The organism is Streptomyces pseudovenezuelae (assembly GCF_029892565.1).
Classification (GTDB): Bacteria; Actinomycetota; Actinomycetes; order Streptomycetales; family Streptomycetaceae; genus Streptomyces; species Streptomyces pseudovenezuelae_A.
Genome location: NZ_JARXVH010000026.1, coordinates 56681 through 99924, shown reverse-complemented (window position 1 = coordinate 99924; position 43244 = coordinate 56681). Strand labels below are relative to the sequence as shown.

Annotated in this window: 36 protein-coding genes and 14 pseudogenes (1 of these 50 cut by a window edge); 29 read left to right on the top strand and 21 right to left on the bottom strand. The window is 66.9% G+C overall.

Annotated elements, in window-relative coordinates; translation table 11 throughout:
* Nucleotides 1–295 precede the first annotated feature (295 nt).
* Nucleotides 296–745: an ATP-binding protein gene (locus tag M2283_RS45915; RefSeq protein ID WP_280882543.1), complete on the top strand. Its 450-nt coding sequence runs from the start codon at nt 296–298 to the stop codon at nt 743–745.
* On the opposite strand, the gene M2283_RS45910 is transcribed toward M2283_RS45915, so the two are convergent.
* Both M2283_RS45910 and M2283_RS45905 read right to left on the bottom strand, forming a co-directional pair.
* On the bottom strand, nt 735–857 hold the full coding sequence (locus tag M2283_RS45910) for a hypothetical protein (protein ID WP_280882542.1): 123 nt from the start codon (nt 855–857) through the stop codon (nt 735–737). The genes M2283_RS45915 and M2283_RS45910 overlap by 11 nt on opposite strands.
* A gap of 299 nt (nt 858–1156) precedes the next feature.
* Nucleotides 1157–1369, bottom strand: a complete 213-nt coding sequence (locus tag M2283_RS45905; RefSeq protein WP_280882541.1) for a hypothetical protein — start codon at nt 1367–1369, stop codon at nt 1157–1159.
* A 591-nt stretch (nt 1370–1960) separates the two neighbouring features.
* Between M2283_RS45905 and M2283_RS45900 the strand changes: the two genes are divergently transcribed.
* Nucleotides 1961–3256, top strand: coding sequence for a helix-turn-helix domain-containing protein (locus tag M2283_RS45900; protein WP_280882540.1), 1296 nt, complete (start codon nt 1961–1963; stop codon nt 3254–3256).
* 489 nt (nt 3257–3745) lie between these two features.
* Here M2283_RS45900 and M2283_RS45895 read toward each other — a convergent pair.
* A pseudogene (locus M2283_RS45895) lies at nt 3746–4602 on the bottom strand (SDR family oxidoreductase).
* A 60-nt stretch (nt 4603–4662) separates the two neighbouring features.
* On the bottom strand, nt 4663–5205 hold the full coding sequence (locus M2283_RS45890) for a TetR/AcrR family transcriptional regulator (protein ID WP_280882539.1): 543 nt from the start codon (nt 5203–5205) through the stop codon (nt 4663–4665).
* A gap of 251 nt (nt 5206–5456) precedes the next feature.
* On the opposite strand from M2283_RS45890, the gene M2283_RS45885 reads away from it, so the two are divergent.
* Nucleotides 5457–5606 carry a hypothetical protein gene (locus M2283_RS45885; RefSeq protein ID WP_280882538.1) on the top strand — a complete coding sequence of 50 codons (150 nt, stop codon included), beginning with the start codon at nt 5457–5459 and terminating at the stop codon, nt 5604–5606.
* Nucleotides 5607–6013: 407 nt separating this feature from the next.
* On the opposite strand, the gene M2283_RS45880 is transcribed toward M2283_RS45885, so the two are convergent.
* Nucleotides 6014–6658 carry a TetR/AcrR family transcriptional regulator gene (locus M2283_RS45880; protein ID WP_280882537.1) on the bottom strand — a complete coding sequence of 215 codons (645 nt, stop codon included), beginning with the start codon at nt 6656–6658 and terminating at the stop codon, nt 6014–6016.
* A 222-nt stretch (nt 6659–6880) separates the two neighbouring features.
* Here M2283_RS45880 and M2283_RS45875 point away from each other — a divergent pair.
* The 4 genes and pseudogenes from M2283_RS45875 to M2283_RS45860 all read left to right on the top strand — a co-directional run bounded on the left by M2283_RS45875 (nt 6881) and on the right by M2283_RS45860 (nt 9717).
* Nucleotides 6881–7735: pseudogene (locus M2283_RS45875) on the top strand (MBL fold metallo-hydrolase).
* Nucleotides 7736–7863: 128 nt separating this feature from the next.
* Complete coding sequence (locus M2283_RS45870) at nt 7864–8478, top strand: MFS transporter (RefSeq protein ID WP_280882536.1); 615 nt, start codon at nt 7864–7866, stop codon at nt 8476–8478.
* Nucleotides 8462–8824: pseudogene (locus M2283_RS45865) on the top strand (transposase); the annotation flags it as partial. The gene M2283_RS45870 and the pseudogene M2283_RS45865, both read left to right, overlap by 17 nt.
* Nucleotides 8825–9111: 287 nt before the next feature.
* On the top strand, nt 9112–9717 hold the full coding sequence (locus M2283_RS45860; protein WP_280882535.1) for a hypothetical protein: 606 nt from the start codon (nt 9112–9114) through the stop codon (nt 9715–9717).
* Here the strand turns inward: M2283_RS45860 and M2283_RS45855 are convergent.
* A pseudogene (locus M2283_RS45855) lies at nt 9714–10079 on the bottom strand (transposase family protein); the annotation flags it as partial. The gene M2283_RS45860 and the pseudogene M2283_RS45855 sit on opposite strands and share 4 nt — an antisense overlap.
* Between M2283_RS45855 and M2283_RS45850 the strand changes: the two are divergent.
* Nucleotides 9988–10299 (top strand): hypothetical protein, encoded by a 312-nt coding sequence (locus M2283_RS45850; RefSeq protein WP_280882555.1) that lies wholly within the window; start codon nt 9988–9990, stop codon nt 10297–10299. The pseudogene M2283_RS45855 and the gene M2283_RS45850 overlap by 92 nt on opposite strands.
* Before the next feature lie 99 nt (nt 10300–10398).
* Here the strand turns inward: M2283_RS45850 and M2283_RS52145 are convergent.
* The 5 genes and pseudogenes from M2283_RS52145 to M2283_RS45830 all read right to left on the bottom strand — a co-directional run.
* Nucleotides 10399–10539: pseudogene (locus M2283_RS52145) on the bottom strand (IS630 family transposase); the annotation flags it as partial.
* A 73-nt stretch (nt 10540–10612) separates the two neighbouring features.
* Nucleotides 10613–11242 (bottom strand): TetR/AcrR family transcriptional regulator, encoded by a 630-nt coding sequence (locus M2283_RS45845; protein WP_280882534.1) that lies wholly within the window; start codon nt 11240–11242, stop codon nt 10613–10615.
* Between the two features lie 180 nt (nt 11243–11422).
* Nucleotides 11423–12442, bottom strand: coding sequence for an NADP-dependent oxidoreductase (locus tag M2283_RS45840; RefSeq protein WP_280882533.1), 1020 nt, complete (start codon nt 12440–12442; stop codon nt 11423–11425).
* A gap of 147 nt (nt 12443–12589) precedes the next feature.
* A complete protein-coding gene (locus M2283_RS45835) occupies nt 12590–13207 on the bottom strand; it encodes a TetR/AcrR family transcriptional regulator (protein WP_280882532.1) in 618 nt (205 codons plus the stop codon).
* 398 nt (nt 13208–13605) lie between these two features.
* Complete coding sequence (locus tag M2283_RS45830) at nt 13606–14529, bottom strand: NADP-dependent oxidoreductase (protein WP_280882531.1); 924 nt, start codon at nt 14527–14529, stop codon at nt 13606–13608.
* 73 nt (nt 14530–14602) lie between these two features.
* Here M2283_RS45830 and M2283_RS45825 point away from each other — a divergent pair, with 73 nt between their 5' ends.
* The 6 genes from M2283_RS45825 to M2283_RS45800 all read left to right on the top strand — a co-directional run bounded on the left by M2283_RS45825 (nt 14603) and on the right by M2283_RS45800 (nt 20271).
* Nucleotides 14603–14983 (top strand): winged helix-turn-helix transcriptional regulator, encoded by a 381-nt coding sequence (locus tag M2283_RS45825; protein ID WP_280882530.1) that lies wholly within the window; start codon nt 14603–14605, stop codon nt 14981–14983.
* A gap of 166 nt (nt 14984–15149) precedes the next feature.
* Nucleotides 15150–16820 carry a class I adenylate-forming enzyme family protein gene (locus M2283_RS45820; protein WP_280882529.1) on the top strand — a complete coding sequence of 557 codons (1671 nt, stop codon included), beginning with the start codon at nt 15150–15152 and terminating at the stop codon, nt 16818–16820.
* Complete coding sequence (locus M2283_RS45815; protein WP_280882528.1) at nt 16817–17698, top strand: amidohydrolase family protein; 882 nt, start codon at nt 16817–16819, stop codon at nt 17696–17698. The genes M2283_RS45820 and M2283_RS45815 overlap by 4 nt, the downstream gene beginning before the upstream one ends.
* Entirely contained in the window at nt 17698–18495 is a 798-nt protein-coding gene (locus M2283_RS45810) for an SDR family oxidoreductase (RefSeq protein ID WP_280882527.1), read from the top strand. Before M2283_RS45815 ends, M2283_RS45810 begins: the two co-directional genes overlap by 1 nt.
* A 326-nt stretch (nt 18496–18821) precedes the next feature.
* Entirely contained in the window at nt 18822–19853 is a 1032-nt protein-coding gene (locus tag M2283_RS45805; protein ID WP_280882526.1) for an NADPH:quinone reductase, read from the top strand.
* A 94-nt stretch (nt 19854–19947) separates the two neighbouring features.
* Nucleotides 19948–20271, top strand: a complete 324-nt coding sequence (locus tag M2283_RS45800; protein WP_280882525.1) for a hypothetical protein — start codon at nt 19948–19950, stop codon at nt 20269–20271.
* Here M2283_RS45800 and M2283_RS45795 read toward each other — a convergent pair.
* Nucleotides 20218–20382 (bottom strand): annotated as a pseudogene (locus M2283_RS45795) (FAD-binding oxidoreductase); the annotation flags it as partial. The gene M2283_RS45800 and the pseudogene M2283_RS45795 sit on opposite strands and share 54 nt — an antisense overlap.
* Nucleotides 20383–20542: 160 nt before the next feature.
* Here M2283_RS45795 and M2283_RS45790 point away from each other — a divergent pair.
* The 6 genes and pseudogenes from M2283_RS45790 (at nt 20543) to M2283_RS45765 (ending at nt 27616) form a co-directional block, all read left to right on the top strand.
* Nucleotides 20543–21541, top strand: coding sequence for an IS701 family transposase (locus M2283_RS45790; RefSeq protein ID WP_432423231.1), 999 nt, complete (start codon nt 20543–20545; stop codon nt 21539–21541).
* A 546-nt stretch (nt 21542–22087) separates the two neighbouring features.
* Nucleotides 22088–23923 carry an arabinofuranosidase catalytic domain-containing protein gene (locus tag M2283_RS45785; protein WP_280882524.1) on the top strand — a complete coding sequence of 612 codons (1836 nt, stop codon included), beginning with the start codon at nt 22088–22090 and terminating at the stop codon, nt 23921–23923.
* Nucleotides 23924–24069: 146 nt separating this feature from the next.
* Nucleotides 24070–24396: pseudogene (locus tag M2283_RS45780) on the top strand (IS1380 family transposase); the annotation flags it as partial.
* Nucleotides 24397–24642: pseudogene (locus M2283_RS45775) on the top strand (TerB family tellurite resistance protein); the annotation flags it as partial.
* A gap of 326 nt (nt 24643–24968) precedes the next feature.
* Nucleotides 24969–26096, top strand: a complete 1128-nt coding sequence (locus M2283_RS45770) for an amidohydrolase family protein (RefSeq protein ID WP_280882523.1) — start codon at nt 24969–24971, stop codon at nt 26094–26096.
* A 176-nt stretch (nt 26097–26272) separates the two neighbouring features.
* The gene (locus tag M2283_RS45765) at nt 26273–27616 is read left to right on the top strand and encodes an IS701 family transposase (RefSeq protein WP_280882522.1); all 1344 of its coding nucleotides are present in this window, start codon (nt 26273–26275) and stop codon (nt 27614–27616) included.
* 130 nt (nt 27617–27746) lie between these two features.
* Here the strand turns inward: M2283_RS45765 and M2283_RS45760 are convergent, their stop codons facing one another.
* Together M2283_RS45760 and M2283_RS45755 are read right to left on the bottom strand one after the other, a co-directional pair.
* On the bottom strand, nt 27747–29042 hold the full coding sequence (locus M2283_RS45760) for a GNAT family N-acetyltransferase (RefSeq protein ID WP_280882521.1): 1296 nt from the start codon (nt 29040–29042) through the stop codon (nt 27747–27749).
* A 269-nt stretch (nt 29043–29311) separates the two neighbouring features.
* Entirely contained in the window at nt 29312–29917 is a 606-nt protein-coding gene (locus M2283_RS45755) for a class I SAM-dependent methyltransferase (RefSeq protein ID WP_280882520.1), read from the bottom strand.
* Nucleotides 29918–30177: 260 nt separating this feature from the next.
* Between M2283_RS45755 and M2283_RS45750 the strand changes: the two are divergent.
* Nucleotides 30178–30360 (top strand): annotated as a pseudogene (locus tag M2283_RS45750) (DUF6233 domain-containing protein); the annotation flags it as partial.
* Nucleotides 30361–30453: 93 nt separating this feature from the next.
* Here M2283_RS45750 and M2283_RS45745 read toward each other — a convergent pair.
* Complete coding sequence (locus tag M2283_RS45745) at nt 30454–31536, bottom strand: IS110 family transposase (RefSeq protein ID WP_280882519.1); 1083 nt, start codon at nt 31534–31536, stop codon at nt 30454–30456.
* A gap of 642 nt (nt 31537–32178) precedes the next feature.
* On the opposite strand from M2283_RS45745, the pseudogene M2283_RS45740 reads away from it, so the two are divergent.
* Nucleotides 32179–33143, top strand: a pseudogene (locus M2283_RS45740) (IS110 family transposase); the annotation flags it as partial.
* Nucleotides 33144–33478: 335 nt separating this feature from the next.
* On the opposite strand, the pseudogene M2283_RS45735 reads toward M2283_RS45740, so the two are convergent.
* Together M2283_RS45735 and M2283_RS45730 are read right to left on the bottom strand one after the other, a co-directional pair.
* Nucleotides 33479–33571: pseudogene (locus tag M2283_RS45735) on the bottom strand (transposase); the annotation flags it as partial.
* Between the two features lie 72 nt (nt 33572–33643).
* Nucleotides 33644–34354, bottom strand: a complete 711-nt coding sequence (locus tag M2283_RS45730; protein WP_280882518.1) for a DUF4232 domain-containing protein — start codon at nt 34352–34354, stop codon at nt 33644–33646.
* Nucleotides 34355–34839: 485 nt separating this feature from the next.
* On the opposite strand from M2283_RS45730, the pseudogene M2283_RS45725 reads away from it, so the two are divergent.
* Nucleotides 34840–35734, top strand: a pseudogene (locus M2283_RS45725) (IS982 family transposase).
* A 24-nt stretch (nt 35735–35758) separates the two neighbouring features.
* Here the strand turns inward: M2283_RS45725 and M2283_RS45720 are convergent.
* Nucleotides 35759–36559, bottom strand: a complete 801-nt coding sequence (locus M2283_RS45720) for an SDR family oxidoreductase (protein WP_280882517.1) — start codon at nt 36557–36559, stop codon at nt 35759–35761.
* Between the two features lie 97 nt (nt 36560–36656).
* Here M2283_RS45720 and M2283_RS45715 point away from each other — a divergent pair, with 97 nt between their 5' ends.
* Nucleotides 36657–37214, top strand: a complete 558-nt coding sequence (locus tag M2283_RS45715; protein WP_280882516.1) for a TetR/AcrR family transcriptional regulator — start codon at nt 36657–36659, stop codon at nt 37212–37214.
* Between the two features lie 650 nt (nt 37215–37864).
* On the opposite strand, the gene M2283_RS45710 is transcribed toward M2283_RS45715, so the two are convergent.
* Complete coding sequence (locus M2283_RS45710; RefSeq protein WP_280882515.1) at nt 37865–38881, bottom strand: helix-turn-helix transcriptional regulator; 1017 nt, start codon at nt 38879–38881, stop codon at nt 37865–37867.
* Between the two features lie 61 nt (nt 38882–38942).
* On the opposite strand from M2283_RS45710, the gene M2283_RS45705 reads away from it, so the two are divergent.
* Nucleotides 38943–39398: a VOC family protein gene (locus M2283_RS45705; RefSeq protein WP_280882514.1), complete on the top strand. Its 456-nt coding sequence runs from the start codon at nt 38943–38945 to the stop codon at nt 39396–39398.
* A gap of 403 nt (nt 39399–39801) precedes the next feature.
* On the opposite strand, the pseudogene M2283_RS45700 reads toward M2283_RS45705, so the two are convergent.
* Nucleotides 39802–40656, bottom strand: a pseudogene (locus tag M2283_RS45700) (IS5 family transposase).
* A 165-nt stretch (nt 40657–40821) separates the two neighbouring features.
* Here M2283_RS45700 and M2283_RS51810 point away from each other — a divergent pair.
* The 4 genes and pseudogenes from M2283_RS51810 to M2283_RS45680 form a co-directional block, all read left to right on the top strand.
* A pseudogene (locus tag M2283_RS51810) lies at nt 40822–41157 on the top strand (site-specific integrase); the annotation flags it as partial.
* A 238-nt stretch (nt 41158–41395) separates the two neighbouring features.
* A complete protein-coding gene (locus M2283_RS45690) occupies nt 41396–41797 on the top strand; it encodes a hypothetical protein (RefSeq protein WP_280882553.1) in 402 nt (133 codons plus the stop codon).
* A complete protein-coding gene (locus M2283_RS45685; protein WP_280882550.1) occupies nt 41794–42378 on the top strand; it encodes a DUF6262 family protein in 585 nt (194 codons plus the stop codon). The genes M2283_RS45690 and M2283_RS45685 overlap by 4 nt, the downstream gene beginning before the upstream one ends.
* Before the next feature lie 92 nt (nt 42379–42470).
* Complete coding sequence (locus M2283_RS45680) at nt 42471–42944, top strand: SLATT domain-containing protein (protein ID WP_280882513.1); 474 nt, start codon at nt 42471–42473, stop codon at nt 42942–42944.
* A 126-nt stretch (nt 42945–43070) separates the two neighbouring features.
* Here M2283_RS45680 and M2283_RS51805 read toward each other — a convergent pair whose 3' ends face one another.
* A protein-coding gene (locus M2283_RS51805; protein ID WP_348538982.1) for a hypothetical protein crosses the window boundary here: on the bottom strand, nt 43071–43244 show its 3' portion. 54 nt of this gene lie beyond the right edge of the window; 174 of the gene's 228 nt are visible here — the last part of the coding sequence; its start codon lies beyond the right edge, outside the window; it ends in the stop codon at nt 43071–43073.

Here is a 43244-nt window from a genome sequence, read left to right as displayed (position 1 = left end):
CTCAGCGGGGGTGGGGCCCGCCCGCGCGCCCTCCCCGCCCCCCGTGGGGGGGGGGTAGTGCGCCCCCGTGGGGTCCGATTGGGTCTGTTGGGGGGGGGGGCCCCCCCCCCCCCACTTGCCCGGCGAGCTCTGAGTGCCTGACTGTTTTCGAACTGCCGCTGGGAGACATCGGTCTGACGTTTGGCCCTTGAGCCGCCTTCATCGCCTGTGAGAGTGACCAATGCATATTCGCCGGATGGTCTGACATGTCCAGGGCACGGTAGGAAGCTCGATGACTGAGCCATCGGAGACCGTGATGACGCATCCCTCCGAAGAAGATCTCTGGCCCCTTGGCGAGGACAGCGGCTTGCGGACGGTTGGACTGGCCAGGAACGTGACCCGCAGGTTCCTGGCCCTGGCCGCGCCGGAGGGCGAGAGCGCGATAGACACCGTGCTGCTGGTGATGTCGGAGCTGTTCACCAACGCGGTGCGGCATGCCGGCGGGGCGACCGGGTTCCGGCTGGAGGCCGGGCCGGGAACGGTGACCGTGGCGGTCCACGACGCCAGCACCGTGTCTCCGCGCTCTCTGCCTCTGGATCTCACCAGGCCGGGCGGCTTCGGCTGGCTTCTGGTGCGGGAGCTGGCGGTGGACGTGCGGGTCGAGGTCCATGCGATGGGCAAGACGGTGACGGCTGTCGTGCCGTGCCCCACCGGCGTCACATCGCGCCATTTAACAGGTGTTGCTGATTCCTTGATCAGTCGTTAGCCAGGCCGTGGAAGATCGTGATCATGACGTTGTACCCTTCGCGGATTTGCTGGGGGGCTACTGGCTGGAACCAGCCTTCGACGATCAGCGCGATGCGGTGGAGTGCGAACACGGCACCTGTCCGCTGCCCTCTCGGAGCAGCCGGACCGCCATAGTCGTCTTCGCGGTCGTCACTGTGATTGCGGCAGTGGTCGCGGTCCTGATGTAGGCCGTGTTCGGGTAGAAACAGGCACTGGGGCGACGATCCCCCACCGCCCGCGCAGCGTGGCGCCAGCGGCCAGGCGCTCTCCCAGCACGCTCGATCACCACTCCGCCGAGCGCTGCACCGAGCCCCATCGCCTCGGGGTCCGTTGCGCCGTACGTGGCTTCGCCACCACCAGATCAGCACCGCTCAGTCAACCGTCCATGACCTCAGCACGCGGGCCGGTACGTGGCAGCCGGGCCGATCGCGCTGGCCCCGAATCTTGCCCGGATCCGGTCGGCGGTCGCCTCCGCCACCAGGCGCGCCTGCCGGGCGGCGTCGAAGCTGAGCTGTTCAGCGACCTGGTCGGCGTCGACCAGGTCCTCGCCACGCAACGCGAGTCCGGCCAGCCGGCCATGCTGGAGGCCCGCGGCATCCATCACCTGGTGATCCTGCCGCACCCTTCTGACCTGGGCTTACGGAGGCTGAAACGGCTGTGACCTGCTAGGACGGGTTGCAGAGACGATCGGAGACAGTCAGAGGGAAACGCTCTGATTCGACCCCGGTTCGACCCGGGTTGCTCGGAGGCAGTCAGAGGCGATCCCTCTGTAACTCGCCTCCGGGAGAACCGAGTTGACGGAGATCGATCAGGAGCGGCAACCTCGACGGCTCTCTGCTCCCGCCTTGGTCGAGTTGTGATGGGGACGCCTGCCTCCTGAGCGGAGCCAGGCATACGAATGCCTCCAGGACGGCAATCCTGGAGGCATCGCTGGCACCGATCGGAGGTCGGTTCCGGGTACCACCCGTGGTTTTAGCGGGCCTGGGTGGCGCCCTCGTCTTTGCGAGACGACCTCACCGTGCCCCAACACAGTCATCAGGCAGAACCACAACGGCAGACAACTGAACCGCTCGACCGCCTGGGCCTCCACCGGCTTCGCCCGGCTGCGGCCGAGCTCGTTCTTCTCGGGGATCTCACCGGCCGCTACGCGACCGGCAGTTACAGCAGACTTGGCTCCGACGGCCGCACCGTAGTCATGCGCCAGGACCGGGAGGGTGCGGCCAGGCACGGGCACCGCATCACGGCGGCCATCGCCTGCCATGTCGCCCGGTCCGGCGGCACCGTCGACGAGCTGACCCGGCTGTTGCTGCACCCCGACCACGACGGTGGCCGGCATGCTCAGCACATCGCGCTGCGTTCGGGGCAGGCGCGCGCCCTGGACTACATCCGTCGGGTGTGGGCCAGTGCCTCGGCCGTGGTCACTGGAACGCGCGTGCTGGAGTCGCGTCACCACGCCTACGAGGTCCTCGCCGCGCTGCGGGATCGCATCGAGACCACGCCGTGGCGCGGCGAGCGGGGACGGACCGCGCTGCGGGTGCTGCGGGCCCATCTGAGCTTCGCCGAGACCGCCGGCGGCCCGCTGCACCACGCCAGTGAGCGGCAGACCGCGGAGGAAGCGGGGATCTCCCGGACGACGCTGCGCGCGGTCTACGAGACGGTCCTCAAACCGGAAGGCTGGCTGCGTCGTCTGCGGGTCGGTCACAGCCGGGAGGGCTCCACCTGGTACCTCGACCACGCCGGCACGGGTAACCCTCGTGCCCGCGCTTCGCTGTCTCGTTTCTGGACCACTCAGTACCCCCCCGACCTGGCGCTTGAGGAGTGGACCACCCCTGAGACAGGCATGACGGCCGATATCGACTCCACCGTCGTCGCCCGCCTGATGGGCCACGCCGCCTTCGCCCACCGCGGTCTCGGCAGCTCCGCCCTCATGGTCATCGGGGCACTGCACGTCCAGCCTGCCCAGACGGTCAGCGATCTTGTCGCTACGGCCTCGGTGTCCCGGGCCACTGCCTACCGGACCTTGCGGCGCTTGGCCGACCACGGTCTCGTTCACCACGTCGGCGAGACCTGGACGCTCGCCCCGCGCGCGGTGGAGGGCTTCGGTCTCAGCCCTCTGGATGCCGCTTCGCAACCAGGCACACGTCCGGTACTGGGGTGGGAGGGCATCGCCCGGTTCTACGGCACGGCGGGCACCGCGGTCCGACGCACGCTGTTGGGCAAGAAGTTCGAGGGCACGGATCATGTCTTCCGGCTCAACGGCGAAAGGGTCCAAGCGTTCTCAGGAGTCGCGGCCGACATCCTCGATGCTGTCGTCACCAGGAAAGAGGACAAACGACACGCTGATATCGCAGCCTATCGGCAACGCGTACACGCGTGGAGGGACAAGCGACATGGGACGTTCCGGGACCGCGAGTGGGGCGGGCTGGTCTCGATCAGTCCGGACGGCACGGTGCTGGCCATGCGGCAGATTCCGGCGTTCCAGGACGAGTAGTCCGCGCGGCCTGCGTCACCAGTTATTCGAGCACAGCTCAGGCGAGATTCCGTGATGCAATCAGCCGATCGGTCAGCTCCACCGTGGCGAGGTACCACCAAAAAAACCCAGTCCAGGAAGGCTTCGTCGTGGTCGCCGCGCTGATCGGCCCGACGGTGTCGCAGGTCGTAGCGATTGGCAGGAGCGGTTCGAGTACCGTCCACTGGGCGTCGGTCAGGTCGTGACGAGCGAACGCGGGTAGCGTCTCTTCGCGGGGTCTCCGTGCAGGTGAGCGTCTTCTTGGTCGATGAACCCACCTACCGGAGACGTCGTTCATACGCATACTGCGATATGCCGCAGCGATCAGATCGTGGCCAGCACCTTCACGAATCGAGCGAAATTCTCAAACGGAACCGAGGAGCTGGCCCCCATCACCGATATCTCCAATACAGCCGATATCGCTGATGTCACCGATGAAGCCCAGCCCCTTTCCCTTGCCTCGGCGATCCTTCAGCCGGTGCTGTCATCCTCCAACTGCTCGGCGACGCCGCGGGGTTCGCGGCCGAGCAGATTGGCCAGCAGGGGGTCGACCCCGGCGAAGCGGCCTTCGCGAGCGGCCTGGTATCTGGTGAGCATCATCCGTGCCATCCCCTCCGGCATGCCATCCGCGACCTTGTCCGCGATCCACTCCTCGTCGTCCAGCACGACTCGCTTGACCTCGCGGCCGCTGATCTCGGAGGCCATCGCGGCGACGTCGGCGAGGGTCACGGCCTGCCGCGCGGTGAGGGTGACCGGCCCGTCGAACCTCCGGTCACCGGCCAGGATGACCGCTGCCGCTTCGGCGGAGTCGGCGCGGTCGGTCCAGGAAATCGGGCCATCGGCCGGAGCCGCGATCTCGCCGGTCTGCCGCCAGGGGCTGAGCAGCCAAAGCACGCTGTGGGCGTAGTAACCGTTGCGCAGCGAGGTCCAGGCGACACCGGATTCGGCGAGGAGCACCTCGGTCGCGGCGTGATCCCGGGCCGGGGGAAGGGACTGTCGACCCCGGCACCCTGATGGCTGGTGTACAGGATGCGCCGGGCTCCCGCTGCGACGGCAGCCTCGATGCCGACGCGGTGCAAGCCGACATGGTCGGCATGCGGGTCACTGGAGGACACGAGCAGGACCTGCTCAGCACCCTCGAAGGAGTGGCGCAGCGCGGCCGGATCCGCGTAAGAGCCCTGCCGCACCCGCACCCCGCGTTCGGCGAAGTGCCGTGCCTTGCCGACGTCGCGCACGCTTACGCCGATCCGCTCCGCAGGAACACGCTTGAGAAGGTGCTCAACAGTGGCGCCGTTCAACGCGCCCGTGGCCCCGGTGACAACGATCACGATGAATCCCCTTTCACTTGTCACACCCGCCGCACTCAGTACGCACGGAACGGGATTGCCTCAGCGGCCCTCAAGCAGCAACGGCAGGAGAATGTCGTCGACGAGGTGCTCGACAAAGCGTTCATCGCACGGCTCGCCCGCGACGACCACACGGTGCACGATGACCGCCGGAGCGATCTCGGCAAAGAGCTCGGCGGCCCGGGGAGTCAACCGCTCGCCGTCCCCGATCGCCTTGCGGAACGGCTCATCAGTCATCGCCGCCTCGTCCCGGCGCAGGATTCGACGCATCTCCTCAGCAAGCCGCGGGTCCCCACGCATCCCCGCGAACAGCGCCCCGAGCAGTCCGATCTCCTGCTCGGCAATCTCCCGAGCCAGCCACCCGGCAAGCGCAAGCAGGTTCTCCCGCAGGCCGACCGCGGCAGGCGAGGGCGGCGTGGCATGCGAGCGATAGTCCACCGCCGCGGCAACAAGGTCGGCCTTGTCCCGATAACGACGGTAAATCGTCGTCTTGGCAGCCCCCGACCGCCCCGCAACCGCCTCAATCGACAACTGCTCGTACCCAAGCTCCGTCAGCAGCGACAACGTCGCCTCCAGGATCGCCACATCCCGACGAGCATCCCGCGGCCGCCCCATGCCGGCCGCCACGTCCGCCCCACCGCTACGCGGCCCACTCGATGCCCCGGTCAAGAGTGACCGCCCCACTTTCGATACGCTACCGTTTCGTATCGAAACTAACCCCTGATCGCCCCCGAGGCCAACCCGAACGGCGGGCGGACAGTGCTTTCCGGCCACCGGTGCGACGCCCTACTTCTGGGTCGGGCCCGGCGCGGCGGCGCGGCTGGGCCCCGGGCAGGATGACGATCGGGGTGCGCGGCCCGCCCAGGGCGGACGGGGAGTTGGTGACGATCGGGGAGCCGGTGGTGGGCTCGTCGGCCAGGGCACCGTTCACGGCCTGCTGCCAGATCAGGGCGCAGATGGTGGCGTCGAAGATCTCGCCGCCGTAGTACCTGCTCGACGCGGTTGAGGTCCGGGCGAGCTGGCCCCTCCACCCAGCCTGACAACGATGCCAGTACGACTGGACAAAGAGCCTCGGACAAGGTGCGCTCCACCGCACACCGCTTGGGCTGGACCTGGAAGCCGCGCTGGTCAGGATCCTTGCGGACGATCTCCAGCTCACGGCCGAGGATCTGGGCGGTCCAGTCGACCAGACGGTCGGCGAAGCCCTGGTCTGCCCAGACCGTCCGGACCCCGGGGTGGTCGAGCCTGGTCCACAGTAACGGCCGCTTCGCGCTGTCGCGGTCCTGGATGCTCGCCGCGACGACGTGGACGGCCAAGCGCAGGCCGAGGGTGTCGGTGACGATGAATCTCTTGCGGCCCTTCACCTGCGGCTTGGACAAGGGGACGTGCCCGGTCAGGCCGCTTCGCCGACGAGGAGACCCAGCAGGATGATGTCGAGCGCGCCAGCGAGGCGCTGGTGGAGGTCGAAGGGGGCTGGTTCCTCCCGGATCCAGCGCAGGATTGTCGTGAAGTAGCAGGCGGCCAGCAGTTGTCCGGCCTGGTCGCAGTCGACGGCCGCCCTGATCTCACCGCTCCCCCGCCCCTGTTCGACGATTCTGGCGAGTTCGATCTCCAGGGACGGGTCCTGAAGGAGGCGGCCGTACCGCGCGGAGGCGTCCATCAGGATAGTGGTCTCGGCGCGGGAGACGGCGTTGAGGTCGGCCATCTCTTTCAGATAGCGACGCAGCCGGTCTCCGACCGGCAGGTCCTCGGCGTGCTGGGAGCCGAGGATCTCGTTGACGCGGGCGCGGCGGCGGACGCCCCACTCCTCAAGGAACCCGACCTTTTGCGAGAAGTGGTTGAAGACGGTGGCCCGGGCGACGTCGGCGGTTTCGGCGATCTGGTCCATGGTCGTCGTCTCGTACCCCTGGGCGACGAACAAGTGCACCGCAGCCGCGTAGAGCCGGTCGCGCACCTGCTGTCGCTTGCGTTCCCGGCGTCCGGCGGGCGGTGCTGCGGGCGTGGACACCACTTCGCCTCCTGCCTCCGGGATCTTCATGGCCGCCAGTACAGCACATGGCCGCACGGGTATTGACGCCACCCCGCCACCTTCTTAGATTAGCGGCCATTGATGGACCCCAGTCCATCAATATACTCAAGTCTCGCCATCTGATGCGGGGCGAGAACAGGAGGCAACGTGGCTTCCGTGGCAACCCGCACAGGCTGTGTCGAGGTCGGACACGGCTGTTACGCCTGGATCGCAGGCGAGTCCGGATGGGGCATGAGCAACGCCGGGCTGATCACCGGCCGGGGCGAGTCACTGCTCGTCGACACCCTCTACGACCTGCGGCTGACCAGGACCATGCTCGACGCGCTCACGCCGCTGACCGCCACCGCGCCGATCGCCACCGTGGTCAACACCCATGGCAACGGCGACCACTAGTTCGGCAACCAGCTCGTGGCCCACGCCGAGATCATCGCGGCCCGCGGGTCCGTGGCGGACATGCGACAGGTGGGTCCGGCCGAGATCCTGGCGCTGACCGGCATGGACGGCCCCACCGGACACTTCGCGCGACGGATCTTCGGCCGTTTCGACTACGCCGGCATCGAACCCACCCTCCCGACCCGGGTCTTCGACGGCGAGACGGTTCTGGACATCGGTGGCACCGAGGTCCGCCTCATCGACGTGGGGCCCGCGCACAGCGCCGACGACACAATCGTGCACGTGCCGCGGTCCCGGACCGTCTACACCGGCGACATCGCCTTCGCCGGGGCGGCGCCGATCGTCTGGCACGGCCCCTTCACCCGCTGGCTCGCCGCCTGCGACCTGCTGCTGGGCCTCGACGCGGACATCGTCGTACCCGGCCACGGCCCCGTCACCACCAAACAGGCCGTCCGCGAGATCCGTGACTACCTCGAACACGTCCATGAGCAGGCCACCGCCCGCTTCACCGCCGGAATGCCGGTCATGGACGCGGCACGCGACATCCGCCTCGGCCGCTTCGCCGACCTTGACGAGAGTGAACGCCTCGCCGTCAACGTGCACACCGTCTACCGGGAGCTCGACCCCACCCTGCCCCCGCTCAACGGTCCCGGTCTCTTCGGCTGCATGGCCGAACTCCGCCCCCGCGTCTGACGACGTTCCCCGCCCTCCCTCGCTGAGGCCCCACCCTCCGCTGAAAGCACACCGCCCCCGCCCGGTGCGCCCAGCTCACACCGTCCCTCTCGGGCCGTACATCCCGCCAAACCCTGCAAGGAGGAGACATGCTCTCCACCCCCGCCTACAACCCACCCGCCGTCCCGTCGTCCGATGCCGCACCGGCCACCGCGGCACGCCACACCGGCACGATCATCGCCGGTTGTCTGGCCGTCTGCCTGGCCCAGATCGGACTGGTCCTGCCCGCCGCGATCAACGGCGTCATGCAGCGAACCCTCCATGCGTCCGGCGGAGAACTGACCTGGATCAGTGACGCCTTCCTGGTGCCCGCCGCCATCCTCGCGTTGACCTTCGGTGTTGTGGGCGACCTGTACGGCCGTAGAAAACTGGTGGTGGGCGCGGCGCTGCTGTCCGCCGTCGGCTACCTGGTGTCCGCCACCTCCCACTCGGCAGCCCAGCTGATCACCGGCCAGGCGATCTCCGGGATCGGAGCCGCCGCGCTCTTCCCCGCCTCCCTGTCCATGATCACCTCGATCACGACCACCCCAGCCGCGCGAGCCAAGGGGCTGGCCTCCTGGACCACGGCCCTGTCGCTCGGCGCCTTCCTCGCCCCGCTGATGTCCGGCGGGATCGTCGAACACGCCTCCTTCCAGTGGGCGTTCGGCGTGACCGGCGTGCTCGCCCTGATCACCGCGGTGGGTGCCTGGCAACACCCACGATAGCGAAGGGCTGAAGCCCATGATCGGGGGTCACCAAACGAGACACGACCCTCACCGCGGCCGGTACTTCAAGCCCCAGCGTCTACACGCAGACAAAGCCTACGACCACGCCGACCTGCGCAGATGGCTCCGATGGAAGCGAATCGGAGTACGCATCGCCCGCAAAGGCATCGAATCCAGCGAGCGATTAGGGCGTCGGAGGTGGGTGATCGAGCGCACGATGTCGTGGCTGTCCGGCTACCGCAGACTCAGCCCCCGCTACGAGCGTCATCCCCGCAACTACCTCGCATTTCTCGGACTGGCCGCGGCCCTCTGCTGCTACAAGCGCCTCGTCCGCCTCACCACGTAGGACACGGTCTTATGTGCGGCAGGAGGGCGGGAGGGGACACGGGGCCGTCAGACCAGGGCGTTCGCGACGGCCGTAACCAGCAGCGTGGCCGGGGGCAGTGAAGGAAGGCCCTCTCGTCGGCGATCCACATTTCAACCCTCCTCGAATTGATTGCTGGTGCTCGAGCCTCGGATTTAGCATACGGAACGGGCTACGGCCACTGCTGCCGGGTCCGAAATGGCCGCCCGTATGGCCGAGTTCGGGATCGATCGGACCAGCCTGGTCCGGGCTGAGAGGAAGGGGACTAAATGACCAAGTACCGCGTCTTGGCAGGCGGCAGGCGATGGCGGCTTTTCGTCGCACTCACGGGCACCCTGCTCGCGGTGATGGCCACCACGACTGCCAGCGCCTCCACATCCACCGAACTCAGCCAGGATTTCGCCGCGCAGGCGAGGGCGATCCATCTGAGCGGCGCGCAGACCGTTGCGCTGAATACCGAAGTCGAACGTATCCAGGCCAAGATGGGCGGAACGCGGGTCAACCTCAATACGATCGCCCTTGGCGGCAGGAACAGCGTGCACGTAGCCGTGCCGGGAGAAGCTAAGCCGCGGGACCTGAGCTCTGTCCTGGGCGCTGGTGCCGCCGCTTACGACCCGTGCTCAGGCGGAGCCGATTACGGCTGGTTCTGCGCCTACGATGAGACGAACTTCAGGGGCGGCTACATCGAGATGTACGACTGCGCCGATTACTACATGCCGTGGGGCGTCACCGGGTCGTGGGACAACAACCAGACGACCGGCACGAGAGCCCGGATGTATGACGGCAATGGGAATCTCGGCTACACGACACCGGGGGCCCACAGCTCCGACGACGTCGCCCCATGGGCCTGGGTCTATTGGATCAGGAACTGCTAGAGGTCGTCCCGTATGAGGCAGGAGTTGTCCAGTGAGGGCAGGTTGCGAATCCGGGCAATGCCCAGCATCGTTTGGTGAACGTCGTGTCCCTTGAGCCGGCAGTCCCGCAGAAGTTTCCAGTTCTTCAGCCGGGACAGGGCGTGTTAGATCCGTGCCCGGGCCCGGCGATGGACGGCGTTCTCTGCTTCCTGCTGGGGGCTGAGGTGTCTTCGGCCTCGCCGTCTGCGCTGCGGGATCAGCAGGCCGGTGCCCTGGTAGCCGCCATCAGCGATGATCGGGGCGCCGCGGCAGACCCGGTCGACGCCGGACTCGGTAAAGGCACGACAGCCGTTGCGGCTGCCGGGCAGCGGCAGGCCGATCGCCCGCAATGCCGTCCCGGGCGTCGTCGACCCCGACATGGACCGCGGCGAGCGGCCCTTCGCCTGGTTCAAATACTTCCTCAGCGAGGGCGGCTGCGTGGTCATCGATGAGCGCCTGGGCGTGGGGCTGTGGCCGGCGGGCGTGCAGCACGACGACGCCCTGTTCTGCGAGACTGCGGTCACCGGAGAGTTCGGCCTCGACGACGTCAGTACCGGTTCCTAGCGGTGGTTTGTTGACGGCGGATCGGGGCGGTAGTACGTCGGAAGTGAGAGTTCCAACTCGCCTTCGTGGAGCACCAGATGACGAAGCGGCTGCCATGCCCGCCCGCGCACTGACCCGCAGATCCTTCGCGATCACCGCGTTCTTCTCGCCCTGCACGAACCGCTCACCAGCCTCGAAACGGACCCGCTCCCGAGCCTGCTGCCCCTCGGCGGTCAACCCGCCACCCTGCGCATACCGCATATCACCGGCCTACCGCAGGGATCACCACCCGTCGCCCCCTCCGACAACACCTCGAAGAGGTCAGTAGGGCCTCTTAGCCTGCCGCGAACATGCCTTGGAGGTGCGCCACTTCGGTCTCGGTCAGCGGGTGTCCGATGGCGTGGCGCCAGACGACAGTCATGTGCAGCGCGGTGACGTCGGGCGACGCAGGAAGGGTCCCGGTTCGCGTGAAGTACAGCCCCGCCGACACGAGTATGTCGGCGAGCAGCTCAAGGTTTGCCGCTCGAGAGACGCGAGCGTCGGGGTTCCCCTGGAGGCCTCGGAGGATCGGCTCGACGTAGAGGTGTCGGAGCCTCGACCTGAGTGGCGCCGCATCCTCCTCGAGTGCTATCACCTCTTCGAGCAACTGCCACAGGCTGCGCTCGGGTGTGATCAGGGCGAAGAAGTCCCGAAGAGTCGTCCAGAGTCCTTCGACGCCGGGCGCGGTGCGCCAGATTTCACGAGCCTGTTGCCTGCCTTCGTCAGCCATGTCCTCGAGGAGGACAGACACGAGATCTCGCTTGTTCTCGAAGTGGAGATAGAAAGTGCCGTGTGCACGGTTGGCTCGCTGGGTGATCTGAGCGACCGAGGTACGGGCGTAACCCACTTCGCGAAGCAGCGAGCTTCCTGCCTCCAGAAGGGCCTGGCGCGTCTGCTCGTTGCGTTCCTTCTGGGTCCGCCGCACTGTTGTGTCTCCCACGCTCGCGTCTGTTCGTGTGCTGCTCGACGAGTTCTGGACCGGGAAGACTTGGATCGGGCCACCAGGACGGCAACATCGGTGACGTAAACTATAGAGCTCGGCTGGGTGTGGCGAGGCGGTCAGCGACTGCCGAGGCGTCCGTCGAGCTTGGCCCGGGCTGTTGATTCAGGCCTGGTCCTCTGCCAAGCGGATGATCGCCTTTCCGGTGTTTGTACCGGTCAGCATGCCGGTGAACGCTGTGGGAACTGACTCGATTCCTTGAGTGATCGTCTCTGGGTTCATCAGTCGGCCGCTTTCCAGCCACGCTCCCACCTGAGCATCGAAATCCTTCCGAAGGTCCTCGTGATCGAATGCGATGAACCCGTGCAGACGCAGCCGTTTGGCCACGACCTTGATGGCGTCCACGGGGACCGCGCGATGTTCGGCCGCGTTGTAGGTCGAGATGGTTCCACACATCGCCACCCGCCCGTAGTCATTGAGTACGTCGATCGCCGCGGCCAGGTGGTCCGACCCCACGTTGTCGAAGTAGACGTCGAGTCCTTCAGGGAAGGCGCTCTGCAACTGCTTCAGCACGGGACCAGTCTTGTAGTTGAACGCCGCGTCGTATCCCAACTGGTCGACGAGGTACTTCACCTTCTCGATGCTCCCTGCACTCCCGACGACGCGCTTGGCGCCGGACAGCGAGGCGAACTGCCCCACCATGCTGCCGACGGCACCTGCCGCGCCGGAGACGAAGACAGAGTCCCCGGGCCGGAAACCTGCAATGTGGAAGAGCCCGACGAAGGCTGCGAAGGCGGGCCCTCCCAGGACGCCAAGATAATAGGAGCTCGGGTACCGGCCCTTGTCGACGACGCGAGCCGCCTTGGCGTCAACGACTGCATGCTCTCGCCAGCCGGCTTGATGCACGAGCCAGGAGCCCAGAGGAACATCATCGCTCCGCGTCTCGATGACCTCGCCGACGGCGCCGCCGGTCAGGGCCTCCCCGAGTGCGAACGGGGGGACGTAGGACGGAACGTCATCCATCCGCGTCCGCATGTAGGGGTCGACCGAGAGGACAAGATTCCTCACCAGACACTGACCTGGCTGCAGCGCCGGCAGGTCACGCTCGACCAGCTCGAAGGTCTCGGGAGCAGGGAGCCCGACAGGTCGTTGCATGAAGTGCCACTCGCGTGTCGTCAGAGACATCGACAGTCCTTTTCTACGTCAGGGGGCTCACCATTTAATGATATCGATGTCACTATGTTGGAAGGGTGACGTCCTGGCAAGCCCAGCGATGAAACGCTCCTCGATGTCCACCCGTGGCACCGCCGTCCACGAGGTGTTGCGTCGCGCCTACGCGTGGTCCGTGGGCGAGGTGGACACCTGGTCGTATCCGAGTGTGAGTGACCAGATCGTGGAGATCTCATCCGCCAATTCATCAGGCGTCCAGCTGGGGTTTTCCTGGTAAAGGGCGCGGGTGCTGTCGGAGAGCATGCCGGCGAGGACCTGCGCAAGAACCTCGGGATCAAGACCGGGCATCAGTGCGGGGGTCCCGGCGGAAGCCATGCCGTGCATGATGCTCGTCGCGAGCTTGTGGAACCATTGGTCGCTCAACTTCTTGAAGGTCGATTCCAGGCTGCTGCCCTGATCGAGGAGCAGCCAAAGATCTCGATCTTCGCCGTACGCTTCGATGAACCTGCGGACGGTCTTGTGCACGCCAGACTCGGGTTCGTCCCACTGCCACAAGGTCTTGGACTCAAGCGACAACTGGGCCATCGCGTCCTCGAGCAGCGCCTGCAGCACCGCCTCGTTGTTGGCGAAATGCAGGTAGAACGAACCGTGTGCGCGGCCGGCGCGTTTCGCGACGTCGGCAACGCTGGCATGAGCGTAGCCCTTCTCGGCGAACACCTCCCGGGCTGCGGACAGCAATCGTCGCCGCGTCTCGGCGTTGCGCTCTTTCTGTGTGGGCACGGGGGTCAGCGTACTGCCGTCGGTCCTGCGGCCGGCGGGGGCGAGTCCACCCGGCCCGTCCCGCCCGCCGAGCGCGGACTCGTGATCGCGTCGGGGACGCGCGAGCCGGCGGAGTCCGGCCCTTGACACCAGTGCCGGGTGCGGGGAAAGTCGCCCCCAGCACTTAATGATGCCAGTGTCAGTAAGTTATCCGTCGGCTTCCGCTGTGCCAGCGTCGGCTGTCGCTGGGTCCAGGCCATCGAAAGGACGAGATCGTCATGGCGACATTCATCCTGCTACGGGGCGGTTGGCGCGGGGGGCGGGTGGGGGACCTACCGGCGAACGGCCGTCCTGCGGCGGAACTCATGGCCGCGCGCTCCCTCCATGAGGCCTCGCTCAGGGGTGGCCTCATGGAGGAGTCAGACGGTGAGGACGAGCTTGCCCCGGAGGTGGCCGCTCTCGAGCGCTCGGTGCGCATCGACGACGCGCTCGAAGGGGAACGTCTCCTGCACGTGGACTCGAAGCTTGCCCTGCTCGACGAGCTCGGCAAGACCGCGCAAGCCGACCGGATCGGGGTCGACCACGATGCCGCTGAAGCGCATGCCGGCTGCCTCGCAACGGGCAGCGAGCTCCGGATCGTCATCTTCCACTGCTGTCAGCAGATGACCGCCCGGGCGGAGCACCGCGATCGACCGCTCGACGGTGTGACTCCCGATCGTGTCGAGCACGACGTCGATGTCGCGAGCCGCCTCGGCGAAGTCGACGGCCGTGTAGTCGATCACCTCGTCGGCGCCGAGCTCCTCGACGAACTCCCGCTTGCTCCCGCTGGCGGTCGTGATCACGTGCGCGCCAAGTGCCTTCGCGATCTGGATCGCGACGTGGCCGACCCCGCCGCCGCCGCCGTGGACCAGGACGCGGTCGCCCGCGGTCACGTCGGCAAGGTCGACGAGGCCCTGCCATGCGGTCAGCCCGACGGACGGCAACGCTGCGGCCTCGACGTGCGAGAGCGCCGCCGGCTTGTGCGCCAGCTGCAGCGCGGGCGCCGACACGAGCTCGGCGTACCCGTTCACCGGCCGGGGGAACATAGGCATCCCGAACACTTCATCGCCGGGCTTGAGCCGCCACGTGTGGGGCGCCTTCTCAACGACGCCGCTGATGTCCCAGCCGAGGGTGAGCGGCAGCTGCACGGGGAACTCGCCGGCGCGCAGGCGCGTGTCCAACGGGTTCAGGCCGATCGCCTTGACGCGCACGAGGACCTCGGTCGGGATGGCGTGGGGCTCGGGCGCGTCCACGATGGTGAGCACCTCGGGACCGCCGAACTCCTGCTGGGTGATGACTCGCATGACTCTCCTGGTGTGGCAAGGGGGAGCAGTCAGCCTATGTTCGCGACAGGAACTCGTAGGTACCTGAGGAACCATGAACGGTTTTGATCCCGGCGACGGCTTCCTCGCCGACTGCCCGGCGCGTCTGACGATCGAGCTGCTCACCGACAAGTGGTCCGCGGTGGTGCTCTACGGCCTCAGCGAGGGCCCGGTTCGCCATGGTGAGCTGGTTGAGCTGATCGGCGGTATCTCGCGCAAGATGCTTACCCAGACGCTCCGGCGCCTTGAAGCACACGGGCTCATTCATCGCCGCGCCTACGCCGAGGTGCCGCCCCGCGTCGAGTACGAGCTGACACCACTGGGGGCGACGCTGCTCGAACCGATTCACGTGCTGACCCAATGGGCGAAGGCGAACGGCGACGCGCTCCTCGGTGCCCTCGACGCCGGCGCCGAGTCCGTCGACGACAGCGAATGACGCACGTCGAGCCCTGAGCAACCCGTCGACCGCGCTCGCCTCGTGGTCTTGATACTCGCGCGGCGTCTGTGCATAGTCATGGTGCCACTTAATGACAAAGCCATCAGTAAATGTCCTCGCGGCCCACTTGGGTCGCCGATGGACGGGCGTTCATGGAAGGGGACTCATGGCCATCACTCGGGAGGACACACTTCTCACGCCGGAGCTGATTGAGGAGTACACCGCCGCGGGCTACTGGTCGGAGGAGACTTTGGCTGATGCCTTCAGGCGCAACGCGGATCAGTTCCCGGACAAGATCGCCTATGTTGACGATCACTCGCAGGTGACCTGGGGTGAGGTGTGGCAGATCAGCGGCGAGGTGGCGTCGGGTCTGGCCCGCCGGGGTGTTGGGCGTGGGGATGTGGTGGCGGTGCAGCTGCCGAACCGGATCGAATTCGTGCTCGTGCTGGCCGCTGTCGTTCGCTTGGGTGCGGTGTTCTGTCAGTTTCCGCCGGCCTACCGGGCGCGTGAGATCGAGTTCATCCTCCAGTTCTCCGAAGCACACACCATCGTGCTGCCGGACCGGTTCCGGGGCTTCGACCACACCGAGATGATCGATGGGATCCGCGACCGGCTGCCAAAGCTGGTCAACACGGTCGCGGTGACCACCGGCGAGTCCCCGACCGCACTCAAGGACACCTGGGTCAGCCTGGACCAGCTTCGTCGTGACCTGGACCCTGTCGACCCGGCGCCGGATCGGCCTGCCGACGCTAACGACGTCATGCGGATCGCCTTCACCTCGGGAACGACCGGTGAGCCCAAAGCGGTGATGCACACCGCCAACACCACGCTCTACATGACTCGCCATGAAAGCGAGGAGAGGGGCATCGACGGCGATGCCACCATCCTCGTGCTCCTCCCCGTAGGCCTGAATGCTGGTTTCGGCACCATCGTTCAGGTGGCGAATGCCGGGGCGCGGGGGGTGTTGATGGAGAAGTTCTCACCGACCGCGCTGCTGGACCTGGTGGAACGCCACCAGGTGACGTCGTTCCTCACCGCGCCGACGGCTCTCCTCGCGATTTTGAGGGACGAGAGCCTCGGCAGCAGGAATCTGTCGTCGCTGCGCTTCGTCCAGACCGGCGGCTCGTCCACACCCGTGGAGGTGCTCAGGGAGGCCAACGAGCGGTTGGGCTGCCCGGTCATCGATCTGTACGGCATGCTCGAGACCGGTGTCACCTCGTGCACCGATCCGGATGAGCCCTACGAGGAATGGGTCGGCACGGTCGGTCGTCCCTATGGGTTCATGCAGGTCCGCATCCTTGATTCCGACGATGCGGACGCGCCCACCGGCGTCGAGGGCGAGATTGTGAAGAACGGTCCCACCATCTGCGTGGGCTACTACCGCAACCCGGACAAGAACAGGGAGAGCTGGACCACCGACGGCTGGTTCCGCTCCGGCGACCGCGGTCGCCTCGACGCCAACTGCAGGCTCACCATCTCGGGTCGGTCCAAGGACATGATCATCCATGGCGGCGCAAACGTCTGGCCCCGAGAGCTCGAAGAGATCCTGGTCCGGCACCCCGACGTCGCCGATGTCGCCGTGATCGGCATCCACGACGACTACTTCGGTGAGAACACCTGCGCCTGCGTCATCCCCCGACCCGGCGCGGAGCCCACCCTCGAGGACCTCATTGCTTTCATGAAGGACGAGGTCGCCAAGTACAAGCTCCCTCAACACCTCGAGTTGTTCGACACCTTCCCCCTCGGACCCACCGGCAAGGTCCTCAAACGCCACCTCACCGACGAGGTCGAGGCACGACACACGGCAGCGACCACCTCCGAAGGAACAGCACGATGACCACACCGCCCCGTCTGATCGACTTCCACTCCCACTGGGGCACCGAGCAAGGCTGGAAGGGCAGCCCTTTCGAGACCCGTGAGGCCCGGGAGGCGGTACGTAACTACTTCAAGTGGGACATGACCTTCGTCAGCGAGGAGGAGCAAGCGGACCAGTTCCGTCAGGCCAACACCAAGGTGATGCTCGACCTCGCGTACACCTACAAGATGGACGTCGGTGCGATGCGGGACCAGCACGACTACGCATTCGACTACACGCGCGCGCACTCCGACGTGGTGCTGGGCAACTGGATCGGGATCGATCCGACACGGCCCGATCATGTCAAGGAGCTGGAGCGCTGTCTCAGTGATGGTCCGGGCCTGGTCGGGATGGGACTCCACCCGTTCTCTGCGGCTGGGACGCCGGACCAGCCGGGGTGGGAGGAATGCCTGAGCCTGTGCGTCGAGGCCAACCGTCCTGTGCTGATGCTCGTGGGCATGTCAGCGAACGGCGCCGGGATGCGTGGCGGCATGGGCCTCGAGCTCGAGAGCTGTCATCCGCGTTACGTCGACCGTGTCGCGGCGCGCTATCCGGACCTGAACGTGATCGCGGCGCGGGTGGCGTGGCCGTGGCAGTCGGAGATGATCGCGATCGCGCTGCACAAGGCCAACGTCTGGATGGAGCTGCATGGTTGGTCGCCGCGCTACTACCCCGAGGAGCTCAAGCGCGAGATCGGCAAACGGCTCCGCAAGAAGGTGTTCTTCGCCGCCGACTACCCGATGCTCAGCCATGAAAAGTTGGTCCGGGAATGGCAGGAGCAGGGCTTCGCGCCGGACGTCCTCGACGACGTCTTCCACGGGAATGCCGAGTCGTTCCTGGCCTCGATCGGAGTCAACTGATGGATCTGGGACTGACAGGCAAGGTGGCCATCGTCGGTGGCGGAAGCGACGGGTTGGGCTTCGCGATCGCCGATCGATTGCTCAACGAAGGCGCCTTCGTGACGATCTTCGGACGACGTGCGGAGAAGGCCGCCGCGGCCGCTGAAGAGCTCTCTCGCAGGCACGGAGAGGACAAGGTCCTGGGGCTGGCCGCCGACTGTTCGAATGCGGACGACATCGACCGGGTCACGGCCTCGACGGTCGCTCGGTTCGGAGAAGCCGTGCACGTCCTTGTCACCAACGATGGTGGGCCGCCCGTTCGCCCCATCTCGGAGCTGACTGACGACGTCTGGGTGACAGCATTCGAGCGGCACTTCTACTATGTGGTGAGGTCCGTGCGAGCCACGCTGCCCTACATGACCACCGAAGGCGGCAGCATCCTCAACGTCGTCTCCGCGGTCGTCCAACGACCGGCCGTCAACATGGCAGCCCCGGTGACCGTGTGGTCGGCGGTGATCGGCTATGCCCAGACGCTGGCCCTCGAGGTGGGGAGGCACAACATCAGCGTCAACACCTTGATGGCCGGGCTGTTCGACACACAGCTCGTCGACAAGATGATCGACAGACAGCCGCAGCTCTCCAAGGACCGACTGGGGAACAGGGCGCCGCTGGGACGCATCGGGGAGCCGCGCGAGTTCGCGAACATGGTTGCAACGCTCGTGTCGCCGAACTCACGATTTGTCACGGGGACGGTGACGCCAGTGGACGGTGGAGCCCTCATCGGGGCGGGCTTCGGTACGCCAAGCCCCCCGGCTTGACTGCCGTCAGGTTTCCTTGGGGTCCTCGGCTCAGCCCTCGTCGACGTGGTGAGGTGTCAGCAGAGTCACGCCATCCGACGGCTCACCCAACACCTCAACCCACCACGCCGAAAGCGCTCACACCCCCGAGTCGTCAAACGCAGCGTCCTGAAATGGGCAGCGAAACGCTCCCACCACTCACGCCGGCCCCAACCCGAACACAGCCCGCACATCACCACCCAAATCCACTAACTGAACGATATTGAGGCTAAGCCGATGGCAACACCACTCAACTCGCGGCATCGCGTCAAGGGCCACGCCGAGGGCCCGGAACTGAGCAACAGCTGATGCGCGCCGTCGTCTACACCCAGAGCGGCAACTCCTCCGTGCTCGACCTGGTCGAGCGGGCGGCCGCGGACCCCGGGCCGGGCGAAGTTCGGGTGCGGATCGTCCGCGCCGGGGTCAACCCCACCGACTGGAAGTTTCGCTCCGGCGGTTTTGGCAAGATGACCTTTCCCGAGATCGTGCCCGGCCAGGACGGTGCCGGTGTGGTCGACGCCGTCGGCTCCGGTGTAACCGACATCGCGGTCGGCGATCGCGTCTGGACGATGCTCGCGCAGCACGCCCGTCCAGGGGGCACGGCGCAGGAGCTGGTGGTGCTGCCCGTCGACAACGTCACCACGCTTCCCGACACCTCGTCGTTCGACGTGGGCGCCGCGCTGGGCGTCCCCGCCGTCACCGCTCACCGTGCGCTGACCACCTCCGAGGACGGCCCCGATCGGCTCGCCCCGGGTGCGCTGGCCGGCCTGACCGTGCTCGTCGCGGGGGGAGCCGGCGCGGTCGGCAACGCGGCCATCCAGCTTGCGAGGTGGGCTGGCGCCATCGTGATCAGCACGGTGAGTAGCGACGAGAAGGCCACGCTCGCGAAAGCGGCCGGCGCCCAGCACACCGTCAACTACCGCGAGGGCGACCCGGTCACGGCCATCCGTGACCTGGCTCCTGACGGTGTCGACATCGTCGTCGAGGTGGCCCCCGCGCAGAACCTGCGCCTTGACCTCCAGGTGATCCGGCCCCGCGCGACAATCGCGATCTATTCTAGCGAAGGCGGCAGCGAGGTCGCCCTCAGCGTTGGTCAGGCGTTGTCCACCAACGCGCGCTTTCAGTGGGTGCTGCTCTACACCGTCGGGCGGTCGGCACTGCGCGCGGCAGCCGAGGACATCACCGCAGCGCTGGCCGACGGCGCCTTCGGCGTCGGCGAGGAGCACGGTCTGCCCGTGCATCACTACCTGCTCGAGCAGACGTCGGAGGCTCACGCCGCCGTCGAGGCCAGCGCCGTCGGCAAGGTGCTGATCGACGTGTGCGAGACGGCGTGGCCGTAGTACTCCAGGTCAGCGAGATGTAAGCGACAGGCACTCATCGAAAGACGCCGCGGCCCGCCAGGGCTACCGCAGAGGCCCCCGCTTCACCGACGACATGCTCCACACCCTGCTCTGGCGCCGCGCGAACGGCGAGACAGTCGAGTACATCCAGCCCGCCCTGCTCATTCCCACCGGCCGCCGCAAGGGACACAGCCCCAGCCTCTCCAGCATCTACCGGGCCCTGGCCGAGCACGAGAAGACCCAGGCATACCCCGAGGCCATCGAGACCGCGCACGCGGACTTCGCAGCCCTCCAGCAGCACGGCCGCAGCCCTAGGCAGTCACTCAGTGTTACTCGCCACCTGGCGGCAGTTATGCGAGAACAGGGCCTGGGCCGCGGAGTCGACGACGGTTCCGGAGGGCAACACGAACTGCAGTGACTCCAGGGTGCGGTAGGTGTTGCCCTGGATGCCGCAGTTCATTCCGCTGGAATTGTTGGCCACTATTCCGCCGATGGTGCATGCGGACTCGCTCGCCGGGTCGGGGCCGAGTCTAATACTCCAGCAGCACTTTGACGTTTTCCCTGTTCAGGGGCGGTTTGGGTGAGTGTAGTGGGCTGGTTGTCGGCCCGTGCACTCTTTCCCGGGCCGCCCCTCGAACGTGTGCAGCCGCCACTGATAATGGCAGCAGCCCGGGCAGCCTTCCGGCGTGATCGACGAGCGGGCAGTTGAGATCTGGAACGACGAGCTCGATGAACTGTTCCTGCGCACCGGCCACCGCTTCAGGCGCGTCGAGCCGCGCCGCAGGATGCGTGACTACATCCGTGGACTACTGGGACCGGTCCGCAAGAACGGCTGGCAGCTGGCCGAATACGCCGGACACCGCACACCCGACCGCCTCCAGGTGGACCGGGAGTTGTACCTGCCCAAGTCCTGGACCGACGACCGCGACCGCTGCCGCGCCGCCCACATCCCCGACGAGCGGGCCTTCGCCACCAAGCCCGACCTGGCCAAGGCCATGGTGCTGCGGGCGATCGCCTCTCCGCTGCCGATCGCCTGGGTGACCGCAGATGCGGCCTACGGTCAGGAGTGGCGGCTGCGCCGCATGCTGGAGGAGACCGGCCTGGGCTATGTGCTCGCGGTCCCCAAGTCCCAGCAGGTGCCGCACTTCGGACGCGTCGATCACCTCTTCTCCCAGGCTCCTGACCAAGCGTGGGAGCGGCGCTCGTGCGGTGACGGCGCAAAGGGCCCGCGCGTCTACCACTGGGCCGCTCTGCAGATCACCCCCATCGAGGACTTCGACGGCGAGATGCCCACCCACCAACGATGGGCGCTGGCACGCCGCAGCATCAGCAAGCCCGAGGAGATCGCCTACTGCCTCGGCTACGCGCCGCTGGGCACCCCGGTCGAGCACCTGGTGCGCGTCGCCGGAATGCGTTGGGCCATCGAGGAAGCCTTCCAGGCCGCGAAGAACGAATGCGGCCTCGACCAGTACGAAGTCCGCCGCTACACCGGCTGGATGCGACACATCACCCTGGCCATGCTGGCGCACGCGTTCCTGGCCGTCATGGCCGCCGACGCGGCAGCAAAAGGGGCAGCAGAAACGGTTCCTGCCTCGCGCCCCTCACCGTGGCAGAAGTTCGGCGGCTCCTGGCAACTGTCCACTCACCCACCGCCGTCCACCAACACCTCACCAGCGCACGCGCGCTGAGATGGTCACACTGGCGCAGACGACGCCAAGCCGTCGCCCAACGCTGCCATTATCAGCGGCGGCTGCACACGATCGAGGGGCGGCCCGGGAAAGAGGACACGGACCGACAACCAGCCCACTACACTCACCCAAACCGCCCCTGAACAGGGAAAACGTCAAAGTGCTGCTGGAGTACTAGTTGCCGGGGCGCCTGCATGCCGTCCAACAAGGGCTTCCGGATGTGAGGCCTCACCCAAGAGGGCTCGGGCTCTCGATGCCACCGCGCGGTTGAGCCGGCACCAACCGACAGCACTCCTGCTGGTTGCAGCTGCGAGGTGACGGATCGGGGGTTGCTCGACTCCAGAGCGATGGAAACCACCACATTCGAACCGTTTGACAATGGAGTGCTTAAGTAATGAAACAAATATTGACGAGTATCAACAGACTGCGTAGCTTCCGTGCCGACCATCCATGCACTGCACGCGAAAACCAAACTCGGGACGGATTGTCATGCACACATCACTACGCCACTCGATCGGCTGGGCGGCTTTAAGCCGCGGCCCCAACGTGACCCGGAGGGCGGCGAGATACCTGGCCACGGCGGCCACCACTCTCGGACTCGTCCTCGCGTTCGTCGTCAGCCTTCCCACTACGTCGCAGGCCGCGGGCTCACTGCCGTGCGACATCTACGGAGCCGCCGGCACCCCGTGCGTCGCCGCGCACAGCACCACACGCGCCCTGCTGTCGTCGTACAACGGCCCGCTCTACCAGGTCATCCGCGCTTCCGACGGCGGCACGGCGGACATCGGCGTGTTGGCCCAGGGCGGCTACGCCGACGCCGGCCGGCAGGACACCTTCTGCCAGAACACGACCTGCCGTATCTCGAAAGTCTACGACCAGACGTCACAGCACAACGACCTCACCCCCGGCCCGGCAGGCACCGCAGGCGGCGCGGACCGCGGGGCTGATGCCGGCGAGATCGCGGTGACCGCGGGCGGGCACAAGGTGTACGGCATCTGGATCTCACCGGGCGTGGGCTACCGCTACACCGGCGTGGCTTCTGGCGTCGCGGTCAACGGCCAGCCCGAGGGCGCCTACATGGTGGCCAGCGGCACGCACGTGGGGTCCGACTGCTGCTTCGACTACGGAAACGCGGAGAGCACACCGGCCGACACAGGCAACGGCCACATGGATGCCGTGAGCATCGCGACGACGTGCTACTTCGCACCGTGCACCGGCTCGGGGCCCTGGGTCGAGGCCGACCTGGAGAACGGCATGTTCCAGGGGAACAACGGCTCCAACACCGCCAACCTGGGCAACAACAGCGCCTACGTGACGGCCGTGCTGAAGAACAACGGGCAGACCAGATATGCGCTCAAGGGCGGCAACTCGCAGTCCGGAGCGCTGTCGACCTGGTGGGACGGAGCCCTGCCCACCCGTGCCGGCTACCAGCCCATGCAGCAGGAGGGCGGCATCATCCTGGGCACCGGCGGCGACAACAGCAACCGCAACCGCGGCACCTTCTTCGAGGGGGTCATGGTCGCCGGCTATCCGACGGACGCCGCCGAGAACGCCGTGCAGGCCAACATCGCCTCCGCCGGCTACTCCGGCGAGACGGACGTACCCAACGGCCCCCAGGGGACGATCACCGGACCCGGTGGCAAGTGCGTCGACGCCGCGGCGGACGACACAGGTGGCAACGGGACCGCCGTACAGCTCTGGGACTGCCAGACCTACGCCGAGGACCAGCACTGGCAGCACAACGCCGACGGCTCGCTCAGCACCATCGGCAGGTGCCTTGACATCGTTGGCAACGGCACAGCCGACGGGACCAAGGTCGAGCTGTGGGACTGCAACGGCGTGGGCGGCCAGAAATGGGTCCAGCAGGCCGACGGCTCGCTGCTCAATCCACAGTCGGGCCGCTGCCTCGACTCACCGAACGGCGCCACCGTCAACGGCACCCGGCTACAGATCGCGACCTGCAACGGCACCACCGCCCAGAAGTTCGCGGTGAACGGCGGCGCCCCGGCGATCGGCCCCGGTAGCAAATGCGTCGACGTCGGCGCCGACGACACCGGCGGCAACGGCACTGCCGTACAGCTCTGGGACTGCCAGTCCTGGGCAATCGACCAGCACTGGTACCACCGCTCCGACGGCTCGCTCAGCACCATCGGCAGGTGCCTTGACATCGTTGGCAACAGCACAGCCGACGGGACCAAGGTCGAGCTGTGGGACTGCAACGGCGTGGGCGGCCAGAAATGGGTCCAGCAGGCCGACGGCTCGCTGCTCAATCCACAGTCGGGCCGCTGCCTCGACTCACCGAACGGCGCCACCGTCAACGGCACCCGGCTACAGATCGCGACCTGCAACGGCACCACCGCCCAGAAGTTCGCGCTGGGCTGAGCATGCAAGCCTGCCAGAAGTGAGGGTGCCGCGGTCGCACCGTAACAACGGCTAACCTGCGCGTTTCGCTTGATGCCGTGTCCGGATCTTGAGCGGAGACACGAAAGTGCCTTCTGAGCTGGGACGATGAGGCTTGTCTAGGGCTTCTGTCACCACAGCAGGAAGGCACTTTCTGCGTGCACACTACCGGGTCGCGTCCCAAGCGCGTCGTCTCGGCCGACGGTCACGGAGTGGTCAGCCACGCGGGATCACGCCTGCTGGCCGATCTCGCCGACGCCACCGGTCTGACCGGCTCCTTCGCCAATGCGCTGCACCGGTTGCGGCCGCGCGGCACCGGCCACGATCCCGGCCGGGTAGCGGTCGACCTGGCGGTGATGCTCGCCGACGGCGGCGAGGCAATTGCCGACCTGGCCCTCCTGCGCGACCAGCGCGAGGTATACAGTCCGGTCGCCTCCACCCTCACTGCATGGCGCCGGATCTTCGGCGAACCCTGCGGGCCCGGGCTGGCGATGGAGCTCCACGAGGCCCTGGACCCGCTGGCGCCCCACCTGGCCCCTGCCGGCCGGGAGGCCATCCTCCTCCAGGGCGCCCGTATCGCTCTCGCCGACGGGCCGTACACGCCTGCCGAACGGGAGACCCTCGCTACGGTGGGCGCTGCGCTGACGATCTGTGCGGATGATGTGACGCGATTGCTCACGGTGGTGCGGCCGCCGTCGTGAGCCCCGGGTGGGCCCGGGCCCCTCGCGCCCTCCCGGCGGGGGATTGATTTCTGCTGCGGGTCGGTGAGGGCTGGTCGCGCGGTTCCCCGCGCTCCTTCCGGGGCGGCGCGCCGTCCGCCGACTACTCCCCAGGGAGTAATCCGCACCCGGCGTCGCCCCCGGGAGTACGCGTCATCTCGCCCTCCCGCCCGACGAAAGCCGTGGTTCTCACCGGAAGTCTGGGGACCGAAGCAGACGTCACCCGGAGGGAGATCGGTCAAAGGGTCGATCTGAAAGTGTCTTGCAGACGGATGCCGCACCACACAAACACCTGAGGAGAAACTGACATGAAGTCCAACGCAAACCCTCTGAAGCACCTCACGACGGGACGCCGCGGCTTTCTAGCCGGAACGGCAGCACTTGGCATTGGTGCCGGCTTGTCCACGCATGCCATTGCCTCCCGCGCGGAAGCGAACGAGACTACGGATTTTTCACAGCGAGACCAGGACCTGCCCTTCATCGGCACGGAAGAGACCTTTTCCACCCATGAGTTGATGGTGCTGAACGACAGGCTGTTCCTCGAGGATACTGGTCTTGCCGAGCTCGGCCCGCGCCGCATCGGTGCAATGGATGAGGCGGGGCTCAACGTTCAAATCCTCTCCGCGCATACGCCAGGTGTGCAGAATGTCAAAGGGCAGAAGGGCATCGATTTTGCGTATCGTCTCAACAAGTTGCTTGCCGATGGACCGATGGCCACCTATCCGGGGCGGTTTAAGGCATTTGCAACCTTGCCTCTGCAGAATCCGGAGGCCTCGGCAGACGAACTGGAACGCACAGTTCGGGAAGATGGCTTCCTGGGATGTTTGACCAATGGAATCATCGGGAAGAAATTCCTCGACCATCCCGACTTTGAGCCCCTGCTGGCGCGCGCCGAAGCCCTTGATGTGCCGATATACATCCATCCAGGCCTGCCGCCTGACGAGGTTTTCGAAATCTACTACAGCAATATGCGGCCGGAATATCAGAAGGAGTTCCAGGACCAGGTTCTCAGCATCTCCGCATATGGATGGCACCAGGAAGTCGTTACTCAGTGCCTCCGAATGATCACCTCAGGAGTATTCGACAGGTATCCCAAGCTCCAGATTATCATCGGCCATATGGGAGAGGGCCTTCCGTTCTTCTACAAACGCGTCGTGGAGAAGATGAGCGAAGTGACCAAGAAGAGCCTGGACAAGCCGTTCGAGCAGTATTTCCATGAAAATTTCTGGTTCACAACCAGCGCATTCCCCCAGACTGAACTGCTCGATCTCCTGCTGAAGTACATAAGCGTGGATCGAGTGATGTTTGCAACCGACTACCCGTTTGCAAATATGAAAACTCAAACCGACTGGTTCCGGGGAGTCGATTTGCAACGCGAAGCCAAGGAAAAAATTGCGTTCCGAAATGCGGAAAAACTGTTCGGAATTAAAGTCTGACACGTCCCGACGGGCAGAATGATGCCCGTGAAGTGACGCGCCAGCGTCGGGTCTGTCCGGTCACCCGCGCACTGTCACGGCAGCTGTAGATGTAGCTCCGTTGTGAGTTGAGGCTGGTCAGCGGGATGGCGGGGCGCCTGCAGGCACGAGTACGGCCACCGTGATCATGAACGTTTGTGACGACGTTTCAGAACCAGGTGGCCGCGGAGGCCACGATAGCTGAGCAGGCATGGACGGCGGCGCTTGGGGCCGTGACCGAAGAGATCGCGGACTGTTTCGAGCACCGCGAACCACGGGCTCTGGTCCGGGAGATGACCGAAGCGATGCTGATGGAGCTGGACACGCGTAACTACTGGACGCTTGCCGAGGCCCTTGGCCACCGAGGACCGCACCGGCTTCAGCACTTCTTGTCCCGCGCGGTCGTCCATCACGACCGGGCCCGGGACCGAATCACCGCCTGGACGGCCGGTGAACTCGCTGATCCGGACGCGGTGTTGATCGTGGACGAGACCGGGGACGAGAAGTCCTCCACGGACTGCGTCGGCGCGGCCCGCCAATACTCCGGAGCATTGGGCGGTATCCATCTGTGCCAGGTCGCCGTCCACCTCACCTACGCAAGCCGGCACGGCCACGCCCCGATCGACCGGGCCCTGTACCTCGGCGCCGAGTGGGCCGCTGACGAGGAACGGCGACTGCTCACCCATGTCCACGACGACGTCGTGTTCGCCACCAAACCCCAGATCGCCGCCGCCTTGCTCACCCACGCCCGCGACCTGGGCATACAGGCACGGTGGCTGGCCGGCGACGAGGTCTACGGAGGCAGGGAACTGCGGCACAGCGCCCGTGCGCTCGGCTTCGGCTACGTCCTGGCCGTCCGCACCGATCACCGTGTGGACACCGCCGTCGGCCGCCTGACCGTCACCGCCCTCTCGGCCCGCATCCCGAAGAAGGCATGGATGCGCCTGCGCACCGGCCACGGCCTCAAGGGCGACCGCCACTACGACTGGGCCATGCTCGACATCCACCCCGACGACACCCCCGCCGGGCACCGGCCCGGGCACGCCGCCGTCCTGGTCCGCCGTCACCGCTACACCCGTGAACTCTCCTTCTACCGCTGCCACTCGGCCACTCCCGTCACCCTGGCTGATCTTGTGGATGTGGTGTGCTGCAGGTGGCGCGCCGAGGAGGACTTCCAGACCGCAAAGGGCGTCTGCGGCCTCGACCAGGGCCAGACCACCTGCTGGAACTCCTGGATGCGCTGGACTTTGATCAGCCTGCTCGCCGCCGCCGTCCTGGCCGTCACTCGCGCCCGCACCACCACGGCCACCACCGCCGGCAGCGGACTCGTCCCGGCCAGCGGCCGCGAACTGCTCCGACTCCTGAGGATCACCGCCCTGCCCCGCCCCCGACGCGACCGCGGCCACTTCCTGCACTGGTCCGCCTGGCGCCGCCACCACCAGCACCAGGCCGCCGAAGCCCACCGGAGATGGAACAACATCACCGCCGCCGCAACGACCTGACCAGCAGCGATGCCCTACCGATCAAGAACTACAGCTGCCGTGACTGTCCACCTGGGGATGCCCTCCGCCGCTCCGTGACAGCCACTGCGCGCAGGTTGCCTGGCAGGGCGGATCATTGTCTCTGCGGAGCTCAGAAGCCGAAGGAGTTGTGCGGTTCGGGGTCGGCCCAGAACATTCGGGCAAGCTGTCCGATCGCGCCGTCGGTGTGCGGAGTGATATGGCCCGCATACGCCAGGTGGTGCGCCGATATGCCACCGAAGTAGAGCGAGCTGAGCGCTGAGAGCCTGATAGTCAGGTCCGCCGTCTCGTCAGTCGGAACACACGTCGCCACGGGGCCATGTGCTCTCAGATGCCATGTCCTGTTGTTCGCCCGGCACATCTGGTCGTCGTCGATGGTGAACCTCAGCTCGCCGGGCGTGAGATACGAGCGTTGCGTCAGGGCTCGGGGGACATCGAGAAGGCGCGCCCAGAGGTTGTCCGTCTGGCGAGTGACGCGCATCGCCCGCGGGTTCGTGAGCATCCACCGCAGGGGTTCGTCGCGCGGACGACCAGCCGCCACGATGCTCTTGGTGAGGTCGAAGTCGATCAACAGTCCCCACAACGCGCGGTAGGCCACAGCATTCGTCGCCTCCAGGGCTTCCACCACGAGCGTTCCCGCACGATCCGCAGTCGGAGACCACGGCAGTCGGAAGTTGGCGATGCCGTCCACATCGCCGTGCTGGTCGCGGTGGGCGAGAAAGCGCAGCGGTCCGTTTGTGCCGTCTGCTTCGTCGGACAGCCCGTCCCAGCGCCCGGGGAGAGGACTCAGCTCCCCGACCCGGTGTGCACGCACGTCCGCATGCACCAGGGGCCAGGCCTTCTTCGCCTGCGCCGCGTCGACCAGCTCCAGCGACCCGGGGTCCGGCTCCGCCGGAAGGAGGGCCGCTTCGTGACGGGCCAGCTCCCACCGGGTGCGGTAGGTCGCCGGCGAGAACCCGAACCTTCCATAGATGCTGCCCTCGCTGGCGCTGAGCATCGCCAACGGCTCGCCTCGCTCCAGGGCCGCCTCGAACATGGCCTGCATCATCTGGCGCAGGTAACCACGCCGACGATGCGTCGCGATCACTCCGGTAGCAGTGACGCCAGCCATCCTCCCCGTTCCCCCGCCCGGGACCGTCACCTCGAAGGAGATAGTCGCCGATGCACCGACACACCTGCCGTCGACGAATGTCGCGATCGGGTGGAAGGACTCGTCCTTGATGTCGGCTGCCGCCAACTTCTCGAGCTGCTCCGCGCTCGCAGGCGTGCGCTGTGGAGGCCACGGCTCGGGACCACCGTGCCACGCGGCGTCCGCAGGCTCCCAGCTCGGCAATCCGTTCGCGAACGGCAATGCCCGGTAGTACGCAGCCATCTCATCTCGCCGCGGCGGACGGACCTCAGTCACCATGCCGGATATTGCATCCACCACCCTCACAAGCGAGCAACCGAATATCTGCTCAGGGCTTGTCCTTCAGCGGGACAGCCAGGGGCGACCAGGGTGTCCCGGCTCATTTGATCTTGCCCGTGGCCGAGGCTGTGACCAGGGGTGATGTAAAGACAGGTGAGACGGATCTTCGGCGGAGTCTCAACTGGTGTTGTCTGCCAGCCGCACTTCCACGGAGTTGTCTCACTTGATGTTGTCGGTCAGTCGTCTTCGACCGCGACCGGGAAGGGACATCAGCGGCGTCGGGCCCAGAACAGAGCGTGCCCGCCCTCGCCTTCGGGCACGAACTCTTCCTGCTCGACCATCAGGCCGGCTTGAGTGATCCAGGTCCGGTTCGTGGTGGCGTCCGCGTGGCTCCACCACATAGCGGTCCCGCCGCCCAGCCAGTCCTCATCGACGCCGGTCCAGGCCCGATGGCCGGTGGTGCCCAGGAACCAACCGCCAGGTCGCAGCCATCCGGCGACCTTCTGCAGCAACGGAAGCTGTTCCTCAAGCGGGATGTGGATCAGTGCGTAGAAGGAGACGACCGCGTCGAAGGAGGCCGGCCCGAAGTCCACGGCCGTGGCATCGGCGCGGATGAACTCGGCCTGCGGCACGAGCTCCCGGGCCCTGCGGATCTGCACCTCACTGATGTCGACGCCGGTGACACGGTGACCTACGGTCGCCAGGGCGCGGGCGACGGGAACCCCGCTTCCGCACCCCAGATCCAGCACCGTGCCTCCAGCCGGGATACGACCAGACAGTTCGCTGATCCAGGGCTGGTACTTCGTCTCGGCGCCGTACTCCTGGTCATAGCGAAGGGAGAGCGCGTCGTACCCACGCCGGACCAGCTCTTCCAAAACGGTGGTAACAGAACGCCGTAGGCTGTGCCGTCATGCCGAAGGAGCGACTCCACCAGCGGCTGGGGGAACGCCAGGCCGATGGCCTCTTCTGCCATCTCGATCGCGGCGCGCTCGGCTGGGGGCGCCAACCGGGCGAAGGTGCGCGGTGCCTTGCCGGCGAGCCACGCCTCGATGCGGCCCCAGGACTCAGGTATTGAGGAAGTCATAAGGCGGATCGTGCCAGTCGGCACTGACACGCTCGCACCCTCACGGCGTAGGTGCTCGGGGAGCGCTGGCCTTCGGGGTGGGTGCTTGCGAAGCTGTGCGAGAGGGCCGCGGCCCGGCGCTCCGTCCTGCACGCACCGGATTGCGAAGAAGCACCGGCGGGCGCGCCGCTGCTCGATGTGAACCGCGCCCTGGACGCGGCAGAGCACCCGGACACCCAGCTGTGCACGATGTGCGGAACCGCGCAGCAGGAGCCGCGCGGCACGCCAGCCCGGCGCCGCGATCCCCTCATTCGCTGCCCGCGCTCCCCCCGAGGCTGTTATGTCGTGTCAAGCCGCTCGGGCGAGTTCTTCGACGTTTTCGAGCCGGTTCCGGTCGGAGCGCTCAAGGATCTTAAAGATCTGACGGCAGATCACCCGCTTGAGGCATCGCTGCGCGTCACGGGCGGTCTTTCCTTCGGTGATCTTGCGTGCGACGTACGTCTTCGTAGCGGGATCGAGTCGCATCCTGATCAGGGTGATGGTGTGCATGGCCCGGTTGAGCTGCCGGTCGCCGCTGCGGTTGAGCCGGTGTCGGTTGGTCAGCCCGGACGAGGCAGGGATCGGCGAGACGCCGGCGAAGGCGGCGAAGGCAGCTTCCGAGCGGAATCGCCCCTGGTGAGACCAGCTGACCAAGATCTGGGCGGCGGTGATCGGTCCGACTCCGAGCAGGCCGAGAAGCTCGGGGGCCTGCTGCCGCACCAGGGAGAGAATCTCGGTTTCGAGCTCCTTGGCCTCGGCCTGCAGGGCCTGGACGCGCTGGGCCGTGGACCGCATGGCCCGCACCGTCATCCGGTGCTCGAGGTCCTGGGCCGGGCGGTCGCGGAACTGAGCACAGTGAGCGATCTGAGCGGGGCGCTTGAGCTTGCGCAGCTCGGCACGGAGGTCGTCCGGCGCGGAGACGATCAGGGCTTTGAGCTGGTTGATCGCGGCGGTGGAAGCGAGGACTGCGCCGTGACGGGTGGCAAGCAGCACCCGCAGTGCCTCGCGTTCGCCGCGGAGGCGGGGCTGAATCAGATGCTCGGTGGCCAGAGCCTCCTTGGCGGCCCGGATGGCGTCGAGCATGTCGGTCTTGCGGCCGCCGCGGTTGGCCGCTCGTTTCGGGCGGCAGACCTCGACGACCTGCTCGCCGGCCTGGTCCAGGAAGACCGCGAGGCCAGCACCGTAGCTGCCGATGCCTTCCAGCGCCCAGCAGCGGCGGCCGGGAACTTGCTGGCGGGCGAAGTCCAGCAGGCGCCGGTAGCCGCGGGCGTTGGCCGGGGAATCGGCGCTGGCCAGGACGGCGCCGATGGGGCTGACGGCGGCTACGGCGAGTGTGTCGCGGTGGGTGTCGACGCCGATGACGCCATCGACGTGTTCTGCGAGCATGGTCATGCGGTTGTTCTCCTCCGGGCGGACGGCCGTGACGGCGTCGGCCTGGGTGGAGTCACCACGTGGCAGAACTGTGATGAGTCACGCCGGAAGGCGGACAAGCTGCTGATCAAGCCAACGGGTGGGCCGGGCCGACGCCCGTGTCCGGCAGACATCTCGGGGGAACGGCAGTCCCTGACGGGACGCCAGTTATCTTGCGAGTCATACCGGATCACGAGCGCCGAGCCTGGCAGCAACCCATCCCGGGCCGCAGAAGAACTCTCACAGTTATCTTCTTCGCGGTTCCGCAATGGGACCGCTGGCCTCCGGGCCCGGTATGACTGGTCCCCCCTGTCGAATCGATGATGAACCGATGACCTGGGGGGTGGTCCTACGTTGTTGATGGGTCGGATGGGCTGTCGTACGGTCCGGAGGATCCAGTGGCCCCGGGTATGGCTTGGGGGTGGTTGCCTTCAATGGTTCCTGTGACACCTGGCCGCCCGGGGCCGAGAGGCACCGTTGGAGACGCTGATGAGAGGTCCGACCACCGCCTGGCCGAGCGCAATGCCCGGCCGTTCGCGGGCGGCAGGTCTGCATAACGTGGATGCGCGCATACGACGCCAACGCCCTGGCCAGCACCGCATGAACCCCGTTCGGGAGGATGAGTTGGACGACATCGACGACGTGGGCGTCTTCCTCGGCCTGGACGTCGGCAAGAGCGCCCATCACGGGCACGGACTCACTCCGGCCGGCAAGAAGGTCTTCGACAAACACCTGCCCAACAGCGAGCCGAAACTACGGGCCGTCTTCGACAAGCTGACCGCCAAGTTCGGCACCGTCCTGGTGATCGTGGACCAGCCCGCCTCCATCGGTGCCCTGCCCCTGACCGTCGCCCGGGACGCCGGCTGCAAGGTCGCCTACCTGCCCGGACTCTCGATGCGACGCATCGCCGACCTCTGCCCGGGCGAGGCCAAGACCGATGCCAAAGACGCCGCGGTGATCGCGGACGCCGCACGGACCATGCCACACACCCTGCGCTCGTTGGAACTGACCGACGAGATCACCGCCGAGCTGACCGTGCTGGTGGGCTTCGACCAGGACCTGGCGGCCGAGGCGACCCGCACCTCCAACCGGATACGCGGCTTGCTCACCCAGTTCCACCCCAGCCTGGAGCGCGTCCTCGGCCCGCGCCTGGACCACCAGGCCGTGACCTGGCTGCTGGAACGCTACGGATCCCCAGCCAGCTTGCGAAAGGCCGGTCGCCGCAGACTCGTTGAGGTGATCCGGCCCAAGGCTCCGCGCATGGCTGCCCGGCTGATCGACGAGGTATTCGACCCGCTCGACGAGCAGACCGTCGTGGTCCCGGGCACCGGCACCCTGACCTCGTGATCCCGTCCCTGGCCCGTTCCCTCGCGGCCGTCCACGAACAACGACGAGCTCTGGAAGCGCAGATCGGACAGCTGCTGGAGCCTCACCCTCTTTCCGCGGTCCTGACCTCGATTCCGGGGGTCGCGGTCAGGACCGCCGCCACCTTGCTGGTCACCGTCGGCGACGGAACCAGCTTCCCCACCGCCGCCCACCTGGCCTCCTACGCCGGCCTCGCCCCCACGACCAAGTCATCCGGGACGTCGCGGTGACCACGGTGGAAACATGCACGTCCTTGTGGGTGTCCACCCCCAGGATCACGTCCTCTGCCGACGGTTCATCAGAGTGTGCGGGCAGAGTCGGCCGGGGCAGGCTGGTGATGGTCACGCGGCTCCTCGATCGGCACGGGGCTGATGGCCGGCGTCGGGCCGGTGGGCGGTCAGAACTGTGACGGTGCCTTGTGCGGCAAGGCCCCTATCGAGACACGCCCGCCGGTCCGATGACGGCTATCGCCGCCTGGGACCGCGGGCCGACAGATCTTCAACAAGGCAGCCTGGGCCAGTTGTCCCACGGGTCAGGCCCTGGCCCCGGACGGCGGCCCATGAGTCTCACAGTGGTCCCAGATCAAGGCGATGGGGGCACCGAGCTGGATGTGAGGCCGGACGACCAGGTCGCGGTAGTCACGCCAGGAGAAACTGTCGCGTCCTGTGCCCCCCACTCCGTCTCCGACGGCGTTCGCTGGCTGCGCAGACAGCGCGACTGGAGGTCAAGAAGGCCTGACCGCCGATACGGCGGTGACGGTCACGGTGTCGTCGCACTCGGCGAACTGCCCGTCGTCCAGGGCCACCTGGTGCGCCCCGGACCCCGGCAGCCGGACGACCATCGTGGGATACACCACGGGCGCCGAACCGGACACGCAGTACCCGTCGGCCTCTCCCTGCACCTGCACGAACGTCAGCTTCACCCACGCCTTGCCGCCGGGGGCCACCTTCACCGGCGCCGCGGCTCCGGTCGGCTTGACGGTGAGCGGCACGTTCATCTCGGGAGAGCCGTTCGCGGCGCCGGCCACCGTGGGGTGCCCCTTGAGGACGCACGTCCGTCCGAGCACGTTGGTGAACTCGACGACGGCCGCCCCAGTCCCCGTACCGGCCGGCCGCACGGCGGCCTGACGGGCGGTCGCCTTCAGACTGCCCGCCGAACAGGTCGCCGCCGAACTGCCCGGAGCGGGTGCGGACGGGGGTGCGGAGGACGCGGGCCGGGAGGCGGAGGGCGTGGAGGAACCGGAGGCGGAGCTGCCGGGCTTCGGGGCGCCGCGCGTGGAGGAGGAGGTCGCTGAGCTGACGGCCCCGGACGGGGTGACGCCGCCGTCGCCGGTGTCCGCACCGCCCCCACCGGGCTGACATCCCGCCACCGCCAGAGCCGCCGAAGCCACGACGACCGCCACCGCCGAACCGCGCATTCCGTTCACGTACCGCATGCTGTCCCCCGAGTCCCAGTTGTCCGGAGCACGGCTTTTCGCCGCCCTCGTCGAACCAGACAAAACCGTGGAGCCGGCAGTTCTCCCGCACTCCGACCTGTGACCCACCGGTGACGAAATTCGGCCACAACCACCGTGGGACGCACCGGCAGACCGAGCTCCTGACCCGAGCGACCGAACAACCGACACCCCCGGCAGCGCTGGAGTACCAACCGGCAGCGCGTCCACTGAACCCTGTCCGCTTCGGCGACACGGCGCTGCACCTTTGGTGCGGATCCGTTCTCGTCCCCGAAGCGATAGACCGTTTCACCGCTGCCTGAGTGCATCGGCCGGGCCGACCTGCACCCGGGCAGCCCTCGTGTGTCCGACGGCTTTCACTACCAACCGCGCTGTATTTCAGCAACGTTCGAGACTTTGTCCGCCCCTAGACGAGTTGATCCGAAGTTTCGGCCCGTCAAAGGGGCAAGGGTGTCAAAGATCCGTGTGTGACGACAGACCTGAACACCCCCTTGACCGCACTGTATGTGAAGATCGACGACGAGATCGGAGGGACCCGATGCATGGGCAGGCCGCCGCTGCTCAGCGACTCCGAACTCGTCTGCCTGGCCGTGGCCCAGGCCCTGCTCGGCTACCACTCTGAGTCGCGCTGGTTACGCTACGCGAACAAGCACCTGACGGGTATGTTCCCGTACCTGCCGCAGCGCGCGGGCTACAACAAGCGGCTCCGCTCCACGCTCGGGCTGGTCAAGCGCATGATCCGGGAACTGGCGATAGATAGCGACTTCTGGTTCGACAACCTCTGGATCACCGACTCGACTCCGGTGCCGTGCGGGATGTCGCGCCCGACCGTGCAGCGTTCCAATCTCGCGGGCTGGGCCGGCTACGGCTACTGCGCCTCCCACTCCCGGTTTTTTTTGGGGCCTACGCTTGTACCTGGTGTGCACCCCGACCGGAATGCCGATCATGTGGGCGCTGGCCAACCCGAAGATAGGAGAGCGCGAGGTCCTTGCGGCGATGCTGGAGGTCGACGCCGACCTGGTCGCCGACCGCGAGGGCATCGTGCTGATCTCGGACAAGGGCTTCGCGTCCAAGCCATTCGAAAAGGCCCTCGCCGGGCAGGGCATCGAGCAGCTGCGGCCCTCGCGCAAGCGGGAGAAGCAGCGGTACGGCGAGCCGGTGCTCAAGAAGGTCCGCCAACTGATCGAGTCGGTCAACGACACCCTCAAGGGTCAGCTCGACCTGGAGCAACACGGTGCACGAACCATCGAGGGTGTGGCGGTCCGCGTCGCCCAGCGCGTCCTGGCCCTGGCCGCAGCGATCTGGCACAACAACAAGACCGGTGCAACCGTCACCCGATCACTGATCGCCTACGACCACTGAACCGATCAGGAACTTCGCGCCTGGCTAGACCGTCGGAATACTGCCCCCGTCGACGACGTACTGGCTGCCGGTGAGGAACGCCGCGCGGTCGGAGGCGAGGAACGCGACGAGTTCGGCGACGTCGGCGGGCTGGCCGGGGCGCCCGAGCGGGATGCCGACCCGGTCGATCAGCTGCCGGCGGGCCGTTTCGGCGTCCAGGCCGCTGTCGGCGGTGATCTGGTCCAGACGCCGGGTGACGGCCGGGGTCTCGATGAGTCCCGGGACGACGGTGTTCACCCTGATCCCGTGCTTGCCGACCTCGTTGGCCAGGCCCTTGCTATAGACGGTCGTCGCGGCCTTCGCCGCCGCGTACGGGAGCGACGCGGGGCCGGGCAGGCGCGCTTGGCCCGACGTGACGTGGATGATGACCCCGCGGTTTTGCGCGATCATCCCCGGCAACAGGGCCCGGTCCAGGCGGACCGCGGACATCAGGTTGGTGTCGAGGTCGCGGTACCAGTCGTCGTCGGCCGCGTCGAGCGCCCCGCCTGGGATGTACGTCTGGCTGCCGGCGTTGTTGATCAGGACATCGATTCCTCCGAGCAACTGCGTCGCCTTCGCGGCTAGGGTGGCGGTCCCGTCGGCGGTGGCGATGTCGGCGGCGACGAACCTGCCGGCGGGCGGCTCGTCGACCGGCGTGCGGGCCGCGACGACGACGTCGGCCCCGGCCTCGGCGAACCGGACCGCGACGGCCGCGCCGATTCCCTTCGTGCCGCCGGTGACCAGGACTCGAACCTCGGCGAACTCGCCAGCTGGCCCAGAGGCGGATGTCACGGTGGTGGATGTCATGAGACACAACTCCTTCGTCGGACGGCGCCGCTTTCCAAGAGCCGGCGGCCGGTTACGATGGGCCTCACTCTACAATAAAACGAGAGGTCGTTCTTTTATGCCCAAGGTTACCCAGGAGCACCGCGACGCCCGGCGCCGACAGATCCTGGCCGCCGCCCGCGAGATGTTCGCGGCCAAGGGCTTCGCCCAGACCTCCACCGGTGAGATCGTCGCCGCCAGCGGACTGTCCACCGGAGCGGTCTACAGCTACTTCCCCAGCAAGAACGACCTGGTGGCGGCCGTCTGCGAGGACGCCGTGGATAACCTCATCGACCTCGCAAGCATCCGCGACGCTGCCGAACTGCTCGACCGGGTCCGCGCCCGCCACGGCGGCCACGCCCGGCTGATGGCGCAGGTCTGGGCCGAGGCCGCCGTCTCGCCCGACCTCGCCGCCCAGATCCGGGCGCAACTGGCCAAGGACCAGGAGAAGGTCGCCGGGCTCATCCGCCAGGACCGCTGCGCCCGCGGCCTGCCCGACTCACCGGACCCCTCCGGCGTGGCCGGCGCACTGCTCGCCATGCTCACGGGATATTCGCAGCGCCTGGCCATCGGCCAGGACATCGACACCGCCGCCTTCCGGCAGGCCCTCCAAACCCTGCTTGGCGACGCGACCTGAAAGCACAGATCTGGGCAGACGCGCCGTTTCAGCTGCTAGTGACCAAGACTGAGGCGAAGCGGATCAGCCCTTTCACAGCACGCACTGCGCCGGCGACAGCTCTCCGCCCGCGGCCGCGGGCAAGGCGGCCTGCGGTCTGTTCGGCCATAGCTGCGAACTGCTGGGCGGCAGAGGGTATGTGGGCCTCGGCGGTGTACGCCGCGGTTGGGGCCACCATGCCGGGCGTCCCCAGGAAGGCCGCGGACGGCCTGGGGCCGGTGCCCACCCCACCGTGCGCCTCCCTGATGAGCTGCAGGGCTGTGTCCGCGCTGACCGTACGGGCAGCGGGGCCGCGGCTGCACGCGCCGCGGCCCCCAGGAGTGCCGGCCGGCTCGAGCGGAGGGCCACCGTCCCGGCCCGGACCGCGGAGGCGGCCTCGCCGCGGGAGGCCTACGCCTTGCGCACCAACTCCTGCTAAGGGGTTGGAGGTGCCGTCGTGGCTGGCCGGTGACGCCGGTTGGTGGGCGCATGCCCTCGAGGCGCCCAAGGCCACCGACCGCCTGGAGCCGTTGGGCGTCGACCACTGGCGGCGTCTGGGGCAGGCCGCACGCGATCAGGTCGTCCTGGCCGCGGGCGGCATCGAATCGTTCCTCGTCGTCGGTGACTTCGCGTTACTGGGCGGAGCGTTCAGCCAGTCGGCGTCCGAGTGCGAGAACCACCGTCTTGAGGGTTTCCGGCTGTTGGATGATGAAGGGCCGGTCCAGCATGGCGAGTGTGCCGGCGACCCACTCGAGGCGTTCAGCCCGCAGAAACACCTGCAGCCAGTCATGGCCGTCCGCAGCATCGGGAGGAGACGCCGGCGCAACTGACCCGAGCGTTTCCGGAATCCAGCGCCGCACATAGGCCGGATCAGCGCGGATGAGCACGGAGACGTCGTATCGCGAAGGTGCCGCCGACAGTGGTCCCAGCACCTGGGCCACTGGGTCGATGTTCGCGGGCGCTTCAAAGGTGCCTGGCAGAAGCCGCAGATCGGCCATCCTGTCCAGGCGGTAGGTACGCTGCGCCTGGCGATCGGCGTCGAAGCCGGTGAGGTAGAGCAGGTTTCGGTACGCCACGATGCCGTGCGGTTGTACGTGCCGCGTAGCCGCATGCCCCTGACGCGTCCGGTAGGCGAACGCAACCGGGCGCTGGTCCCGTGCTGCCTCAGCCAGACCGAGCAGCGTCTGAGCACCTTCGTCAGCACCAGGACGAGCTTCGGCGTCGTCGTGGTCTTCCGCGCCCGGGCGTCGCTCACCGGTGAAGTCCACTGCCCGGAGTACCGCGTCGATGCGGCGGGCGAGCGCGGCAGGCAGCACTCGGCGCACCTTCGCAGTGGCCGTCTCCATCACCAGCGGGGTTACCGGACCACTGTGCGCATGTTGGTTGACCAGCAACGCCCACACCACGGCAAGGCCTTCCTCGTCGTTCAGCATCAGCGGCGGCATGCGGTAGTGACGGGCCAGACGGTAGCCGCCGTAACGACCGCGAACCCCGTCCACTGGAATGTCCATCTCGCGTAGCTGCTCGACATAGCGACGCACGGTGCGCTGATCGACTCCGAGGCGCTCGGCGAGGTCGACAACGGTGCGGGTTCCTCCCGCCTGCAACAACTCCAGCAAGGCGAGAACGCGTGCGGTTGGTCGGGTCATACCTGCGATGGTGCGGCATTTCCGGGCGGAATATGACCTGTATTAATTCTACGATGACCACATGACCGCCTCAGCCGCAGTGCAGCTCGCCTCCGTCCGTCTCATCACCGATGACATTCCGCGGCTCGTCCGCTTCTACAAGGCCCTCACCGGTGCGACCCCGCAATACCTCACCGGGGATTTCGTCGAACTGGTGACCCCCTCAGCCACCGTCGCTGTCAGCGGCTTCGCCCGCGTCGCTTTCATCACCACCAACACGCCCCGTGGGGGTGCAAACAACAGTGCGATCGTCGAGTTCCTCGTCGACGACACCAACGCCGTATACGAGAGGCTTGCGACCGATTTCGGTGACGATCTTGATGTCGTTCAGCCTCCGACCATGATGCCGTGGGGTAATCTGTCGGCTCTTGTCCGCGACCCCGACGGATCCCTTGTCAACATCTACACGCCAGTCACACCCGAGGCATGGCAGCTTCAGCGCAACCGGACACCGAAGCCCCCGCATGCAGGCCTGTAAGAAGCTGTGTCATATCCCTTGATCGGTGACCCTCTGTGACTGGTGAGCAAGTTCGTTCGCCAGAAGGGCAGGTGGGGGCGGGTCCGGGTCTGGTTGGGGCGGTTCTGGTGCGTACTGGGGGGTCTTTCGGTCAGCTCTGGTGACCATGGTGGGTGCGTCGGACTCTGCTGTCTGTGCGGGCCGGAGCTTCCCCGGTCGGTGAGGCATCGACCGGGGCCCGTCCGGGGGTGAGTGCCGTGGCCCAGACGATCGAGAGTGTGCTGCGTGACCGCTTCGACGTCCTGGTGGATCAGTCCTTTCAGCTGATCAAGGTGATGACGGGTTGCCAGTTCGCGTTGGGCGACGCTGCTCTGGAGATCTCAGGGTCTCCCAGTGACGGTGGTGACCGCCAACGACAAGACGATCAGTCCTGTTGCGCTTCGCGGGAGGTCGGCTGTCCGCTTCTGCGGGAGCTCCGGCGGGTGATTCGTCTGGTCATAAGGGTGATCGCGGCCCAGGTGATCAGAGATTCGGAGTGCTGGATGAGCCGTTCGTAGTCGCGTGCGTGGCGGCGGGCGTGCATGACCCAGGCGTGGGAGCGTTCGACGACCCAGCGCCGGGGCAGGACGACGAACCCGGGGGTGTTCTTCGGGCGGCTGACGGTTTTGATCGTCAGGTTCAGGTAGGTCTTCGCCCAGGTCACGAGCTGTCCGACATAGGCGGAGTCGGCTCAGACGATGGTGATTTCGGGGTGCATCAGCCGCAGCCGGAACAGCAATTCCTTCGCCGCGTTGCGGTCGGTCATGTCGGCCGGGGTGACCATGACGAACAGCGGCAGGCCCTTGGTGTCCACGACCAGGTGCCGCTTGCGGCCGTTGATTTTCTTGCCGGCGTCGTAGCCGCGCGAGTCCTTCCCGACGGTGTCGGCGGCCTTCACCGACTGCGAGTCGATGACGGTGGCCACTGCCCCAGGCGCCCGGCCCATCTCGCGGCGGATGCGCTTGCGGAGCTGGTCGCGGATCTGTCCGATGACGCCGGCCGCGGCCCAGCGGGCCATGAACCCATAACACGTGCGCCAGGGTGGGAAGTCGTTGGGCAGGGCCCGCCACTTGCAGCCGGTGTCGACGACGTACCGAATCGCGTCCACGATCTCGCGGCGCGGGTGTTTCTCCGGTCGGCCGCCGGCCTTGGTCTCGCAGGCCGGCACCGGCAGCAGCACTTCGATCAGGGCCCATTCGTCGTCCCAGGTGTCCGAGGGGTAGCAGCGGCGACGCGGCAACTGTTCCTCCCTCAGAACGGGGCGGGACCGGCCGTTTTCGCGGCCGGTTCCACCGGTCAGGCGTCGGTGAAGTCGGCGATCACATCGAGCGTGGACTCGACCGAGTTGAGCTGGGTGTTGAGGTGTTTGATCCACCGGCCTTTCGGCCGCTACGCTCAACTGCCCATGCTCTGGCACGACCAGACCAAGGTCGGCAACTACGACCAGGCCATCCGCATCCCCGAGTACACCTTCCAACGGATCCAGGAACGCCGGCACAAGACCCTGGCCCGCTTCGAGGGCAAGTTCGGCCGACCGGCCACCCCGCAAGAGCGGGCCCGGATGGCCTTGTCCCCCGCGCCGAAGCGCAACCCTGGCTTCGAGACGTCGGTCAGCTACGCCTGGTACGGTGCCGCGTTCCACGACTGGGTCGTCGATCTCGACCTGGGCTCGTGCGTCACCCATCAGGCTCGCCATACTCTGGCGACCAGACTGCTGGCCAGCGGCGCAGGACTGCACCACATCAAGCGCTACCTCGGGCACCTCTCGGTCCGGATGGCCGAGCACTACGCGAAGGTCGCCGTCTCCGAGATCGAGGACGTACTGCAACACGTCTGGGTCACGGACCGGGCGCGGCCAGTCCCGGCACGGTGCTCTCCAACGGCACCACCCCGCTCGACCGGCGCCAGGCCGAAGCCCTGGCCTGGACCTCACACGTCGCAGCACCCCGGCCGAGGGCGGATTCTGCACCTTCCAGCCGGTGGTCGACGGCGGCGCCTGCCCCTGGAACCTGAACTGCCACAGCTGCGACAAGTTCGTCATGTCCGGCGCCGACCTGCTCTACTGGCTCCGCAAGCGCGAGCAATGGCAGACGCTGGCCGAGCGCGCTCCAGACGATGCCACCGCCGACTACCTGCACCAGGTCTTCGAACCCACCGCACGCGCCATCGACGGTCTGGAGAAGGCCCTGGCCGGCCTCGGCCTCCTGCAGGATGCTCTCGCCCTGGACCTGCGCAGACCCCAGGACTACTTCCACCGCATGTGGTCCACGGCCTTCCGCGCTGCCGACCTCGCAGCCGCTGCCGAGTACGGCGAAGGCGAGTACGGCGAAGGCGAGTACGGCGAACACGCCACGACCAACGACGAGGAAGCGTGCGCATGAACACCGTCGTCCCCGAACCCCGCACAGCCGCAGCCCTGGCAGCTCGCCGTCGCAGGACGGACATCGCCGTTCAACGCGTCCACGACGCCCTCGCCCGGCTCCGCCGCGAAAAGGCCCAGATCAGCGTGGCCGCCATCGCTCGCAGCGCGGACGTCTCCCGCACCTTCCTCTACGACAACCCCGAGGCCAGAACCGCGATCTCCGCGGCGATGGCCCAAGCCGGCGAACACCGGTCACGGACCCTCGCCGACCAGGACGACGAACGCGAGGCGACCTGGCGCGAACGCGCGCTGAACGCCGAGGATGCACTCAAGGCAGCACACACAGAGATCGCCACCCAGCGCACCCGCATCGGGGAACTCTTCGGTGAGATCCGCGACTTGGAAACCGCGTGGACCGAGGAGACCGTCCAGCGGATCACCACCGAGAACACCACACTCAAGCAGCGAGTCCGCCAACTCACCACCGACAACCGCACCCTTGACGAACGACTCAAGGCCGCCCGCTCCAACCTCCGCTTCCAAGACCGGCGCATCGCCGACCTCGAAGCCCACATCGCCGAGCCGGGAACAATGACGTGACTGTCCTTGACCATCTCATAGCCGCCAACGGAATTCGCTGGTACGGAGACAAGGGCTTCCGGCAATAACTCTGGCAAGGTCACGATTGCTCTATGTCACTTCGCCCTCAATCTGCAGACCCACACGCGTGGACCAACGAACCGGATCCTCTGCTGGCTCTGGCTCTGCATGACCTGGCCTTCTACGAGCAGACACGCAACGTTGCCCGTCGTTGGCACTACATCATCGAGGTGACCGCGCTGCTTTCCGCATCGGCGACGGTCATGGCTGCCGGGTTGGGGGCTACTCCGCTGATCACAACGCTCGCGGCCAGCCTCACGTTGTTCACCAACGGGTTCAGGCAGGTATTCAAGCCTTCCGAACGCTGGGAGCTCGCTGCCAACGGATGGGTAGTCCTCTCACGCGCCATCAATCGATACCGTCTACTCCCCGAGGACCAACGAGATCAGGCGGCGCGAACGGATCTCCAGACCCGCATCGAGGAGGCTGGGGAGAGTGAGATCCAGGGATGGATCGCCCAGCGACGCACGGCACGCGGCGCTCCGGTCAACGAAGTAGAAAGCTGACGAACGCAACGACGTTACGCAGCAGATGCGCATCCCGTCGCTTGCAAGGCGCACTTCATCCTCACTTACGGCCCGTCCCCTCCCCGGTGGACGGGCCGCCCCATGAGACCACCCGGACGAGCGACGTCAGCGACCAGAACTCGCCGTCACGGACATGTAGTCTATAAATCGTCGCAGTTCAGAGCCGGTATCCGAGCTCCTGCGGTCGGTAGAGAGATCAAGCGCGTAATCGCCGATCGTGAACTGGATGCGGCTGGCCGTCTCAACCAGTTTCCGCAGTTCAGCGACAATTTCCGCATA

Excerpts from the sequence above, each read along its gene's own strand:
- M2283_RS45915 (WP_280882543.1), top strand. The coding sequence starts at position 296 with ATGACGCATCCCTCCGAAGAAGATCTCTGGCCCCTTGGCGAGGACAGC.
- M2283_RS45900 (WP_280882540.1), top strand. The coding sequence starts at position 1,961 with ATGCGCCAGGACCGGGAGGGTGCGGCCAGGCACGGGCACCGCATCACG.
- M2283_RS45885 (WP_280882538.1), top strand. The coding sequence starts at position 5,457 with ATGACGATCGGGGTGCGCGGCCCGCCCAGGGCGGACGGGGAGTTGGTG.
- M2283_RS45880 (WP_280882537.1), bottom strand. The coding sequence starts at position 6,658 with ATGAAGATCCCGGAGGCAGGAGGCGAAGTGGTGTCCACGCCCGCAGCA.
- M2283_RS45870 (WP_280882536.1), top strand. The coding sequence starts at position 7,864 with ATGCTCTCCACCCCCGCCTACAACCCACCCGCCGTCCCGTCGTCCGAT.
- M2283_RS45860 (WP_280882535.1), top strand. The coding sequence starts at position 9,112 with ATGACCAAGTACCGCGTCTTGGCAGGCGGCAGGCGATGGCGGCTTTTC.
- M2283_RS45850 (WP_280882555.1), top strand. The coding sequence starts at position 9,988 with ATGATCGGGGCGCCGCGGCAGACCCGGTCGACGCCGGACTCGGTAAAG.
- M2283_RS45840 (WP_280882533.1), bottom strand. The coding sequence starts at position 12,442 with ATGTCTCTGACGACACGCGAGTGGCACTTCATGCAACGACCTGTCGGG.
- M2283_RS45830 (WP_280882531.1), bottom strand. The coding sequence starts at position 14,529 with ATGCGAGTCATCACCCAGCAGGAGTTCGGCGGTCCCGAGGTGCTCACC.
- M2283_RS45825 (WP_280882530.1), top strand. The coding sequence starts at position 14,603 with ATGAACGGTTTTGATCCCGGCGACGGCTTCCTCGCCGACTGCCCGGCG.
- M2283_RS45820 (WP_280882529.1), top strand. The coding sequence starts at position 15,150 with ATGGCCATCACTCGGGAGGACACACTTCTCACGCCGGAGCTGATTGAG.
- M2283_RS45815 (WP_280882528.1), top strand. The coding sequence starts at position 16,817 with ATGACCACACCGCCCCGTCTGATCGACTTCCACTCCCACTGGGGCACC.
- M2283_RS45810 (WP_280882527.1), top strand. The coding sequence starts at position 17,698 with ATGGATCTGGGACTGACAGGCAAGGTGGCCATCGTCGGTGGCGGAAGC.
- M2283_RS45805 (WP_280882526.1), top strand. The coding sequence starts at position 18,822 with ATGCGCGCCGTCGTCTACACCCAGAGCGGCAACTCCTCCGTGCTCGAC.
- M2283_RS45800 (WP_280882525.1), top strand. The coding sequence starts at position 19,948 with ATGCTCCACACCCTGCTCTGGCGCCGCGCGAACGGCGAGACAGTCGAG.
- M2283_RS45770 (WP_280882523.1), top strand. The coding sequence starts at position 24,969 with ATGAAGTCCAACGCAAACCCTCTGAAGCACCTCACGACGGGACGCCGC.
- M2283_RS45760 (WP_280882521.1), bottom strand. The coding sequence starts at position 29,042 with ATGGTGACTGAGGTCCGTCCGCCGCGGCGAGATGAGATGGCTGCGTAC.
- M2283_RS45745 (WP_280882519.1), bottom strand. The coding sequence starts at position 31,536 with ATGACCATGCTCGCAGAACACGTCGATGGCGTCATCGGCGTCGACACC.
- M2283_RS45730 (WP_280882518.1), bottom strand. The coding sequence starts at position 34,354 with ATGCGGTACGTGAACGGAATGCGCGGTTCGGCGGTGGCGGTCGTCGTG.
- M2283_RS45720 (WP_280882517.1), bottom strand. The coding sequence starts at position 36,559 with ATGACATCCACCACCGTGACATCCGCCTCTGGGCCAGCTGGCGAGTTC.
- M2283_RS45715 (WP_280882516.1), top strand. The coding sequence starts at position 36,657 with ATGCCCAAGGTTACCCAGGAGCACCGCGACGCCCGGCGCCGACAGATC.
- M2283_RS45710 (WP_280882515.1), bottom strand. The coding sequence starts at position 38,881 with ATGACCCGACCAACCGCACGCGTTCTCGCCTTGCTGGAGTTGTTGCAG.
- M2283_RS45705 (WP_280882514.1), top strand. The coding sequence starts at position 38,943 with ATGACCGCCTCAGCCGCAGTGCAGCTCGCCTCCGTCCGTCTCATCACC.
- M2283_RS45685 (WP_280882550.1), top strand. The coding sequence starts at position 41,794 with ATGAACACCGTCGTCCCCGAACCCCGCACAGCCGCAGCCCTGGCAGCT.
- M2283_RS45680 (WP_280882513.1), top strand. The coding sequence starts at position 42,471 with ATGTCACTTCGCCCTCAATCTGCAGACCCACACGCGTGGACCAACGAA.